Source organism: Variovorax sp. F042, assembly GCF_057814215.1.
Genome location: NZ_JBVASX010000012.1, coordinates 1 through 54,437, shown reverse-complemented (window position 1 = coordinate 54,437; position 54,437 = coordinate 1). Strand labels below are relative to the sequence as shown.

Below are 54,437 nucleotides of genomic sequence, written 5' to 3'. Positions count from 1 at the left end.
AGCGCATCGATGCCGCTCTGGCCGGGCATGGACAGGTCCATCACCAGCACATCGAGGTCGGCGGTACGCACGAGATCGATGGCTTCGCGACCGGTGCCTGCTTCGCCGGCAACGCGGAAGTCGACGAATGTAGAGAAGAACGCCTTCAGGCCTGTGCGAACGACGGCGTGGTCGTCGACGATGCCGATCTTGATCATGGTATGTGCCTCCTGGCAGGTGGATGGCCGCGAGCAAGCGGAAGGAGGACAGGACGATGCCACACGCGTTCGCGGATCGAAGGCCCGCGGCACAGGTCGGGCGCTCGTCCTGCAACCGATTGCCGAGGCGTCTTTCAGTGGCGTAGGAATCGAGGCCGCTATCGGTCGTGCGACTGTTCGCCGCGACACGTTCGGGAAAACTCTGGGGAAAGTTTTGGCACAAGGGACCGGTTGTCCACCGCCGGCCCGATCGCCCTTAAGTTGTTCCTTTTTCTAGGCAGCCCCGAAAGCAGAGGTGCGCACAGCGAAGCAGGCAGCGCAAGTCGTTGTCAGCCATGGAAAAAAGCACAGTTTCCACAGCGGGGGTTTACCCTTATCTACTACTACTATCTCTAATAAGAAAAATAAGTAGAGAAGAAGGGACCGGCCTGGCGAGCAACAGTCAGGCCGCGAAGCCGCCGTCGATGTTCAGGCTGGCACCGGTCACGAACGCGGCTTCGGGGCTGGCCAGGTAGCCGACCATGCCGGCGATTTCTTCCGGATGGGCATGGCGGGCCAGTGCCATCAGGCCGTGCATGGCGGCAGCGTTGGGGCCGTCGACCGGGTTCATGTCGGTGTTGACCGGGCCGGGCTGCACGTTGTTGACCGTGATGCCGCGCGGGCCGAGGTCGCGCGACAGGCCCTGGACCATGCCGACCAGCGCCGACTTGCTCATCGCATAGGCGCTGCCGCCCGGCCAGGGCATGCGCTCGGCGTTGGTGCTGCCGATGTTGATGATGCGGCCGCCTTCGCCCATGTGGCGTGAGGCCGCCTTGGCCGCGACGAACACGGCGCGCACGTTGACGTTCAGCGTCTTGTCGAAATCTTCGAGCGAGAAGTCGTCGAGGGTGCCACCGAGGAACACTCCGGCGTTGTTCACGAGGATGTCGATCTTGCCGAAGGCGCGGGCCGCTTCGTCGATGCCGGCGGTGAGCGCGGCAGCGTCGGCGCTGTCGATCTTCAGCGCGAGGGCGCGGCCGCCTTCGGACTGGATGCTGCGCACCAGTTCGTCGGCCGGGGCGGCCGAGCTGGCGTAGCTGAAGGCCACGGCGGCGCCGTCGCGTGCCAGGCGGCGCACGATGGCGGCGCCGATGCCGCGCGAACCGCCGGTGACGAAGGCGACCTTGCCGGCCAGGACGGGGGAAGAAGAAGCAGTGCTGGAAGTCATGATTTTTCCGATCAGTTGAAGGAGGACGGGAGAAAGAAGACCTTCAGTGTCGGCATTTCATTCCCTCGGCGGTAGCCATCAATTGGCGCAATCAAATTCAACCTAAAGTTGAAGATGAGAATGAAAATGCGGCCATGGAACCGCTCAATCACCTCGAATCCTTCGTGCAGAGCGCGGAGGGCGGCAGCTTCTCGGCCGCCGCCCGGCGCCTGGGGCTGACGCCGGCCGCGGTCAGCAAGAATGTGGCGCGGCTCGAGGCGCGGCTGGGCGTGCGGCTGTTCCAGCGCAGCACGCGCAGCCTCACGCTGACCGAGGGCGGCGAGCGCTTCCTGGCGCAGATCGGCCCCGCGCTGGCCACGCTGCAGGAGGCCGTGGCCGGCATCGACACCGACGACGGTCAGCCCGCCGGCACGCTGAAGGTGAGCATGGGCCAGGCCTTCGGGCGCGAGCACGTGCTGCCGCTGATGGGCGACTTTCTCGCGCGCTACCCGGCCATCCTGCCGGACTGGCATTTCGACAACCAGCAGGTCGACCTGGTCGGCGAGGGCTTCGACGCTGCCATCGGCGGCGGCATCGAGCTGTCGGCCGGGCTGGTGGCGCGGGAGCTGGCGCGCATCCACGTGGTGGCGGTGGCGTCGCCGCGCTACATGGAGGGGCGCAAGCGGCCGCGACACCCCTCGGATCTGGTGGAACTCGACACCCTGCTGCGCCGCTCCTCGCCCACGGGGCGGCTGCGCAGCTGGACGCTGCGGCAGGCACGCGGAGAGGAGGTCACGGTCGATCTGCCCCGGCCGCGCGCGATCTTCAACGACCCCGAAGCCATCGCGCATGCCGCGCTGATGGGGCTGGGTGTGGCGATGCTGCCGATGCCCTTCGTGGAGCGCGGGCTGCGCAGCGGCGAACTGCTGCGGCTGCTGCCCGAATGGCACCAGGACGCGGGCGCCGTGTGGCTCTACTACCCGAGCAAGAAGCTGCTGCCGCCGAAGACGCGCGTGTTCATCGACTTCGTGCTGGAGCGTTTTCGCAACGAGCGGTTTGCGCAGCGCATGCAGGTCGCCTGAGCCGACCGTGCGTCGACCCACCGGCTCACGGGGTTTTCACCCGCGACGCCCGTGGCGCGCACCTGTACAAACGCGCGCATGACTTCTTCTTTCCCTCTCTTCAAGCCCAGTCGCCGCACCGCGCTGGCCGCATCCGTAGCCACCGCCCTGACCCTGATGGCCGCCCCTTCGTGGGCCCAAGGCACCTGGCCGACCAAGCCGGTGCGCATCGTCGTGCCCTTTGCGGCTGGCGGCACCACCGACATCCTGGCGCGCGCCGTGGCGCCCGAACTGTCGAAGGCCTTCGGCCAGCAGTTCATCGTGGACAACCGTGCGGGCGCGGGCGGCAACGTGGGCGCCGAGATCGTGGCGCGCGCGCCGAACGACGGCTACACGCTGCTGATGGGCACGGTGGGCACGCACGGCATCAACCGCGCGCTGTACCCCAAGCTGCCCTTCGACCCGATCAAGGACTTCGCGCCCATCACGCTGGTGGCCGCCGTGCCGAACGTGATGGAGATGAACGCCGACAAGGCCAAGACGCTGAACATCCGCAACGTGCAGGACTTCATCAAGTACGCCAAGGCCAACCCGGGCAAGCTGAACATGGCCTCCAGTGGCAGTGGCACGTCGATCCACCTGGCGGGGGAGCTGTTCAAGAGCATGACGGGCACCTTCATGGCGCACATCCCGTACAAGGGCTCGGGCCCGGCGCTGCTGGACATGGTGGGCGGCAACGCCGACGTGATGTTCGACAACCTGCCCTCGTCGATGGCGCAGATCAAGGCAGGCAAGCTCACCGCCCTGGCCGTGACGAGCGCGCAGCGTTCGCCTGCCCTGCCGGACATTCCGACCGTGGAAGAAGTGGGAGGCCCGTCGCTCAAGGGCTTCGAGGCGAGTTCGTGGTTCGGGCTGCTGGCACCGGCCGGCACCTCGCCCGAAATCGTGAACCGGATTCAGCAGGAAGTGGCCAAGTCGCTGGGCACGCCGGCCATCAAGGAAAAGATGCTCGCGCAGGGCGCGATTCCGAGCGGAAATTCACCCGCCGACTTCACGAAGCTCATTGCGAGCGAGCACGTGAAGTGGGCGAAGGTCGTCAAAGACTCAGGCGCGAAAGTCGACTGACGGAGCTCAGGTCTTCCAGGTCACGTCTTTCTTCTCGGCCAGCGAATCCTTGAGCATGTGAAGCAGCGGGATTGCACGCTGGTGCAGCCCGACATGCTGCTTCTCGGCCTCGTTGGCGTGGCCTTCGACGGCGTAGTCGTCGTTGTTGTGGGCGTTGGAGCCCTCGCGCGCCAGCGCGGCTTCGATGGCCGCGATGGCGCCGGGGATCTGCTCGACCGTGATGATGCCCTGCGGGGCCGCCGACTTGCCGACGATGTCCAGCAACTGGCGCGCATGCACTTCGAGCATCACGAAGTCGGGGGAGGCTCGGGACTGGAATCGATAGAGCATGGTGTTTTCACTCACTTGTAGATGTAGTCACGGGCAAAAGGGTACACCGATTGCGCGCCGCGCAAAACGCCGTGCTCGACCTTGCCGTCGGGCCTGGTGGACAGCATCTGGTGCAGCGAGATCCAGCCCTGCTCGAAGCTCATGGCCGAGCCCGCGAGGTAGAGGCGATAGGCCCGCAGCACGCGCTCGGCGTTCTCGGCCTGGCGGCCGCCGTTGCGCTGCAGCACCTCGCGCGCGGTGTCGAGCTGCGCCTCGAGTGCATCCGACCAGGCCCAGAGCGTGCGCGCATAGTGCGGGCGCAGGCTCTCGGTGTCGACCATCTCCAGGCCGGCCGCGGCCGTCTCGCGCAGCACGTGCGTCACGTGCAGCAACTCGCCGCCGGGGAAGATGTATTTCTCGATGAAGTCGCCCATGCCGGCGCCCAGCTGGCGGTAGTTGAGCTCGCCCGAAGTGATGCCGTGGTTCATCACCAGGCCGCCCGGCTTCAGCAGCGAATGGATCTTGCGGAAGTAGGTCGGCATGTTGGCCGCACCCACGTGCTCGAACATGCCGACCGACGAGATCTTGTCGAAGGGCTGGTCGACCGACAGCTCGCGGTAGTCGCGCAGTTCGACGCGCACGCGGCCCTGCAGGCCCTTCTGCTCGATGAGCCGCTGCACGTAGGCATGCTGGTTCTTCGACAGCGTGATGCCGGTGGCGTCCACCCCGTAGTGCTCGGCCGCCCACAGCAGCAGCGCGCCCCAGCCTGAGCCGATGTCGAGGTAGCGCTCGCCCGGCTGCAGCATGAGCTTGCGGCAGATGTGGTCGAGCTTGGCTTCCTGCGCCTGCGCCAGCGTGAGGTCGGGCGTGCGGAAGTAAGCGCATGAATACACGCGGCGCGGGTCCAGCCACAGCGCGTAGAAGTCGTCGGAGACGTCGTAGTGGAACTCGATCTGGGCCGCGTCCTTGCGCAGCGAATGCGAACCGTGGGACTTGGCCCGGTGCTGCAGGCGGCTCCACCAGCCGGTGTCGGTTTCGGCGGGGTTGCCGGGCAGCATGCCGACGGTGGCGTCGATCAGGTCGCGCATGGCGCCCTCGATCTGCACCTTGCCCTCGACATACGCCTCGCCGATGGCTCCCACCTGTCGGGCCGCCAGCTTGGCGAGCACCGTCCACTCCTTGAAGGCCAGGGTGACGCGGGCTCCCGCCTGGGCAACGCGCCGGCCATCTGGCAGCTCCAGCGCGATGGGGACAGGCAGCGAAGCCAGCTGCGACTCGATCTTGGGTATCAAGTTTTGCATGGGGCCCATGGTATTGATTTTTCCAAGTTTTTGCATGACTACCCGTGTCAGCGGGGGCCGCGAGCGGCACGCCGGGCGCCCGGTGCGAATCGGGATTGACATGAAATTGTTTATGTCTAAACTATTGAACCATGAACAGCATCAGCCCGCTCAAATCCGCTCCGGCTTCGGACCTCCAGCGCATCCTGTGCATTGGCGGGGGGCCGGCGGGTCTCTACTTCGCCCTGTTGATGAAGGCGCGCAACCCTGCGCTGCAGATCACCGTGGTGGAGCGCAACCGCCCCTTCGACACCTTCGGCTGGGGCGTGGTGCTGAGCGACCAGACGCTGGGCAACCTGCGCGCGGCCGACGCCGACACCGCGGCGCTCATCGGCAACGAGTTCCATCACTGGGACGACATCCAGGTGTTCTTCAAGGGCCGCCACGTGCGCTCGGGAGGCCACGGTTTCTGCGGCATCGGCCGCAAGCGGCTGCTGAACATCCTGCAGGAGCGCTGCCTCGCGCTTGGCGTCGATCTGGTGTTCGAGACCGACGCCACCGACGACCAGGCCATTGCCGCGCAGTACAAGGCCGACTTGGTCATTGCCAGCGACGGCCTCAACAGCCGCATCCGCCAGCGCTACGCCGACGTGTTCAAGCCCGACGTCGATCTGCGCAACTGCCGCTTCGTCTGGCTGGGCACGCACCAGACCTTCGACGCCTTCACCTTCGCCTTCGAACAGACCGAGCACGGCTGGTTCCAGGCGCATGCCTACCAGTTCGACGACAAGACATCGACCTTCATCGTCGAGACGCCCGAGGCCGTTTGGAAGGCCCATGGCCTCGACCGGATGGAGCAGCCCGAGGCCATCGCCTTTTGCGAGAAACTGTTCGCCAAGTACCTCGGTGGCCACTCGCTCATCAGCAATGCCACGCACCTGCGCGGCTCGGCCAACTGGATCCGCTTTCCGCGCGTGGTGTGCGAGCGCTGGACGCACCGCATCGACGTCGAAGGCCGCTCGGTGCCCGTGGTGCTGATGGGCGACGCCGCGCATACGGCGCACTTCTCCATCGGCTCTGGCACCAAGCTCGCGCTGGAAGACGCGATCGACCTGGCCAACGAATTCGCGCAGGGCGGCACGGTCGACCATGTGCTCGAAGGCTACGAAGCGCGCCGCAGCGTCGAGGTACTGAAGATCCAGAACGCCGCGCGCAACTCCACCGAGTGGTTCGAGAACGTGCCGCGCTACACCGGCATGGAGATCGAGCAGTTCGCCTATTCGCTGCTCACGCGCTCGCAGCGCATCAGCCACGAGAACCTGCGCGTGCGCGACACGCAATGGCTCGGCGGCTACGAGCAATGGCTTGCGGGCGGCAAGGCGATGGCGCCGATGCTCATGCCCTACAAGGTGCGCGGGCTCACGCTGAAGAACCGCATCCTGGTGTCGCCGATGGCCACCTACAGCGCGGTCGATGGCGTGCCGCAAGACTTTCTGCTCGTGCACCTGGGCGCACGTGCTCTCGGCGGCGCCGCCATGGTGTTCGTCGAAATGACGAGCCCGACGCCCGAAGGCCGTATCACGCCGGCCTGCACGGGCCTGTACAACGACACGCAGCAGGCAGCGTTCAAGCGCATCGTCGATTTCGTGCACACGCAGTCGAGCGCAAAGATCGCCATGCAGCTCGGCCACAGCGGCCCCAAGGGCTCCACCCGCGTGGGCTGGGAAGGCACCGACGAACCGCTTGAAAGCGGCAACTGGCCGCTGCTGGCTGCGAGCGCGCTGCCCTACGGCGAACAGAACCAGCTGCCCGCCGCCATCACGCGGGCCGAGATGGACACGCTGCGCGACCAGTTCGTCGCCTCCACTCGTCGCGCCGTCGAATGCGGCTTCGACTGGCTCGAACTGCACTGCGCGCACGGCTACCTGTTGTCGGCCTTCATCAGCCCGCTCACCAACCTGCGCACCGACGAGTACGGCGGCGACATCGAAGCGCGCTGCCGCTATCCGCTCGAAGTGTTCCGCGCCATGCGCGCCGTGTGGCCAGCAGACAAGCCCATGAGCGTGCGCATCTCCGCGCACGACTGGGCGCCCGGCGGCAACACCGATGCCGATGCAATCGTGATCGCGCGCCTCTTCAAGGAAGCCAGCGCCGACTTCATCGACGTGTCTTCCGGCCAGACCACGCGCGACGCGAAGCCGGTGTACGGCCGCATGTACCAGACGCCGTTCTCGGACCGCATCCGCAACGAGGTCGGCATCTCGACCATCGCGGTCGGCGCCATCACCGACGCCGACCAGGCCAACAGCATCATCGCCGCCGGCCGCGCCGACCTGTGCGCCGTCGCGCGTCCGCACCTGGCCGACCCGGCGTGGACGCTGCACGAAGCCGCCAAGCTGCAGAGCCGCGACGTCGACTGGCCCAAGCAATACCTGAGCGGACGCGACCAGATGTACCGCGAGATCGCCAAGCAGCAACAGCTCGCAGCGGCAGCGAATGCCGCGATGGCCGCCCAGAGCGGCGAGGAGACGCACTGACATGGACCTCGAAGCGCGCGCGCACAGCGAACACCCCGAAGCACTGCGGCTCTGGCTGCGGCTGCTCACCTGCACCCAGCTGATCGAGAAGCAGGTGCGCAACGAACTGCGCTCGCAGTTCGCCACCACGCTGCCGCGCTTCGACCTGATGTCGCAGCTCGAACGCTCGCCCGACGGTCTCAAGATGAACGAGCTCTCGCGCCGCATGATGGTGACGGGCGGCAACGTGACCGGCATCACCGACCAGCTCGTGACCGAAGGGCTGGTCGAGCGCATCAACGTCGAGGGCGACCGCCGCGCCTGGCGCGTGCGCCTCACGCCGCGCGGGCGCAAGCTCTTCAACGAAATGGCGCAGCAGCACGAAGACTGGATCGTCGAAGCCTTCGCGGGCCTCAGCGGCAAGGAGATCTCCCAGCTCCACAAGCTGCTCGGCAAGGTCAAGGAACACTCACACAACCAATTGATCGTGGAGACCGAATGAAGCACTACATCGGCGCAGGCAACCCCATGCGCGCGCAATTCGAAGCGAAGGCAGCCTACAAGGCCGAGCACTTCGCATGGAGCTACGAGGCCGGCGTCGGCACCGTCACGCTGAACCGGCCGGAGCGCAAGAACCCGCTCACGTTCGACTCGTATGCCGAGTTGCGCGACCTGTTCCGCGCGCTGAACTACGCGACCGACGTGAAGGCGATCGTCGTGACCGGCGCGGGCGGCAACTTCTGCTCTGGCGGCGACGTGCACGAGATCATCGGCCCGCTGACCGGCATGCGCATGCCCGAGCTGCTGGAGTTCACGCGCATGACAGGCGATCTGGTGAAGGCCATCCGCGCGTGCCCGCAGCCCATCGTCGGAGCCATCGACGGTGTGTGTGCCGGCGCCGGCGCGATGATCGCTCTGGCCTGCGATCTGCGCTACGGCTCGCCCGCCACGCGCACTGCATTCCTCTTCACGCGCGTGGGTCTTGCCGGTGCGGACATGGGCGCCTGCGCGCTGCTGCCGCGCGTGATCGGCCAGGGCCGCGCATCGGAGCTGTTGTTCACCGGCCGCGCGATGACGGCGCAGGAAGGCCACGCCTGGGGCTTCTTCAACGCGCTGCATGAAAGCGATGCGCTGCTCGAAGCCGCCACGAAGGTTGCGCGCGAGCTGGCCGAAGGCCCGAGCTTCGCGCACGGCATGACGAAGACCATGCTGTCGCAGGAATGGTCAATGACCATCGACCAGGCCATCGAGGCCGAAGCGCAGGCACAAGCTATCTGCATGCAGACGGAAGACTTCAAGCGCGCGTACGAAGCCTTCGCGGCCAAGCGCAAGCCGGTGTTCGGCGGAGACTGACGCGATGATGACCAAAGCACCCGCCCCGCCATCGACTGCGCACCTTGCGCTGCCGTTCTTCGACGATGCGCATCGCGCGCTCGCCGACGGCCTGCTGCCCTGGGCCGCTGCGCAGGAAGTCGACGAGCGCGATGACCGTGCCGCCTGCCGCGACTGGGTTCAGCGGCTCGGCGCCGGCGGCTGGCTGCGCTACTGCGTGCCGGGCACGTCCGGCGGCGCGCTCGAACGGCTCGACTCGCGTGCCCTCGTGCTGCTGCGCGAAACGCTTGCTTTTCACTCGCCGCTTGCCGACTTCGCGTTCGCGATGCAGGGCCTCGGAAGCGGGGCGATCACACTTGCAGGCACGCCGGAGCAGCACGCCAACTACCTGACGGCGGTTGCCAAGGGCAGCAAGATCGCGGCCTTCGCGCTCAGCGAGCCCGAAGCGGGTTCCGACGTGGGCGCGATGGCCATGCGCGCCGAAACAACCACCGACGGCTGGAAGCTCAGCGGCGAGAAGACCTGGATCAGCAACGGCGGCATCGCCGACTTCTACTGCGTCTTCGCGAAGACCGACCCCACCGGTGGCACGCGCGGCATCACGGCCTTCATCGTCGATGCAGCGACGCCCGGCCTCGACACCTCTGCGCACATCGACGTGATGGCGCCGCATCCGCTCGCCACGCTGCGTTTCGAAAACTGCATCGTGCCGCGCTCGGCGCAGCTCGGCGAGCTCAACGGCGGCTTCAAGCTCGCGATGCGCACGCTCGACATCTTCCGCGCTTCGGTAGCGGCTGCTGCGCTCGGCATGGGTCGTCGCGCGTTGGCTGAAGCCATTGCGCATTCGAAGAGCCGCCGCATGTTCGGCCAGACGCTGGCCGACTTCCAGCTCACGCAGGCCAAGCTCGGCGAGATGGCCGCGCTGATCGACAGCGCTGCGCTGCTCACGTACCGCGCTGCATGGATGCGCGACGATGCAGAGCAACGCGGTGCACCGGCAGTGGGCGACGTCTCTGCCGCAGCCGCAATGGCCAAGATGTGCGCCACCGAAAACGCAAGCCGCGTGATCGACATGTCGCTGCAGATGCACGGCGGCCTCGGCGTGAAGGTTGGCACGAAGATTGAAAGCCTCTACCGCGACATCCGCTCGCTGCGCATCTACGAGGGCGCGACGGAAGTCCAACAACTGATCATCGGTAAATCTGTTCTGCGGGGATAAACACCGTGTCTGCCCAAGTCGACCGCTTCGTTCACGACCGCCTGCCGCTTGCCGCGCAGCTGCCCGTCTTTCGCTACGAACTGCCCGAGCTGCAGTTGCCCGACCAGCTGAACCTGGTCAAGGAGTTGCTCGACAAAGCGGTGGCCAAGGGCCTCGGCGACAACCCGATGCTGCGTTCGCCGCAGGGCACGCTGACGTACGCGCAAGCGGCCGTCGAGGTCAATCGCATCGCGCAGGTGCTGACGGAAGATCTCGGGCTCGTGCCGGGCAATCGCGTGCTGCTGCGTGGCGGCAACTCGGTGGCCATGGCGCTGTCGTGGCTCGCGGTGGTGAAGGCCGGGCTCATCGCGGTGGCAACGATGCCGCTGCTGCGCGCGAAGGAGCTGGGCGAGATCATCGAGAAGGCGCAGCCCGTGGCCGCGTTGTGCGATGGGCGCCTGCTCGACGAACTCGTGATCGCTCAGCAGGCACATCCGGTGCTCGCCACGGTGATTGCATTCAACAAGCCTGAAGCGGATGACTCGCTCTCTGCACGCGCGGCGAAGAAGAGCGGTGTGTTCAAGGCCTGCCCTACGGCATCGGACGACATCGCGCTGCTGGCCTTCACATCGGGCACCACGGGCAAGCCGAAGGCGCCCGTCACCACACACCGCGACGTGCTCGCGATGTGCGAGACCTGGCCGCGCCATGTGCTGCGCGCGCGCAGCGACGACATCGTGGTGGGCTCGCCGCCGCTGGCCTTCACCTTCGGCCTCGGTGGGCTGCTGGTGTTCCCGATGTGGGCGGGGGCTTCGGTCTATTTTCCCGACGCGCCGTTCACGCCCGAGGGGCTGGTGAAGCTCATCAACGAGGTCGGCGCGACCATCTGCTACACGGCACCGACGTTCTATCGCCAGATGGCGCCGTTCGTGAAGCAGCACGGCATGCCCAGCCTGCGCATCAGCGTAAGTGCCGGCGAGGCCCTGCCCGACGCCACGCGCCAACTGTGGAAGGACGCCACCGGCATCGAGATGCTCGACGGCATCGGCGGCACCGAGGTGTTCCACATCTACATTTCGGCTGCGGGCGACGACGTGCGCCGCGGCGCGGTCGGCAAGGCAGTGCCGGGCTTCACCGCGAAGGTGGTGGACAATGAAGGCAACGAGGTGCCGCGCGGCACGGTCGGCAAACTCGCGCTGCAGGGCCCAGTGGGCTGCCGCTATCTCGACGATCCGCGCCAGGCCGACTACGTGAAGAACGGCTGGAACTATCCGGGCGATTCGTTCGTGCAGGACGACGACGGCTACTTCTTCTACCAGGCACGCGCCGACGACATGATCATCACGGCCGGCTACAACGTCGGCGGTCCGGAGGTCGAAGACGCGCTGCTCAAGCACCCGGCCGTGGCCGAGTGCGGCGTGATCGGCAAGCCCGATGCCGACCGCGGCATGATCGTGAAGGCGTTCTGTGTCCTGAAGCCCGGCAACGAGGGCAACGCAGCCCTCGTGAAGGCGCTGCAGGACCACGTGAAGGCGACGATCGCGCCTTTCAAATACCCGCGGGAAATCGAGTTCGTGCCGGTGCTGCCACGCACCGAAACCGGCAAGCTCCAGCGATTCAAACTGAGACAACTCAACACAACATCATGATCCACAAACTCCTGCAGCCCGAAGGCTGGCTGCCTCCCAAAGGCTATGCGAACGGCGTTGCCGCGCGCGGCACGACGCTGTTCGTCGGCGGACAGATCGGCTGGAATGCGCAGCAGCAGTTCGAGTCGGACGACTTCATCGACCAATGCGGCCTGGCGCTGCGCAATATCGCCGAGGTGCTGCGCGCAGGCGGTGCGGGCCCTGAGCACATGGTGCGCATGACCTGGTACGTGACCGACCGCGACGAATACAGCAGCCGGCTCGCCGAGCTCGGCCCCGTCTACCGCGATGCGATGGGCCGCAACTTCCCGGCCATGACCTGCGTGCAGGTGGCGGCGCTGGTCGAGCACCGCGCGAAGGTCGAGATCGAGGTAACGGCGGTCATTCCAGACTGACTGACGCCGCCCCGAAACGCTTGCGGTACTCCGCGGGCGTGATGCCGACCTGCCGCTGGAACGCGCGGCGCAGCGTGTCGGCATCGGCGAATCCGCATTCGTATGCCACCTGCTTGGGTGCCGCGTCTCCAGCCTCCAGCAGGCGGCGCGCGGCGGCCACGCGAACGTCTTCCACCCACGCTGCGGGTGTAACCCCGACCTCCTGCCTGAAGAGCCGCGCAAAGTGGCGTTCGCTGAGGCCCATGCGCGCCGCGAGATTCGCAACGCCGTGATCCTCGGCAGGGTTGGCCGAGATCCAGCGCTGGACCTCCTGGAGGGCCGAACGGCCGGTGGGCGCGGCCTCGCCCTTGCGGCTGAACTGCATCTGGCCGCCAGGGCGCTTGAAGAACATCACGAGCTGCGCGGCAACCTTCATTGCGATGTCGCGGCCGAGGTCTTCCTCCACCAGTGCGAGCGACAGGTCCAGGCCCGCCGTGATACCTGCAGCTGTGCGCAGGCGGCCATCGCGCACGTGGATGGCATCGGCGTCGACGGTGACAGAGGGGAAGTCCTGCGCGAGTTGATCGGCCACGGCCCAGTGCGTGGTGACGCGCCGGCCGTTCAGGAGCCCGGCCTGGGCCAGCACGAAGGCGCCACTGCAGACCGAGCCGAAACGGCGCATCTTGGGTGTGAGTTTCCTCAGCCACGTGGTCACGTTGGCATCGGACACCGCGTCGGCCGCGTGCGGAGAGCCCGCGACGAGCAGTGTGTGAATGGGTTCGTCCATTGCATCGCCGATCACTGCATCGGGCATGAGCCGCACACCCGAGGAGCTGCGCACGGGCCCTCGCCGGGTTGCGATCACCTGCAGCCTGTAGGCTTGCGCGCGGGCTTGCAGGTTGGCCTCGGCGAACACGTCGAGCGGGCCGGACACGTCCAACAACTGGACGCCGGGCATGGCGAGGATGGCGACGGTCTTCGGAGCTTTCATGGATCTGCGGCGCTTTCGGACGGACAATGTCTGAATTCGCCGTATTACGTCGATTAAAGCCATCACAGCCTACTCCTAAAGTTGTCTCAACTTCACAGGAGAAATCCAAATGACTTTGACGACGACGGATATCGAAGGGGTGCGCATCCCCGACAGCAAGCTCGCACACGAGATCACGGAACTGGTTCGAGACACGGCCCCGCCGCTGCTCTTTCACCATTCGAGCCGGGTTTACTACTTCGGAGCGCTCGCCGGCAAGCGCCGCGGGCTGACCTTCGACCCTGAGCTGCTGTACGCCGGCGCGATGTTCCACGACATGGGGCTGGTGAAGAAGCACAGCAGCGCGCGCGAGCGCTTCGAAGTCGACGGCGCGAACGTGGCGCGCGACTTCCTGTACGGGCACGGGATCTCGCAGCAGGACATCGACCTGGTGTGGACCTCGATCGCGCTGCACACGACGCCGGGCATCCCGCAGCACATGCATCCGGTGGTGGCACTGGTCACGGCCGGCGTCGAGATGGACGTGCTGGGCCTGACCTACAAGGAGTACAGCGAGGTCGAGCGCACGAAGGTCGTGCATGCGCATCCGCGCACCGAACACTTCAAAGAAGACATCATCAAGGCCTTCTACGACGGCATCCGGCACAAGCCGGAGACGACGTTCGGGAACGTCAAGGCGGACGTGATCGCGGACAAAGAGCCGCACTTCCACCGGGGCAACTTCTGCAGCGTAATCCGCTGCTCGGCCTGGCACGGTTAAGACTAGGCGAGCGCGCAAATTCCGGAAACAAAAAAGCCCTCTTTGCGAGGGCTTTTTCAATTCATTTACCGGCCAAGAAAAAAGGCCCTTTGAAATTCAAAGGGCCTTTTAAATTGGTTGCGCGAGCAAGATTTGAACTTGCGACCTTTGGGTTATGAGCCCAACGAGCTACCAGGCTGCTCCATCGCGCGGCAAGATGGAATTATAGCTTATTCAGCAGCGTTTTGCTCGGCTGCTTCTTCTTTAATTTCAGGACGGTCGACCAGTTCGACGAGTGCCATCGGAGCGTTGTCGCCCACGCGGAAACCCATCTTCAGGATGCGGGTGTAGCCGCCCGGACGCGCGGCGAAACGCGGGCCGAGTTCGCCGAAGAGCTTGACGACGCTGTCGCGGCTGCGCAGGCGGTCGAAAGCCAGGCGCTTGTTGGCCAGCGTGGGCTTCTTGGCGAGCGTGATCATCGGTTCGATGACGCGGCGCAGTTCCTTGGCCTTGGGGACCGTGGTCTTGATGACTTCGTGCTCGATGAGCGAATTCATCATGTTCTGCAGCATCGCAAGGCGGTGCGAGCTGGTGCGGTTGAGTTTGCGGAGTCCGTGTCCGTGACGCATGGTGCTTTCCTTTACTTTATAAAAACAGGCAGCCGTATCAGGTACTGCCCGGTGCACTGGCCCTTTTAAGGGAGCCTATTTCAAAAATTCAAATCAACGCTTGTCGAGACCAGCCGGCGGCCAGCTTTCGAGCTTCATACCCAAGGTCAGGCCGCGCGAAGCGAGGACTTCCTTGATTTCGTTGAGCGACTTGCGACCCAGATTCGGGGTCTTGAGCAACTCGTTTTCGGTGCGCTGAATCAGGTCACCGATGTAGTAGATGTTTTCGGCCTTCAGGCAGTTGGCCGAACGCACGGTGAGCTCGAGCTCGTCGACAGGGCGCAGCAGGATCGGATCGAATTGCTGCGCGCTGCGCGGTGCGGGTGCATCGAATGCAGCGAGTTCGCCGCCTTCGAGCTGCGCAAACACGGCGAGCTGTTCGACCAGGATTTTAGCCGATGCGCGCACGGCGTCTTCGGCGGTGATCGCACCGTTGGTTTCGATTTCAACCAGCAGCTTGTCGAGGTCGGTACGCTGTTCGACACGGGCGCTTTCGACCGTGTAGCTCACGCGCTTGACGGGCGAGAACGACGCGTCGAGAACGATACGGCCAATAGACTTGGTCGGCTCGTCGGCGTAGCGGCGCATCGTGCCGGGCACGTAGCCACGACCCTTTTCGACCTTGATCTGCATGTCGAGCTTGCCGCCTTGCGACAGGTGCGCGATCACGTGGTCAGGGTTGATGATTTCGACGTCGTGCGGGGTCTGGATGTCCGACGCCAGGACCGGGCCTTCGCCGTCCTTGCGCAGGCTCAGCGTGACTTCGTCGCGGTTGTGGAGCTTGAACACCACGCCCTTGAGATTCAGCAGGATGTTGACGACATCTTCCTGCACGCCGTCGATCGACGAGTACTCATGCAGAACGCCAGCGATCGTGACTTCGGTGGCCGAGTAGCCGACCATGGACGACAGCAGAACGCGACGCAGCGCGTTGCCGAGCGTGTGGCCGTAGCCGCGCTCGAAAGGTTCGAGCGTGACCTTGGCCTTGTTGGGGGCAAGTTGCTCGACCTGGATGGTCTTGGGTTTCAGCAGGGTGGTTTGCATGCAGACTTCCTCTCAATACCCCCGGCTCGTTACACCGGTAAGGCTGGTGAAGCACCTGATCCGCGACGAAGCGCGGAGCAGGAACGTGAACAACAATATCAATCTCCCGCCAGCGCAAAGACGCGCAAGCGGGTAGAAAAAATCAACGCGAATACAGTTCGACGATCAGCGATTCGTTGATGTCGGCGGCGAATTCGTCGCGATCGGGCACCTTCTTGAACGTGCCTTCGGCCTTGTCGGCATTCACGTCGACCCAAGCCGGAATACCGACTTGCTGGGCGAGTTGCAGCGCTTCGACAATGCGGTTCTGCTTCTTCGACTTGTCGCGCACGGCGATCACGTCACCGGTCTTGACCAGGTACGACGGGATGTTGACCGACTGACCATTCACCGTGATCGCCTTGTGCGACACGAGCTGGCGCGCTTCGGCGCGGGTCGAGCCGAAGCCCATGCGGTAGACGACGTTGTCCAGGCGCGATTCGAGGATGAACAGCAGGTTGGCGCCGGTGTTGCCACGGCGACGATCAGCTTCTTCGAAGTAGCGGCGGAATTGCTTTTCGAGCACGCCGTACATGCGCTTGACCTTCTGCTTTTCACGCAGTTGCAGGCCGTAGTCGGAAGTGCGCTGACCCGAGGTGCGACCGTGCTGGCCGGGCTTGGAGTCGAACTTGGCCTTGTCCTGGATCGAACGGCGGGCGCTCTTCAGGAACAGGTCGGTGCCTTCACGGCGGGAAAGTTTGGCCTTGGGGCCGAGGTAACGTGCCACGATTTTTCCTTTGTGTCATCTGCCGCAGTTGCCTGCGGGAGCCATCGGCGAAACGCGGATGGCGGTGGGCTTAGTTAAAAAACAAATGCGCAGCCGCTATTCAAAGCTGGCTGCGCCTTGCGGACTGACGATCAGATGCGGCGACGCTTCTGGGGACGGCAGCCGTTGTGCGGAACGGGCGTCACGTCGGCAATGGAATTGATCCGGATGCCGAGCGCAGCCAGTGCGCGCACCGACGATTCGCGACCGGGGCCCGGGCCCTTGATCTCGACGTCGAGGTTCTTGATACCTTGTTCGACAGCAGCACGGCCGGCCACTTCGGAAGCCACCTGCGCAGCGAACGGCGTCGACTTGCGCGAGCCCTTGAAGCCCTGGCCACCCGACGAAGCCCACGACAGGGCGTTGCCCTGGCGATCGGTGATCGTGATGATGGTGTTGTTGAACGAAGCGTGCACGTGAGCGATACCGTCCGCGACGTTCTTGCGAACCTTCTTGCGAACGCGCTGTGCGGCGTTGTTTGCAGGTGCTTTAGCCATGCTGTTCTATCCTTATTTCTTCAGGGACTGCGCAGCCTTGCGCGGACCCTTGCGGGTGCGGGCGTTGGTGCGCGTGCGCTGGCCGCGCATCGGCAGGCCGCGACGGTGACGGAAGCCGCGATAGCAGCCGATGTCCATCAAACGCTTGATGTTCATCGTCGTCTCGCGACGCAGATCGCCTTCGATGGTGAACAGAGCGATCTGGTCGCGGATCTTTTCGAGATCGGCGTCGGTCAGATCCTTGATCTTCTTCGAATATTCGATGCCGCTCGCTTCGCAGATCTGACGGGCGCGAGTGCGACCGATGCCGAAGATGGCGGTCAGGCCGATTTCAGCGTGCTTGTGCGGCGGAATGTTGATGCCAGCAATACGTGCCATGTGCGTCCTCTAATACTCTTCAATCAACCCTGGCGCTGCTTGTGGCGCGGGTCGGTGCAAATCACACGCACCACACCTTTACGGCGGATGACCTTGCAATTACGGCAGATGGTTTTGACCGAAGCCGAAACTCTCATTTCATTCTCCTAAAACTGTTTAACGTGGCGGTCTACCGCCCGGACTCAATACTGAAACACAGCCCTACGATGTCTTGAAGTTCGCCTTCTTCAGCAGCGATTCGTACTGCTGGGACATCATGTAGTTTTGCACCTGGGCCATGAAGTCCATCGTGACGACCACGATGATCAGCAGGGAGGTACCACCGAAGTAGAACGGCACGTTGTACTTCAGGATCAGGAACTCGGGCAGCAGGCAGACGAAGGTGATGTACACCGCGCCAGCCAACGTCAGGCGAACCAGAATCTTGTCGATGTAGCGAGCGGTCTGGTCACCCGGGCGAATGCCAGGAATGAATGCACCACTCTTCTTCAGGTTGTCGGCCGTTTCCTTGCTGTTGAACACGAGTGCCGTGTAGAAGAAGCAGAAGAAAACGATCGCGGCAGCGTACAGCAGCACGTAGATCGGCTCGCCTGGACGCAGAGCGCCGGCAACATCCTTGATCCAGCGGAAGCCGCCTTCACCGGTGCTGAACCAGCCAACCACCGTTGCGGGCAGCAAAATGATCGACGAAGCGAAGATCGGCGGGATCACACCGGCCATGTTCAGCTTCAAGGGCAGGTGCGACGACTGGCCGCCATAGACCTTGTTACCGACCTGGCGCCGCGCATAGTTCACGAGGATCTTGCGCTGACCGCGTTCGACGAACACCACGAAGTAGGTGACCAGCACCACCACCGCGACGATGAAGAGCGCGACGATGACATTCATGGCACCGGTACGCACCAACTCCAGCAGGCCGCCGATGGCGTTGGGCAGACCGGCCGCGATACCTGCAAAGATCAGGATCGAGATGCCGTTGCCCAGGCCGCGTTCGGTGATCTGCTCGCCGAGCCACATCAGGAACATCGAACCTGCCGTCAGGCTCACCATGGCGGTCAGGCGGAAGCCGAAACCAGGCGAGATGACCAGACCGGCCGACGACTCGAGAGCCACCGCGATGCTGAACGACTGAAACAGAGCCAGGCCCAGCGCACCGTAGCGCGTGTACTGCGTGATCTTGCGGCGGCCGGCCTCGCCTTCCTTCTTCAATTGCTCGAAGGTCGGAAGCACGTAGGTCATCAGCTGCATGATGATCGACGCCGAGATGTACGGCATGATCCCCAACGCGAACACGGTGAAGCGCGACAGCGCCCCGCCCGAGAACATGTTGAACAGGCTCAGAATGCCGCCCTGCTGGCCCTGGAACAGCGCCGCCAGCTGGTCCGGGTTGATACCCGGCACAGGAATGTGCGCGCCAATCCGGTAGACCACGAGCGCGAGCAGCAAAAAGACGAGCCGACGGCGGAGGTCGCCGAACTTGCCTGTTTTTGCGATCGTTGCCGCGTTAGTTGCCACGAAGAACTTCTTTCAGTCCGATGGTGATCAGGCGATGCTGCCGCCGGCCGCTTCGATCGCAGCCTTGGCGCCAGCCGTTGCGCCCACGCCCGTCAGCTTGACGGCCTTGGTGAGCTCACCGGTCTTGACGATCTTGACGACCTTGGCGAGCTGGCCAACGAGGCCGGCTTGCTTCAGCGCCAGGACGTCCACTTCGGCCAGGCCGAGCTGCTCGAGGGCAGTCAGCGTGACTTCGGCGTTGAACTTCAGCAGATGCGACTTGAAGCCACGCTTCGGCAGGCGACGCTGCAGCGGCATTTGACCGCCTTCGAAGCCGACCTTGTGGAAACCGCCTGCGCGCGACTTCTGGCCCTTGTGACCGCGACCTGCGGTCTTGCCGATGCCGGAGCCGATACCGCGGCCGACGCGGCGCTTGGCGTGCTTGGCGCCATCCGCCGGCTTGATGCCATTGAGTTCCATATCAGTCTCTCTTACAGAACTTTGACCAGATAACTGATCTTGTTGATCATGCCGCGCACCGCAGGGGTGTCTTGCAGCTCGCTCACGCTGTTGAGCTTGCGCAGGCCGAGGCCACGCACGGTCGCGCGATGCGATTCCTTGGTACCGATCGGGCTCTTGACCAATTGGACCTTGAGGGTTTGTTGTTGCGTCGTCATTTGAATGCTTCTTTCGGCTTGCGCTTAAGCGAAGATTTCTTCGACGGTGAGGCCGCGCTTGGCAGCCACCTGGCCCGCCGTCGTCGAGTTCTTCAACCCGTCGAGCGTGGCGCGAACCATGTTGTAGGGGTTCGACGAACCATGGCTCTTGGCCACGATGTCGGTGATGCCCATCACTTCGAACACGGCGCGCATCGGGCCGCCGGCGATGATGCCGGTACCCTTGGGAGCCGGATACATCACGACCGTCGCAGCGCCATGGTGGCCTTGCACCTGGTGGTGCAGCGTGCCGTTCTTGATCGAAACCTTCAGCAGGTTGCGACGCGCTTCTTCCATGGCCTTCTGCACTGCAGCGGGCACTTCCTTCGACTTGCCCTTGCCCATGCCGACGCGACCATCGCCATCACCGACCACGGTGAGTGCTGCGAAACCGAGGATACGACCACCCTTCACCACCTTGGTGACACGGTTGATCGCGATCATCTTCTCGCGCAAACCGTCCTCGGGGCCTTCGTTCTGCGTTCTTGCCTGAATCTTTGCCATTTTGAATCTCGTGTCCGGTTAGAACTGCAGGCCGGCTTCGCGGGCGGCCTCGGCCAGCGCCTTGACGCGGCCGTGGTATGCGAAACCTGCGCGATCGAAGGCGACCTTCTCGACGCCGGCAGCCTTCGCTTTTTCAGCGATGCGCTTGCCGACGGCGGTGGCTGCAGCGGCGTTGCCGCCCTTGCCCGAACCGCCGAGCGAGGTACGCACTTCGGCTTCTGCCGTCGATGCGGTTGCAATCACCTTGGTGCCGTCGTCGGAGATAACGGTCGCGTAGATGTGCAGGTTGGTGCGGTTCACCGTCAGACGGGCCACGCCCTGCGTCGCGATGCGAATGCGGGTCTGGCGCGAGCGGCGAAGACGCTGTGCTTTTTTGGTCAACATCATTTTGCTGCCCCTTACTTCTTCTTGGTCTCTTTGATCACGATCTTCTCGTCCGCATAGCGGATGCCCTTGCCCTTGTAGGGCTCTGGCGGACGAACAGCGCGGATCTCAGCGGCGATTTGACCAACGCGCTGACGGTCAGCACCCTTGATCACGATTTCGGTCGGGGTCGCGGTGGCCACCGTGATGCCTTGCGGCATGTCGATGTTGACCGGGTGCGAGTAACCGACTTGCAGGTTCAGCTTGTTGTTGGACGCTGCAGCCTTGTAGCCGACGCCGATCAGGCTGAGCTTCTTCTCGAAGCCCTTCGTGACGCCGACGACCATGTTGTTCACCAGCTGGCGAATCGTGCCGCTCATCGCGTTCGCTTCACGCGACTCGTTTGCGGGCTCGAAGCTCAGCTTGCCGTCATTGCTGACGATTTTCACCAGTGCATTGCGCGACAGGCTGAGCGTGCCGCCCGTGCCCTTGACGCTGATCTGGTCTTCCTTGATCGACACATCCACGCCTGCGGGGATGGTGATCGGCATTTTTCCTACTCGGGACATTTCAGTAACTCCTCGATGTCTCGGTTAGGCGACGTAGCACAGAACTTCGCCGCCGACACCGGTGGCGCGAGCCTTGCGGTCGGTCATCACGCCCTTGGGGGTCGTGACGATCGCAACGCCGAGGCCGTTCTGAACCTGCGGAATGGAAGCACTGGCCTTGTAGACGCGCAGGCCAGGGCGGCTCACGCGCTCGATGCGCTCGATGACCGGACGGCCAGCGTAGTACTTCAGCGAAATTTCAAGCTCGCTCTTGCCGGCTTCGGTCTTGACCTGGAAGCCGTCGATGTAGCCCTCGTCCTTCAGGACTTGTGCGATCGCGATCTTCACCTTGGAAGACGGGACCGACACGGTGGGCTTCGCCACCATCTGCGCGTTACGGATACGCGTCAGCAGGTCGGCAATGGGATCACTCATGCTCATGTTGTTTGCTCCTGCCTGGCTTACCAGCTGGCCTTGGTGACACCGGGGATGTCGCCATTGAAAGCCAGTTCGCGGATCTTGGCGCGGGCCAGACCGAATTGACGGAAGGTGCCACGCGGGCGACCGGTGATTTCGCAACGGTTGCGCTGACGCGTGGGGTTCGCGTTGCGCGGGAGCTTTTGCAGGCCCAGGCGGGCTGCAGCGCGCTCTTCGTCGCTCTTCTTCACGTCGTTGGAGATTGCCTTCAGTTCCGCGTGCTTCGCAGCGAACTTGGCAACCAGCTTGTCGCGCTTGAGTTCGCGCTGGATCAAAGATGCTTTAGCCACAGATCACCTCAGTTCTTGAACGGGAAACGGAAACCAGCGAGAAGCGCCTTGGCTTCTTCGTCGGTCTTGGCCGTCGTCGTGATGCTGATATTGAGACCGCGCAGGGCATCGACCTTGTCGTACTCGATCTCGGGGAAAATGATCTGTTCCTTGACGCCGATGTTGTAGTTGCCACGGCCGTCGAACGCACGGCCGGAGATGCCGCGGAAGTCGCGAACACGCGGCAGCGCGATGGTCACGAAACGATCCAGGAACTCATACATCTGCACGCCACGCAGCGTGACCATGCAGCCGATCGGCTGGTTTTCGCGGATCTTGAAACCGGCGATAGCCTTCTTCGACTTGGTAACCACGGGCTTCTGGCCAGCGATCTTGGTCAGGTCGGCGACAGCGTTGTCGAGAACCTTCTTGTCGGCGACTGCTTCACCCACGCCCATGTTCAGGGTGATCTTGGTGAGGCGCGGAACCTGCATCGGCGACTTGTAGCCGAACTTTTCCGTCAGGTCTTTCGCGATCTTTTCGCGATAGTGTTGTTGGAGACGTGCCATGTGAGTACCTCTTAGGCGATCTTGATTTCGTCGCCGCTGGACTTGAAGACGCGAACAGCCACGCGCTTGCCGTCAGCACCCTGGGTGATCTTGATGCCCACGCGATCGGCCTTGCCGGTCGCGGCATTGAAGATCGCCACGTTGGATTGGTGAATGGGCATGGACTTTTCGACGATGCCACCGGTCGTACCCTTGAGCGGGTTCGGCTTGGTGTGCTTCTTGACGACGTTGATGCCTTCGACGAGCACGTGCGAATCGTCCTTGCGGAGCGACACGGTGCCGCGCTTGCCCTTGTCACGACCGGCCAACACGATGACCTGGTCGCCTTTGCGAATCTTGTTCATGGCGTTGTTGTCCTTACAGAACTTCAGGTGCCAGCGACACGATCTTCATGAACTTCTCGGTGCGCAGTTCGCGCGTGACCGGTCCGAAGATGCGGGTGCCGATAGGCTCCAGCTTGGCGTTGAGCAACACTGCTGCGTTGCCGTCGAACTTGACGAGCGAGCCGTCTGCGCGACGGATGCCCTTGGCGGTGCGGACCACCACTGCGCTGTAGATCTCGCCCTTCTTGACGCGACCACGCGGAGCGGCTTCCTTGATGCTGACCTTGATGACGTCGCCCACGCTGGCATAACGCCGCTTGGAGCCACCGAGCACCTTGATACACAGGACGGATTTCGCGCCTGTGTTGTCGGCCACTTCGAGCCGGGATTCAGTTTGGATCATTTCTTGATATTCCCAACTTGTACCGATGTGCATCCAGGAGGGAAGCACCGCGGTCAGTCTTGGGCCCGTCGTCCATGCCTCGAACCACTCGAGGCACTTCCGCTTTGGGCTGAAAGCTTCGCCTTTTAGAAGCGAAGCCCGCGATTGTTGCACGCACTAATGCCGATGTCAACAACCCCATTACACCATCTCGCGCTGCCACTAGACTCCGGGGCGTGCGCCAGCCCCTGAAACCACCCTTTTCGCCCCCATTGCTCCAGCGTCGTCACCTGCTGGCGGGCGGGGCCAGCCTGGTAGCGCTGGGCCTGGCCGGCTGCAAGAGCGCGACTCCGAATCCGGACCCTGGCCGACTGCGCCGCATTGGCGAGGCGCGCTGGCCGCACCGCCTTCATATAGAAGGCACCGTGGTCGGCGGCCTCTCCGGCATCGACTACGACCCGATCCGAGGTGAGTACCTGCTCATCAGCGATGACCGGTCAGACCTGGCACCCGTGCGCTACTACATCGCCCGCTGGCCCCACCCACAGGCCGCGCAACAGCCCGAACCGACGGGCGTTGTGCAGCTGCAACGCCCCGGCGGCGGACCCTGGCCGGATCGTCGCCACGCGGTCGATGGGCTTCCCGTGCCCGACCCCGAAGCCCTGCGGCTGCGCCCCACGACCAACACCCTGCTCTGGACCAGCGAGGGCGACATCGCCCGCGGTTTCGGCCCCGCGCTGTACGAATCGGCCCGCGACGGCCGCTTCCTGCGCGAATTCCCGATGCCGGCGATGTTCCGGCCCGACCCGGCCCTGCGCCGCGGCCCGCGCGACAACCTGACCTTCGAAGGCGTCGCCCTCACGCCCGACAGCCGCTTCGCTTGGCTGGCAATGGAAAACGCCCTGATCCAGGACGGCCCCAAGCCCACCACCGGCGCGCCCGGCGGCCCCTGCCGCTTCACCCGGATCGACCTGCAAACCGGCCAGGCCGACCGCCAGATCGCCTACATTCCCGACGCCATCCCGCTGCGCCCGCTGATTCCCGGCAGCTACGCCGATAACGGCGTGAGCGAGATCCTGATGCTCGACGCCGACCGCATGCTGGTGCTGGAGCGCGCCTACGCCACCGGCGCCGGCAATTCGCTGCGCCTCTACGAAATCGACACCCGCGCTGCCAGCGACGTGCTCGCGGTCGACACGCTGGCACCAGGCAACCACCGGCCGGCCGCCAGGACGCTGGTGGCCGACTTCGCCGCACTCGGACTGTCCCGCCTCGACAACACCGAAGGCATGTGCTGGGGGCCGCCCCTGCCGAACGGCAAGCGCATGCTGGTGGTCGTGAGCGACGACAATTTCAATCCGCTTCAAATCACCCAGTTCGCAGCCTTCGAATACGCCGACCGACCATGACCATCGCCGTGACCTTCCTGCCCCGCACCGGCCCCGCGCCGCTGCCCCCCGTCGCCTTCATCGGAGGCGGCAACATGGCCAGCGCCATCATCGGCGGGCTGATCCAGCAAGGCACCCCGGCGGATGCGTTCGAGGTGGTCGAGCCCTTCGAGGAGGCCCGCACGAAGCTGGCCCAGTCCTTCGGCATCGTCGCGAAGGCCGAGGCGGGCGAGGCCCTGTCGCGCTGCGGCGTGGTGGTGTGGGCGGTCAAACCCCAGACCTTTGCCGAAGCCGCCCGCGCGGTGCGCGACTTTGCCGAAGACGCCCTGCACCTGAGCGTGGCCGCGGGCATTCCGTCCGGCAGCATCGCCCGCTGGCTGGGCACGGAACGCGTGGTGCGCGCCATGCCCAATACGCCCGCGCTGGTGGGCAAGGGCATGACCGGCCTGTTCGCCCGGCCAGGCGTCGAGAGCACCGACCGCTCGACGGTCGCGAAGTTGCTGGCGCCCACCGGCGAGCTGATCTGGGTCGACGCCGAACCGGCACTCGACGCCGTGACCGCCATGTCCGGCTCGGGCCCGGCGTACGTGTTCTATTTCATCGAGGCGATGACCGAAGCCGGCGTCGAGATGGGCCTCACGCCCGACCAAGCCCAGCGGCTGGCCATCGGCACCTTCACCGGCGCCTCGGCGCTGGCGCACAGCGCGACCGAGCCTCCCTCGGTGCTGCGCGAGCGTGTGACCTCCAAGGGCGGCACGACCTACGCGGCCATCACCTCGCTTCAGCAAGCCGACGTGAAGGCACAGTTCAAGACCGCGATCCGCGCGGCACAGAAGCGCGCCGCCGAGCTGGGCGAGGAATTCGGCCGCGACTGATTTCAGGCCTCAGGCAGCGCGCGCGGCCCGAGGAAGAACAGCCATTCGGCGGCCAGCGTGACGGTGCCGTCCTCCAGCTCGAGCCAGACTTCTTCCTTCAGCAGAAAGCTGTCGCCGGGCTTGGGCGTCACTTCCGCGATGCGCACCCGTGCCCTGAAGCGCGCGCCCACCGGCATCGGCCGCACGAAGCGCAGGCGGTCGAAGCCGTAGTTGAGCGCATGGTTCGAATCGAAGGGCAGCAGCGTGCGCATGGCTTCGCCGGTCAGCCGGATGAGGTGCGAGACCTGGAAGAAGCCCTGCACGATGGTGCCGCCGTAGTCCGCCTCACGCGCCGCACGCTCGGGGTCGAGGTGAATCCACTCGCCTTCGCCGTCGCCCGACAGTTCCGAATAGCGATCGACCATCTCCTGCGTGATGCGGTGCCATTCAGAGAAGCCCTCCTGGCCGATCTTCTGCTTCAGTCGCTCCAGCATGCGCGCTCTCAGCGAACGGCGTAGCCGGCCACGACGCCGGCGAACACCGTGAAGCCCAGCCAGTGGTTCAGGCGAAAGGCCTTGAAGCAGCCTTCGCGCGTGCGGTCGCGAATCAGCCGCCAGTGCCACAGCGCCTGCGCCACGGCCACGGCAATGCCCACGTAGAACAGCACGCCCAGCGAACGGCTCGCGCCGGCCCAGGTCCAGACCGCAAGGAAGATCGCGTAGCTCGCCATCACTGCCGCCACGTCGAAGCGGCCGAAGGTGATGGCCGAGGTCTTCATGCCGATCTTGAGGTCGTCGTCGCGGTCGACCATCGCGTACTCGGTGTCGTAGGCCAGCACCCAGAACAGGTTGCCCGCGAGCAGCCATGCGGCAAAGACCGGCACGGTCGACTGCACCGCGGCAAAGGCCATCGGAATGCCGAAGCTGAATGCGATGCCCAGCACCGCCTGCGGCACCGAGACAAAGCGCTTCGCAAACGGATAGATCAGCGTGATGGCCAGCGCCGCGAACGACCACAGCACTGTCGTGCGGTTGGTCGTGAGCACCAGGCCGAAGGCCGCCAGCGCCAGCACCATGCCCAGCCCAAGCGCTTCCTTGACCGACATCGCGCCGCTGGTAACGGGCCGCTGCGCCGTGCGCTTCACATGGCGATCGAAGTCGCGGTCGGCCACGTCGTTGACGCAGCAGCCCGCGCTGCGCATGAGGAAGGTGCCGAGCGTGAACACGACCAGCAGGTGCCAGCCGGGCCAGCCGCTCGCCGCGAACCAGAGCGCGCCGAGAGTGGGCCACAGCAGCAGCAGCCAGCCCGCCGGGCGGTTCCAGCGGATCAGGTCGAGGTACAACGCAAAACGCCCGCGGGGAGGCGCGGGCGCAGTGACGGGGGGAGCGGACTCAGTCTTCAAGGAGCGAACGCAGCATCCAGGCCGTTTGATCGTGCACCGTGCAACGCGCGGTCAGCATGTCGGCCGTCGGGTCGTCGCCGGCTTCTTCGGCGACAGGAATGAATTCGCGCGCAATGCGCGACACGGTTTCGTGGCCCTTCACCAGGATGCGCACCATCTCCATCGCCTTGGGCGGGGTCTGCGGCACGTCGGGCACGGTGGCGATCTTGCTGAACTCGGCATACGAACCCGGCGCGTAGTGGCCCAGGGCGCGAATGCGCTCGGCCAGCACGTCGGTGGCGCCCCACAGTTCGGTGTACTGGCCCATGAACATCGCATGCAGCGAATTGAAGTGCGGGCCCGTCACGTTCCAGTGGAAGTTGTGCGTGGTGAGATAGAGCGTGTAGGTGTCGGCCAGCACGCGGCTCAGGCCTTCGGCGATGGCGGCGCGGTCCTGGCGCTCGATGCCGATGTTGATGATCGGCGCATTGCGGCTGCCCGACTCCTGCGCAACCACCGCACCGCCCTTCTTGGGCACCTTGCCGGCGGAGGAGGCGGACGATGATTTTTTCGAGTCTTTGGCCATGGCGGGAGGTCTTTCTTCAATTTGGAGGGGAGAACACCTGAATTCTGAAAGCCGGCACGCGGCTTCGCAACAGCGTGACTCTATCCCAGCGATCTACGACAGGCGCTTGACGCCCGGCAGCTCGCACGCATAGATCGCGTTGCGCAGCGCCGCAATCGCCTCATAGCGCGTGAAGGTGCGCCGCCATGCGAGCACCACGCGGCGCGTGGGCGGGTCGCGGTCGTGCGCATCGCGCACCGGCAGATAGCGCACCATCTGCTCGGGCTCCTTGCGGCCCTTGACCTTGGGCTTGATCGCCTCGGCCGGCACCGACAGGCGGGGCACGAGCGTCACGCCCATGCCCGAGGCCACCATGTGCTTGATGGTTTCGAGCGACGAGCCCTCGAAGCTCTTGCGGATGCCTTCGGCATTGCTGGAGAAGCGCGCGAACTCCGGGCACACCTCCAGCACGTGGTCGCGGAAGCAATGACCGGTGCCCAGCAGCAGCATGGTTTCGCTCTGCAGCTCTTCGGAGGTGATCGATTCGCGATCGGCAAACTTGTGCTTGTTGGGCAGCGCCGCCATGAAGGGCTCGTCGTACAGCGGCGCCATCGCGAGGCCGGTGTCGGGAAAGGGCTCGGCCATGATGGCGCAGTCGATCTCGCCGGCGCGCAGCATCTCGAGCAGCTTGGCAGTGAAGTTCTCCTGCAGCACCAGCGGCATCTGCGGCGTGCGCGCGATCACCTGGCGCACGAGGTCGGGCAGCAGGTACGGCCCGATGGTGTAGATCACGCCCAGGTTCAGCGGACCTGCCAGCGGATCTTTGCCGCGCTTGGCAATTTCCTTGATGCTGGCCGCCTGGTCGAGCACGCTCTGCGCCTGCTGCACGATCTGCTCGCCCAGCGGCGTAACGGTCACTTCGCCGGCGCTGCGCTCGAAGAGCTTGACTTCGAGCTCGTCCTCGAGCTTCTTGATCGCGACCGAGAGGGTCGGCTGTGAAACGTAGCAGGCCTCGGCCGCCTTGCCGAAGTGCCGTTCGCGGGCTACTGCGACGATGTATTTGAGTTCGGTGAGAGTCATAGCTTGCGTCAATTATGCGCAAGGGTGCGTGACCCGGCAGGCCTGGGGTCTTGGAGAGCGCAGATCCGCCCCCCTCAGGGCCGGGCGCCCTGTGCGGCGGGCAGCCGGCGCAGGCCCGATCGCGCACGCTTGCCTTGCGCGATACCCGGCTTCTCGACCAGGCGGTAGCTGACGACCGAGGCCGCCACGAGCAGCAGCGCGCAGAGGATGCCCACCAGCCAGTACTGCAGCGCGCCGGTCATCGCGAAATCGCGCACCGGCGGTGCCGCGAAGACCACGGTCAGAACGAGCCCCTGCAGCAGATAGATGCTGTAGCTCACCGTGCTCATGCGCCGGGTCGCACGCGTGGCCAGCAGGCCGAACAGCGTGCTGCCGCGGCAGACCAGGTGGAAGAAGACCCAGAGCAGCAAGGCCTGAATGGGGCCGACCATGTGCTCGAACCAGAGGAACACGGCGCCCAGGCAGGCCAGTGCGAGCAACGAAGCCGCCCATTCCGGCAGTCGCAGCCTCGCCATGCTCGCGCCATCGCGACGGATCAGCCAAGCCGACAGCATGCCCATGAGGAACGACGCCAGCACCCACGCCAGGGCGCCGACCACAAGCAAAAGCGTCGGCTGCCAAAGCGATCCGTCCGGCGAAAGCGCGGAGAACGTCAGCACCAGCAGGCACAGCAGCAAGGCACCGGCGACGAAGCGCGGCGTCCGCCCACCGCGCGCGAGGGGCGCCATCAGCCGGAGCGATCCGTAGAACAGCCATTCCACGAAAACCGTCCAGGTCACGCCCGCGAGGATGAACCTTGTCCCGTCATAGCCGTTGATGTCGGGCTGCATCGGCACGATGCCAAGGGCCAGCCACTGCAGCATCTCGCCCAGCACGGACCAGGCCGGCTCCTTGAGCTCGAACCCGGTTCTCCAGGCGACGATGAAAAACATCAGGCCCACCGCCACCAGGTACATCGGCCCGATGCGCCAGAGCCGGCCGATGTAGAGGCTCGTCCAGTCCGGCCTGCCCTTGGCGTCGAGCAATTTCCCCCAGAACAGGAAGCCGGTGATCATGAAGAAGACCGTCACGCCGACCTGCCCGAGCAGGGTGTGGAAGCCCGAGTGTGGAAACGTCCATTCGCCGCGCTCGATGTAGCCGTGGGTCACCGTCAGGTGGTGCACGAACACGCTCAGCGCGAGAAAGCCGCGCAGCCCGTCGAGCGTCGCGGTGCGCTGGTCGCGCTGCGGCGGTTCGTCGGCCGCGCGGAAAACCGGCAGCGCCAGCGCACCGAGCACGACCAGCACGAGCACGAAATACGGCCAGACGGAGAGGACGCTCATCGCTGGCGCGGCCTGCTCTGTTGTTGCCTTCTTGCTCCAGGCGTCTTCGCAAGAACGCTGGCCCCTCCCCCCACTGGCTCGGTGCGTTCCTTGTTCACGTCATCGGCAGCAGGCGACCGGAACCGGGACGCATACGCCCAGGCAGCGCCGCGCCGATGCAGGGCAAACACCCTCATGCCTTGGCGGCATCGAGGTCCATGGCCGCAAGGGATCGCGGCCGCATGTCGGTCCAATTCGCCTCGATGAAGGCGCTGCAGGCCGCCCTGTCGGTCGCGGCCAGCGCGACCTGCCAGCCGGCGGGCACCTCGATGAAGCTCGGCCACAGCGAGTGCTGGCCTTCTTCATTCACCAGCACCAGGAAGGTGGCGTTCTTGTCGTCAAACGGATTGCTCATGGTCGATTTCCTTGAATGGGTTCAGGCGTTCAAGCCATTTCCACGGACTCGGGCGCTGCCTCGCGCAGCGCCACGAGGGCCGTGGTGATTTCGGTCAATGCGTGATGGCGCGCGAAGTCCTCGCGCAGCACGCCCGCACGCTGGCGGTAGCTGGGTTCGCTCAACAGCCTGCGCACGGCGTCGCCGATCTGGCGTGCGCTCGGCTGGCCGTTGCCGAGGTTGATGCCCGCGCCCGACCACGCCACGCGTGCGGCGATCTCGGGCTTTTCCTCGGTGGCGCCGGCCACGACCAGCGGCACGCCGAGGCTCAGCGCATGGTTGACCGAGCCGTAGCCGCCGTTGGTCACCATCGCATGCACCTTGGGCAGCAGCCGGTCGTAGGGCAGGAACGGCAGCACGCGCGCGTTGGCCGGAACCGCCATGTTCAGCGCGGCCGGCAGCGGGCCGCCGGTGGTGGCGATGACCTGGATGTCCTTCGCCCCGGCCAGCGCCTGCAAGGTCGGACCGATCAGCTGCGCCGGGTTCTGGTTGGCCAGCGTGCCCTGCGTGACCAGCACGACCGAACGGCCGTCGTCCAGCTCGTGCCACCAGTCGGGCGGCGTGAAGTCGCGGCTGGCGGGCGCGAGCAGCGGGCCGACAAAACGCACCGAGGCGGGCAGGTCGCTGCGCGGGTATTCGAAGGACGCCGCCGTCAGCTGCAGATACAGGTCCGGCAGCTTGACCATGGCGTCGATGAAGAAGTCCGGCAGCGCGGGCAGGCCCGCGCACGTCAGCAACGCATCGAAGTAGCGCTGCACCTCGCCGAACATCGCCTGCTTGAGGTTGGCATTCATCGCCCGGTTGCGCACGCGCCCTTCCGGCGTGGACGACGGCGGCAGCGCGGTGCCGAAGAAGGCCGTGTCGCAGCTGGACAGCGGCAGCGCCGAGATGCCGATGGCAACGATCGCCGGGCGATGCTCGCGCGGCCCCAGCAGCAGCGGAAAGGTGCCGCAGAACATCGTGTCGACCACGATGGCGTCGGCCTCGAAGTCTTGCAGGATCGCGCCCAGGCCGGCCCGCTGCGCGGCCATGGCGTCGGCAAAGAAGTGCTTCAGGCCGAAGCACAGCTGCGCATGCGCAGACGGCAGGCGCTGGCGCTGCGGAAAGCGCTGGTCGAGTTCGCGGTAGTCGAAGTCGATCGCGGCGTCGAAGGCGGTGAAGCTCGCGCCGGTGGCCTCGGCCTGCGCCCGGAACCGGCTCGCGGTGTGCACCCGCACCTCGTGCCCGAGGTTCACCAGATGCTGGGCGATGGCCAGCATCGGCAACACGTGTCCCGGCAATGCGGTTGCCGCGATGAGATAGCGTGCCATGTCGAGTCTCCTATGAAGCGCTGGTTTCCAGGGCACGGCGTGCCTTGGTGTCGATGCCGAGGTCGACGAAGTAGCGCTGCAGCAGCTCGCGGTCCACCGGGCGGATCGCCGCGCCGATGGCTTCGAGCTGTGCATGCGTGGCCGCGCCGCTGACCTGCGGCGGCGTGGCCGAGGTGTCGTAGCGGTCGAGAATCGCCAGCACCGCCGCAAGGTCGCGGTCCTGCCCCACGGCGAGCCGTGCATGCGCCCGCTCCAGCCAGGGCTCGAGCCCCACCGGTTCGAGCCGCATGCCGAGCCGTTCGAACACCGGGGGAATGTCGCGCACCCGCAGCGCCTCCTGGCTCATCAGGTGGAACACCTGGCCCCACGACGCCTGCTGGCCCGCAAGGCCGAGGATGGCGCGCGCCACGTCGTCCACCGGCGTCAGGTTGAGCGGCAGGTCCATGTCGGGAATCGCTTCCAGGTCGGCATAGAGATGCGCCACGCGCCAGATCAGGTCGTCGGCGTTGCAGATCGCGTGGGTGTGGTCGCCGGTGACCGCCCCCAGCCGGTAGATCGCGACCGGCATGCCGCGTGCCTGCGCCACGCGGGCCAGCGCATCGCCGACCCATTTGCTCTGGCTGTAGCCGTCGACCAGCCCGCTCCAGGAAGCAAGAGCCGACTGCTCGGTGACCGTGCCGTCCTTGTTGTTCTGGTCGATCACCGCCAGCGTCGAGACGTAATGCATGCTCTTGGGCCGGCCCTGCGACGTCCACTCGAGCAGCGTGACCACGCTGTCGACATTGGCGGGCTTCAGGCTGGCATAAGGATGCAGGAAGTCGACCTGCGCGGCGCAGTGGTAGATGGCGTCGCAGCCGTCGCGCACCAGTTGTACGGCGCTGTCGTCGAGGCCGAGCAGCGGCTTGCCGAGGTCGCCGGTGACGACCTTGATGCGCGTGTCGTTCCAGATCGCGCCGAGCTGGCGCTGGGCCAGCGTGAGCTTCAGGCGGCGCTTGCCCGCCTCTTCGTCGACGGCGCGCACGTGGCAGACCACGCAGGCCGATGTGTCGCGCAGCAGCGCAGCCAGCAGGTGGCTGCCGACGAAGCCGCTGGCGCCGGTCAGGAACACGCGCTTTGCAGCCAGCGGCGGCGAAGCATCCTGGCTGCGGATGTGCGCGGGCAGATCGAGTTCGCGCGACAGGTCCAGCGCCTCGGCCGTGCCGGCAGAGTCGTCGAGCCACGCGGCGAGTTCGGCGACGGTCGGTCGGTTGTAGACCTCGGCGTGCGGGAAGTCCGCACGCACCTGCTGGCGGATGCGCATGCCGAGCTGGATGGCCATCAGCGAATGCCCGCCGAGCTCGAAGAAGTTGTCGTGGATGCCGACGCGTTCCAGGTGCAGCGTCTCGGCCCAGAGCACGGCCAGTTGCCTTTCTGTGGGCGTGCGGGGTTCAGCGTATGGCGCAGCGGCCTGCTGCTCGGGCGCCGGCAATGTCTTGCGGTCGAGCTTGCCGCTCTGGGTCAGCGGCAGGAACGGCAGGTGGACGAAGGCCGAGGGCACCATGTAGTCGGGCAGCGCCTTCGCCATGTGGGCGCGCAACTCGATCGGCTGCGGATCGGCCGCAGCGACCACGTAGGCCACGAGGCGCTTCTCGCCCGGCACGTCCTCGCGGACGATCACTGCCGCCTGCGTCACCAGCGGGTGCTGCAGCAGCACCGATTCGATTTCGCCCAGCTCGATGCGGAAGCCGCGGATCTTCACCTGCTGGTCGGCGCGGCCCAGGAAGTCGAGGCTGCCGTCGCTGCGCCAGCGCACCAGGTCGCCGCTGCGGTACATGCGGCTGCCGGGTTCGCTGAAGGGGTTGGCGATGAAGCGTTCGGCGCTGAGCAGCGGGCGGTTCAGGTAGCCGCGCGCCACCCCGCTGCCGGCGATGTAGAGCTCGCCCGCGACACCGGGCGGCACCGGCTGCAGGCTGTCGTCGAGCACGTACACCCGCGTGTTCCAGACCGGCTGGCCGATGGAGGGCTGCTCTTCGGCATTCATCGGCGCGCTCGTGCTCGCGCAGATGGTGATCTCCGTCGGGCCGTACGCATTGATCATGCGACGACCTTGCGACCAGCGCGCGGCCAGCGCGGCGGGGCAGGCATCGCCGCCCACCACCAGCGTCTGCAGGTGCGGGAATTCGCCGTGCGGCAGGGTTGCCAGCGCGGCGGGCGGAATCAGCGCATGGCTCACGGCCTGGCGCTCGAGCAGCTCGGCCAGTTCCGTGCCCAGCAGCTGCTGCGGCGCCGGCACCACCAGCGCGGCACCAGCGTGGAAGGCCATCAGCAGGTCCATCACCGAAGCGTCGAAGCCGCTGGAAGAGAACTGCAGCACGCGCGAGTCGTGGCCGATGGCAAAGCGCTGCGCCATCGATGCGCCAAGGCTGCTCAGGCCGGCATGCGGCACCACCACGCCCTTGGGCAGGCCGGTGGAGCCGGAGGTGTAGATGACGTAGGCGGCATCGCGCGCATCGACCGCTCGCGACTGCGACACGGGGTCGTCAGACTGGATCGCCAGTGCGGCGACCGTTTCGTCGCTGTCGAGCGCCAGGCAATGCGGAATGCCGGCCAGCTCCGGCAGCAGCGATGCATGGGTCAGCACGCCTGCGGGCGCCGCCTCGCCGAACACGAAGGCACTGCGCCCGGCCATGTGATTCGGGTCGATGGGCAGGTAGGCCGCGCCTGCTTTCACGATGGCAAGGTGCGCCACGACGAGATCGAGCGAACGCGGCAACACCGTCGCAACGATGGCGCCGGCGCCGATGCCCCGGCCCCGCAGCAGGTGCGCAAGCCGGTTGGCCCGCACGTCGAGCGCGGCGTAGCTGACGGTCGCGCCGTCGAGCACCACCGCCGGTGCATTCGGACGCTCGGCGGCGTGCGACTCCACCATGGCGGCCAGCGAGAGCGGCGCGATGTCGAGCGTGCTGCCGCTCCAGTCGGCAAGCATGCGTTGACTTTCTTCGTCGCTCAGGATGTCCAGGCTGCCCAGCGCAGCGTCGGGCGCGTCGCAGGCCTGCTCCAGCAGGCGCACCAGTCGCGCCGCGATGGCTTCGACGGTGCTGCGGTCGAAAAGGTCGGTGCTGTACTGGATGCCGCCGGCAATGCCGCCCGGCAGACCATCGGCGCCGCGCAGTTCGTCGAGGATGAAGGACAGGTCGAACTTGGCGGTGTCCACGGCCACCGGCTGCGGCGTGATCGACAGGCCGGGCAGGCTGAACGACAACCGGTTGCCGCCCTGCTGGAATCCCAGCATGACCTGGAACAGCGGCAGGTTGGCACCCGCACGCTGCGGCCGCAGCAGCTCCACGATCCGGTCGTACGGGAACTCCTGGTTCGCATACGCGGCAAGGTTGGTGGCCCGCACCCGCGCGACGAGGTCGCGCAGGCCCGGCTGCCCCGAGGTGTCGGTGCGCAGCACCAGCGGGTTGACGAAGCAGCCGATCAGGTCGTCCAGCGCATGATCGCTGCGGCCGGCAACCGGCGTGCCGATGACGATGTTGTCTCCCGCGCCCAGCCGGTTCAGCAAGCCCGCGAGCGCGGCCTGCAGCACCATGAAGACGCTGGCCTGGCCGTCGCGCGCCAGCTGCAGCATGCGCTCGTGCACATGCGCCGGAATCTGCACCGGCACCACGTCGCCGTGGTAGCTGGGAACGGCCGGGTGCGGACGGTCGACCGGCAGGCTCAGCCGCTCCGGCAGGTCGCGCAGGGTCTCGCGCCAGAACTCGCGCTGGCGGCCGGCCATGCTCTCGGCGTCGTCTTCGCTGCCGAGCAGTTCCTGCTGCCACAGCGCGTAGTCGGCATATTGCAGCGGCAGCGGCGACCAGCCGGGCGCCTTGCCTTCGCTGCGTGCGGCGTAGCCGATGCTCAGGTCACGCGCCAGCGGCAGCAGCGAGGCGCCATCACCGACGATGTGGTGCGTCAGCAGCAGCAGCACGTGCTCGTCGGCGGCCAGCCTGAACAGATGGGGGCGCAAGGGGGCCGTGTTGCCGAGGTCGAAACCGAGGCGTGCCGCGGCGTGCAACTGGGCAGCGATCTCGTCTTCGCTGCTGTCGGCTTCGATCAGCAGCGCGCGCGCTTGTGCGCCATCGAGGATCTGCTGGTACGGCAGCCCGTCTTCGTTCGGGTAGATGGTGCGCAGGCTTTCGTGGCGCTGCACCAGGTCGTCCAGCGCGGCCTGCAGCGCATCGCGGTCGAGCACGCCCGAAAGGCGCAGGGCCAGCGGCATGTTGTAGGCCGGGTTCGAGTTCTCGAGCTGGTTCATCAGCCACAGGCGGCGCTGCGCGAACGACAGCGGAATGCGCGCCGGGCGCGGCATCGGCGTGAGGCTGGGCCGCGCCTGCGAGGCCTGGTCCAGCAGCTCCGCGAGGCCGGCGATGGTGGAGACCTGGAACAGCGTGTCCAGCGGCAGGTCGATCATGAACTGCTGGCGGATCATCGAGATCAGCTGCACGATCATCAGCGAGTGCCCGCCGAGCTCGAAGAAGTTGTCGTTGATGCCGACGCGCGGCAGGTGCAGCGTCTCGGCCCAGAGCCCCGCGAGGATGCGTTCGGTGGGCGTGCGAGGCGCGGCATAAGGCGTGGCCGCCTGCAGTTCGGGCGGCGGCAGCGCCTTGCGGTCGAGCTTGCCGCTGGGGCCCAGCGGCAAGGCCGGCATGCCGACGAAGGCCGAGGGCACCATGTACTCGGGCAGCGTTTGCGCGAGGTGGGTGCGCAGCTCGGCTGCCTGCGGGTCGGCCGCATCGGCCGCCACGACGTAGGCCACAAGGCGCTTCTCGCCCGGCACGTCTTCACGCGCGATCACCGCGGCCTGTGCGACTTGCGGATGCTGCAGCAGCGCCGATTCGATCTCGCCCGGCTCGATGCGCAGGCCGCGGATCTTCACCTGCTGGTCGGCACGGCCGAGAAAGTCCAGGCTGCCGTCGGCGCGCCAACGCGCGAGGTCGCCGGTGCGGTACATGCGGCTGCCGGGTTCGCCGTACGGGTTGGCAATGAAGCGCTCGGCGCTCAGCAGCGGGCGGTTCAGATAGCCGCGCGCCAGGCCGATGCCTGCGATGTACAGCTCGCCAGTCGTGCCGGGCGGCACCGGCTGCAGGCCGCTGTCGAGCACGTGCATCTGCGTGTTCCAGATCGGGCCGCCGATCGGAACGGTAGGAACGGCAGGCACGCTCTTCGACGACGGCTCGTCTTCGGGCGTGCGCGGGCACTCCCACGAAGTGACGTCGACAGCGGCCTCGGTTGGCCCATAGAGGTTGTGCAACTCGCACGGCAGGATCTGCTGGAACTGCGATTGCAGCGCGGGCGACAAGGCCTCACCGCTGCAGATCACGCGCCGCAGCGAGGTGCAATTGGCGGCCATGGGTTCGAGCAGGAAAACCTCCAGCATCGACGGCACGAAGTGGATCGTGGTGATGCCTTCGTCTGCGATCAGCCCCGCGAGGTACGCCGCGTCCTTGTGGCCGCCCGGCTTTGCCAGCACCAGCGTGGCGCCGTCGATCAGCGGCCAGAAGAATTCCCACACCGACACGTCGAAGCTCGACGGCGTCTTCTGCAGCACGCGGTCATCGGCCTGCAGGCCGTAGCGGTCCTGCATCCAGCGCAGGCGATTGACGATGGCGCGGTGCGACACGACCGCGCCCTTCGGCTTTCCGGTCGAGCCCGAGGTGTAGATCACGTAGGCCGGGTGCGAGGAATCGATCGCGACGGCGGGATCGGTTTCGGCGCAATTCGCCAGATCCGCAAACGTTTGCGCTACATCGAGCAGAAGCTTCGGGGCGCCAGCCGGCAGCGACTCCGCGAGCGCCGCGGTGGTAACCACGCACACCGGCTGCGCGTCGCCGAGCATGAAGGCGATGCGGTCCTGCGGAAAGTCCGGGTCGACGGGCAGGTAGGCGGCGCCGGTCTTCAGCGTGGCAAGCAAGGCCACCATCAGGTCCAGCGAACGCGGAATGGCCAGCGCCACGGTGCGCTCCGGGCCCGCGCCGCGTGCGCGCAGCAGATGCGCGAGGCGGTTGGCGCGCCGGTTGAGCTCGTCGTTGCGCATGTCCTCGCCGGCGAAGCGCAATGCAATGCCCTGCGGGTTGGCGGCAAGCTGCGCCTCGATCAACGCGGTGAGATGGGTGTCGGGCACCGCATGGGCCGTGTCGTTCCACGTCACCAGCAGTTGCTCGCGCTCGCTGGCTTGCAGCAGGTCGATGTGGCCGATGGCCTGGTCGGGCTGGCGGATCACCGCCGTCATGAAGGCGAGCAGCCGGCGCTGGTGATCGGCCAGCTCCTGCGCGGTGTAGACCGCCGGATTGGCGTCGAAGTCGATCTGCAGGTCCTGCCCGTTGCCGCGCTCGTACAGGAAGATGCCCAGGTCCTCGGCCGTGCCGTTGGACAGGTTGCGCGGCTTGGCGGCGTGCCCGGCAAAGCGGAAGTCGTAGTCGAAGGGCTCGACGTTGACCACGGTGGTGAACAGCTGCCGGTTGTTGACCAGCATGTTCAGGTCGCTGCGCAGGTGCTCGTAGCGGTACGACTGGTGCCGCAATATCTGCCGCATCTGCCGGCCCACTTCGTTGATGAGCTCAGGCACCGGCAGGTCCGGGCGCATCGCGAGCCGCAGCGGCAGTGCGTTCGCCACCATCGCGGGCACGCGTCGCATGCGGTCGTTGTGGCGCGCCGTGACGGGAATGCCGATCACCATGTCCTCGATGCCGGTGGCGCGGTACAGGTAGGCCGCGGTGGTGGCAATCAGGATCTGCGGCAGCGTGGTGCCCAGTTGCTGCGCGATGTCCGCCAGGGCCCGCACGCTGGCGGCCGGCAGGTGCGCCGTCTGGCGCAGCAGCCCGCCAACGTTGACCGAGCGATGCGAAGCAAGGCTCAGCGGATCGGGCGCGTCGCCGAAGCGTTCCGTCCAGTACTGGCGGTCGCGCGGGAAGCGGCCGGACTCGCGGTAGGCCTTCTCTTCCTCGGCCAGTTGCGAGATGGGCGCAATGCGCGAAGCCTCGGGCACCTCGGTGCCGTTGATGCGGGCGGTGTAGACATCGGCGAAGCGGCGCGCAACCAGGCCGCCGCCGAAACCGTCGAGCACGATGTGATGGCTGCGGTGGTACCAGATGTGGCGCTCGGGCGCGATGCGGATCAGCGCGGACATCCAGAGCTGGTCCCGCGCCAGGTCATCCTTGCGGCTGAAGTCGGCGTGCATCCACGACTGCGCGGCGGCGGCCGGATCCTCTGCGCCGCTGAAATCCAGGTAAGGCATTTCGCGCATGAAAGCGGGCGCGACAATCTGGCGCGGCCCCTGCGGGGTGTCGGCAAAGCTCAGGCGCGTGGCCTCGGCCTCTTCGGTCACCTGCCGCATGGCGGCCATGAAGACGGCGGGGTCGATCCAGCCGTCGATTTCTATGGCTTCGGCGAGATTGAAGTTGGTGTCGGGCGAGGCGAATTTCGCGCCGAGCCACATCGCCATCTGACCCGAGGTAAGGGCAGATGCGGCGCCCTGGGGATCGACCGTGCTCATGAACTTCTCCACGTCTTGAATTGAATCGGCAGCGATCGAATCCCTCAGGAAACAATCGCAAACTCCGAATCAATGTACAAGCTGTTTCAACAATTTCAGAGACAGCTTTCCGGGTGAAAACATTTCACGTGGAGCTTTGAGCGCGAAAGATTTCATCGCAAAGCGATCACCCAATTCGCGGTTTCCGGAATTGGGAATCTTTAGTCGTATTGCGAAAAAAAACCGCTACAAAAGCATGTTGCGGTGCAGCAACTTCTTCAGCGACGAGTAGGGTCTTCCCTCTGTTCGCCGCCTCACCGCTTGTCGAAATACGGAATGAAAACGCCGTTGGCGACCACGCCCACCTGCTTGACCCAGTCCAGCGAGAAGTGCTCGCCAAGGCGCTGCAGGTCACGGTTGAACAGGAAGGACACCTGCTCGATCTTCATGCCGTTGCGCCGCAATTCGTCCATGGAGCGTGCTGCTGCGGCAGCGCTGTTCGCCCAACCGCGCAGTTCGGCGGCTGCAGCGGCGGCCTTCAACGCATCGCGCGAAGGCGCCTCGAGGGCGCTCCAGGCCTTGTCGTTGACGAACACGAGGTTCTTGGGAAACCAGGCATTGATCTCGTAGAAGAAGCGCATGGATTGCCACACCCGGCTCTCCACGCCCGTGACGGCGGAGGTCATCATGCAGTCGATGCGGCCATCCGCCAGCGCCTTGTCGAGTTCGGTGGCCGGCACGTCGACGGGCATCGCCCCCATCAGCGTCGCGATGCGCGCGGTGGTGGCGTTGTAGGCACGCATCCGCATGCCGCGCAGGTCGCTCATCGCGCCGAGCGGCTTGGTCGAATACAGGCCCTGCGGCGGCCACGCCACGGCGTAGAGCACGCGCAGCCCGCGCTCGGCGAAGGCCTGTTCGATCAGGGGACGCTGGATACGCCAGAGCCGTTGCGCGTCGGCATAGCTGCTGGTGATGAACGGGACGGAATCGGCGCCGGCCAGCGGCACGTCGGCAGCAAGGCTGCTCATGATGGCTTCACCGGCCTCGATCTTGCCGTCCTGCACCGCCGCACGGATCGCGTTCAGCGCGAACAGCGAATTGCCGGCGTGAATCTCGATGCGCAGTTGCCCTGCAGTCGAGCGCTCGACCTCCTTCGCCATGGCCAGCAGGTTGGCCGTGTGGAAGTTTTCCGCCGGATAGCCGGTGGCCAGCCGCCACACCGTCGCCCCGGGAGCGGCAGATGCGGCGCAAGACAAGGCGCCCGCACCGCCCACCAGCAGTGCGAAGGTCCGGCGGGTGATGAGGGGCTGGCTCATGGCCTCAGCCGATGGTCGCGATGGCGGCGCCGGCCGCCACGTAGCCGCCCGCAGCGACCGAGAACGCGATGCGTCCGGCGCGATGCGCGAGCACCTGCATTTCCATCTTCATCGCCTCCATCACGGCAATGACACTGCCCGCTGCGACCTCGTCGCCGTCAGCGACCTTCCAGCCCTGCACCGTGCCGGAGACCGGCGCGGCCACTGCAGCGGCGTCCACCACTGCTGCCGCTTCAACCGGTGCAGCGCCCGTGCCGCCAGCGGCCGCCGACAGCCCGCTCAGCAGCACGGCAGGCAGGCCCAGCGACATCCGCCGCCCATCCACCTCGATCGACGTACGCAGCAGGGCTGCATCGGGCAACGGGTCCGGCCGCATAGCTGCGGCCTCGCCATTCGCAAAGTCGGTCTCGATCCAGCGCGTGTGCACCTTGAATGCATCGCCGGACACGAAGTCCGGGTGCGCCATCACGGCACGATGAAACGGCAGCACCGTGGGCAGGCCCTCGATGCGGAACTCCTTCAGCGCACGACGCGCCCGCGCAATGGCCTGCTCGCGCGTGGCGCCGGTGACGATGAGCTTGGCCATCAGCGAATCGAAGGTGCCCGGCACCTGCGAGCCGGCAGCCACACCGGCATCGACACGCACGCCTGGGCCCGAAGGCGCATCGAACACCTTGACCGGCCCGGGCGAAGGCATGAAGCCGCGCCCCACGTCCTCGGCGTTGATGCGGAACTCGAAGGCATGGCCGCGCGGCACCGGCGTCTGCCTGATCGACAAGGGCAGCCCCTCGGCAATGCGCAGCTGCTCGATCACGAGATCGATGCCCGTGGTTTCCTCGGTCACAGGGTGCTCCACCTGCAGCCGCGTGTTCACTTCGAGAAAAGAGATCGCACCGCTCGCGCTCAGCATGAACTCGACCGTGCCGGCGCCCGTGTAGCCGGCTTCCGCGCAGATGTCGCGCGCCGACTGGTGAATGCGTTCGCGCTGCTCGTCACTCAGGAAGGGCGCGGGCGCCTCTTCCACCAGCTTCTGGTTGCGCCGCTGCAGCGAGCAGTCGCGCGTGCCGAGCACCACAACGTTGCCGTGCGTGTCGGCCAGCACCTGCGCCTCGACGTGGCGCGGGCGGTCGAGGAACTGCTCGACATAGCACTCGCCGCGACCAAAGGCCGTTACCGCCTCGCGCACCGCCGATTCGTAGAGGCCTTCAACCTCGTCGAGCCGCCACGCCACCTTGATGCCGCGGCCACCGCCGCCGAACGCGGCCTTGATCGCGACCGGCAATCCGTGCTTCTCGGCGAAGGCAAGCACCTCGCCACCGTTCTTCACCGGATCGGCCGTGCCCGCGACCAGCGGCGCGCCGACCTTCATCGCGAGCTTGCGGGCCTGCACCTTGTCGCCCAGCATCGCGATCGCGGCCGGTGACGGGCCGACCCACGTGAGGCCGGCGTCGATGACGGCCTGCGCGAACGCCGCACTCTCCGAGAGAAAGCCGTAGCCCGGGTGCACCGCATCGGCGCCGCTGCGCGCGGCCACCGCCAGCAGCTTGCCGATGTTCAGGTAGGTGTCGGCGGGCTTGTTGCCATCCAGCCCGTAGGCCTCGTCGGCCATGCGAACGTGCAGCGCATTCAGGTCGGCGTCGGCGTACACCGCGACCGATTGCACGCCGTGGTCGGCACAGGCGCGTGCGATGCGCACGGCAATTTCGCCGCGGTTGGCGATCAGGAGTTTTTTCATCGGGAGGCTCTCACGGTGCAAAGGTTTCGACGAAGCCGGAAGGAGCGGCCATCGACTTGAAGCGGACGCGCGCATTCACGGGAATCTGCCCCGCGCGGTCGAGGTGGTGGGTGGCGACGGAGGCGATCACGGGATAGCCGCCGGTCAGCGGATGGTCGGCCAGGAACAGTACGGGCTGGCCGCTGGGCGGCACCTGGATCGAGCCGCGCGCCGTGCCCTCGCTGGGCAGCTCTGCGTGATTGGCGCGTGCCAGCGGCACCTCGCCCGCGAGCCGGATGCCGACGCGGTTCGATTGCGGCGTGACCACCCACGGCTGGCTGCACAGCAGTTCGACCGCATCGGGCGTGAACCAGTCGGTACGCGGGCCGAACACGATGTCGAGCACGACTTCTTCCTGCACGGTGGGCAGGTCCGCCGGCGGCGTTTCGGGCGCACCGACCACGGCGCCGGTGGCGACCGCGCGCACGGGCAGCACGTCGCCCGTGGCAATGGCTGGCGGGCCGACGCGGGCCAGCGTGTCGGTCGAGAGACTGCCCAGCACGGGCGCGATGTCGAAGCCGCCGCGCACGGCGATGTAGCTGCGGATGCCGGCCTGCGGCTCGCCGAGCGCAAGCACGTCGCCATCGGCCAGCGCGATGGGCTGGTAGCGCTGCAGCGGCCACTTCGCGCCATCGGCACGGGTCAGCGTGACAGGGCCGTCCGCACCCGTGATCGCCACCACCGCGTCGCCACGGCAAACCAGCTGGAAGCCGCCATAGGCAATCTCCACGCAGGCCATGTCCGATGCGTTGCCGACCAGCCGGTTGGCCGCCTGCAGCGAACGCTGGTCCATCGCGCCGGAGGCCGACACGCCCTGCCCGGCCTGGCCATGCCGGCCGCCGTCCTGCAGCAGTGCCTGCAGGCCCGCAGCGCGAATCTCGAAGGCGCAGCCGCCTTCCACGGCAGCGGGCTGCGAAGGCGCGGATGCCACGGCCACAGGCACAGCCTGCGGCAATCCGGTGACATCCACGAAGCGCACCGTGTCGCCCGGCTGCAGCAGCGCTGGCGTCTCGCGCGCCAGGTCCCACATCGGCGCATCGGTGATGCCGATGATCTGCCAGCCGCCAGGGCTGGCCTGCGGATAGACGCCGCTGAAGCTGCCCGCAAGGCCGACCGCGCCCGCCGGAATGCGCGTGCGCGGCACCGTGCGGCGCGGCACATTCAGGCTCGGGTGCCCGCCCGAGAGATAAGCAAAGCCCGGCGCGAAGCCGGTGAAGGCGACGGTGTAGTCGCTGCCGGTGTGGCGGCGAACCACCTCCTCGGGCGCGATGCCCAGCAGACCGGCCACCTCGGCCAGGTCTTCACCGTCGTAGCGCACGGGAATCTCGATGCGCTTGTCGATGCGCGTCTCGCGCGCGTCGAGGCTGCGCCCGCCGACCTGCCGCACGAGTTCGTCGGCCGTGATGGCGGCCGGGCGGAAAGTGATCAGTAGCGTGCGCGCCGCAGGCACCAGTTCTTCGATGCCCGCGATGGGTTCGGCGCGCAGCGAGGCCAGCAGCGCGAGGGTTTGCGGCAGGTCGTCGAGTTCGACCAGCACGGCGTTCAAATTGACCGGCAGGAAGCGCATCGTCATGCGGCTGAATCCACGAAGGAGCGGATCGTCACGCCTGCCTGTTCGAGCCGCGCGCGCACCTGCCGCGCCATCTCGACCGCGCCCGGGCTGTCGCCGTGCACGCAGACCGATTCGGCTTCGATGCGCACCGTGCTGCCGTCGATGGCCGTGACCGTGCCATCGGTGGCCAGCCGCAGCATGCGCGCGGCCACTTCGTCGGCGTCGTGCAGCACCGCGCCGGGTTCGCGGCGCGACACCAGCGTGCCCTGCGGCGTGTAGGCGCGGTCGGCAAAGGCTTCGGCCACGGCGCGCAGGCCTTCGCCGCGCGCCCAGCCCAGCAGCGGCGAGCCCGCCAGCGCCACCAGGCACAGGCCGGGGTCGATCTCGCGGATGGCGGCGATCACGTCGCGCGCCTGGCGCTCGTCGTGGGCGATGGTGTTGTAGAGCGCGCCATGCGGCTTCACGTAGCGCACGGTGGTGCCGGCGGCGGCGGCAAGGCCTTTGAGTGCGCCGATCTGGTAGATGACGTCGGCGCGCAAGTCGGCGCTGTCGACGTCCATGTTGCGGCGCCCGAAGCCCACGAGGTCGCGGTAGGACACGTGAGCGCCGACGGCAACGCCGCGCTCCTTCGCCTGGCGCAGCGTGCGCAGAATGCCGGCCGGGTCGCCCGCATGGAAGCCGCAGGCCACGTTGGCGCTGCTCACGAGAGAAAGCATGGCGGCGTCGTCGCCCATGCGCCAAACGCCAAGGCTCTCGCCGAGGTCGCTGTTCAAGTCGATGTTCATCGTTGGTCCCAGGGTCATCAATGCAGGCGGCCGGCGGTCTCGCGCACGTCGTCGCGCACGGTGAGCGCGGTGCGTATCGCCACGCGGAAGGCTTCGACCTGCGTGGCCAGTGCCATGCTGGCCACGCCCGGCTTGGAGGCCGCCTGCTCGGGCAGGTAGGGCACGTGGATGAATCCGCCGCGCGTGTGTGCGAGCGCCGGGCTCGTCGCGATGCGGTGCATCAGCGCATAGAAGATGTGGTTGCACACGAAGGTGCCGGCAGTGTTGGAAACCGCCGATGGAAGCCCTGCCGCGCGCATGTCGCGCACCATGGCCTTGATCGGCAGCGTCGAGAAGTAGGCCGCCGGCCCACCCGCGACCACTTCGGTGTCGATGGGCTGGTAGCCGGCGTTGTCGGGGATGCGTGCGTCGTCGACGTTCAGCGCGGCGCGCTCCAGCGAGATCTCGGTGCGCCCGCCTGCCGCGCCGATGCACAGCACCAGCCGTGGGGGCGGCCCCACCAGCGCTTCGTCGAGCGTGTCGATGGCGCGGCCGAACACGCAGGGCAGCTGCACCGCCTGCACCACGGTGCCTTCGCAGGCCCAGCCGTCGAGCGAGCGCGCGATTTCCCACGCGGGGTTGACGGGATCGTTCTCGAAAGGCTCGAAGCCCGCGAGCAGCACGCGGGGCGCCGCGCCATCGGTGGTCTTCGTCATGCTCGGCGCCTCAGCGGAACATCAGGAAGTACATCAGGAAGATGTTGACCACCAGCAGCGCGGCCGCGGTCGGTATCTGCACCTTGATCACCGCGTTCTTGTCGGGCAGCTCCAGCAGCGCCGCCGGCACGATGTTGAAGTTGGCCGCCATCGGCGTCATCAGCGTCCCGCAGTAGCCCGAGAACATGCCGATGGCCGCCATCACCGCCGGGTCGCCGTGGTACACGCCCACCAGCACCGGCACGCCGACGCCGCCCGTCATCACCGGGAAGGCCGCGAAGCCGTTGCCCATGATGATGGTGAACAGCGCCATGCCCAGCACATACACCGCAACGGCGACGAAGCGGATGTCCATGTTGATGTAGCTCGTGGTGATGTACGCCACGGCCTTGCCCACGCCCGCGTCGGAGAACACCAGGCCCAGCATGCCCAGCATCTGCGGCAGCACCACGGCCCAGCCCAGCGCGTCGGTCAGGCGGCGCGACTCGCGCATGCCCTGCACCGGCGTCTCGCGCGTCAGCCAGCAGGCCAGCGCCAGCGCCACCACGCAGCCCACGCCCAGGCTCACCAGCGTGGTGTTCTTGGGGTCGAGCAGGAAGGCGTCGCCGATCTTCACCTTGCTCATCAGCACGGTGCCGATCACCGTGACCAGCGGAATCGCCAGCGCCGGCATGAAGAGCTTGTTGCCCAGGCGCCTGGCGCTGGTTTCGTACTCGGCCGGCGTGGGCTCCTTGTGCTTGCCCGCGCCAACGCCGCGCAGGCCGGCAATAACAGCCATGCCGATGGCGCCCACGCCGACCCAGGCGGGCGGCAGCTTGTCGCCGACCAGGAAGACCAGCGAATAGAGCCCCCAGAACAGCGCGCTGGTGTAGCGCTTGGGGTGCTGGCGGTCGGCCAGCGTCATGACTGCCGTGATCGCGAGGATCAGGCCGACCAGGATGTAGAGGTGCTGGATCGCGAGAATCATGATCAGCGGCCTTCCTGCGTGGCCGGAACGGCGGGCGCATCGGACGCCGGTGCGCCGCCCAGTTCACGTGCCAGCGACTGGTCGAGCCGGCGCAGGCGCCAGGCGTGGATGATGAAGGCGGCAATCGCGGTCGGGATGCCCCACAGCGCGATGTGCAGCGGCTCGACGTCGATGCCGGCCTCGTGCAGGAAGGTGCTCATCAGCACGATGGCGCCGAAGGCCACGAAGATGTCTTCGCCGAAGAACAGGCCCACGTTGTCGGTGGCCGCTGCATAGGCGCGCAGCTTGTGGCGGATGCGGTCGGGCAGCTTGCCGTAGCGGGTTTCGGTGGCGCCTTCGGCCATGGGAGCGAGCAGCGGGCGAACCATCTGCGGGTGGCCGCCCAGGCTGGTGAGGCCAACTGCCGCCGTGAGTTCGCGCGCCGCGAGGTAGACGATCAGCAGGCGCCCGGCGGTGGCCGACTTGATGCGGCTGATCCAGTTCTGCGCGTGCTGGCGCAGGCCGTGGCGCTCGAGCAGCCCGATCACCGCCAGCGGCAGAAGAATGATCAGCGGCAGGTTGCGGGTCTTGATGAACCCTGTGCCGATGGCCGTGAGGATCGCCATCGGGCCGAAGCCCGCGGCGATCGCCGTGGCGATGGCCGTGACGATCACCACCAGCATCGGATTGAAGCGCAGGATGAAGCCCGCAATGATCACGGCGACGCCGATCAGCGGCCACAGATGAGGGATGTCAGGAGTCATGTTGGTCTTTCGGTTCTGGATTCGGAGACACCTTGCGCGGGAGCGCCGGCAAGCCGCTTCTTGCAAACTGCGTGCCAATGAATGAGCAATTCAAATCATCTGAATCACTCATTTCTCATAAATTGTTGAACAATTTGTGTGAGTGTGCCCAACAACAGTGCTTGATTAACCCCATGAAAACCCTGAGCGTGTCAACACTTGGTGCATCGGGCGGCGGCCGCGCGGGTGCCGTCCGGCGGGGAAAACCTGCTACAAACGCCCGGACTCCCCGCTCCTTCCACCCCCTTCCGGCATGACTCCACTGGCCTCCCCGACTTCACCTGCCTCGCCAGCCGCCGGCGCGCAGACGCTCAACGACAGGGTTGCGGAGCTCATCCGCCAGAAGATCGTGAAGGGCGAGTTCTCGCCGGGGCAGCGGCTGTCGGAGGCCGCGCTGGCCGACAGCTTCGAGATTTCGCGCAACACCCTGCGCGAGGTGTTCCGCACGCTGACCAAGGAAGGGCTGCTCAAGCACTCGCCGAACCGCGGCGTGTTCGTGGCGGTGCCGAGCATCGCGTCGATCATCGACATCTACCGGGTGCGCCGCCTCATCGAATGCCAGGCGCTGGCGCAGGCCTACCCGCGGCATCCGGCCAAGAAGCACATGCGCGAGGCGGTCGAGATGGCGCTGAAATGCCGCGACGCAGGCGACTGGCTGGGCGTGGGCACGGCCAACATGGAGTTCCACAAGGGCATCGTGGAGCTGGCCGACAGCGAGCGGCTGAACGTGCTGTTCGCGCACATCCTGGTCGAGCTTCGGCTGGCCTTCGGCCTGCTCAAGGACCCGGAGTTCCTGCACGCGCCCTACGTGGACATGAACACGAAGCTGCTCGAACTCATCGAGGCCGGCAAGTTCGCCGAGGGAGCGGTGGCGCTCAACGACTACCTCATTCACTCCGAGCGCATCGTGCTCGCGGTCTACGCGCGGCAGATGCCGGAAAGCGGCATCGACAACTAGGCAACCGCCAGTTCGAGCTTCATGCCTTCGTGCGTGGCCTCGAACCCCAGGCGCTCGCGCGCTGCGCCGAGCACGTCGTCGGCCAGCATGGCGGGGAGATCGACCTGCACGGCCTTACGTATCTTCAGAGGGGAATTCGTTGTCATGGCATTCGCCGCGGCTTTCTCGGGATGAGCTGAAATAATGGCAGCCCCTGCAACGCCCCGCCGACGGACCCGCCATGACCCTGTCTGCCTACCTGCTCTTCCTGCCGGCCTGCTTCGCCATCAACATGGCCTTCGGCCCCAACAACCTGCTGTCCGTGACCAACGGCGCAAAGCACGGCGTGTCGCCGGCGGTGATCGCGGCCAGCGGCCGGCTCGTGGCCTTCGCGATCATGATCGCCATCGCGGGGCTGGGCATGGGCGCGGTGCTGGTGGCGTCGGAGCTGGCCTTCGATGTCATCAAGTACATCGGTGCGGCGTATCTCGTGTGGATTGGCATCCGCCTGCTGCGCGCCCCGGCGCCGACGGCCGAGGTGCAGTCGCGCGACGCATCCGCGCCGCCCTCCATGCGCGCGCTGGCGCGGCAGGAGTTCACCGTGGCGGCGGGCAACCCGAAGGCCATCCTGGTGTTCACCGCTTTCTTTCCGCAGTTCGTGGTGCCGGGCGCCTACGCTTCCAGCTATGTGCTGCTGGGCGTGACCTTCCTGGTGTTCGAGCTGGTCGCGATCGCGCTCTACGCGATGCTCGGTGCGCGCATGCGCCGGCTGGCCGACGGCAGCCGCGCGATGCGCTGGTTCAACCGGGTGAGCGGCAGCATGATGGTCGGCTTCGGCCTCATCCTGGCCTTCACGCGCCGTCCTGCAGCCTGATCTTCCTCAGGCCTTCAGGTACTCGGCCTTGGTGCCGAGCCAGCGGTCGATGTGGCGCTGGGCCAGGTCGGGGTGCTTGCGGAGCATGACCGGCGCAAGTTCACGGGCCCAGTCGAGCAGCAGCGTGTCGGTCGTGAGGTCGGCAAAACGCAGCAACGGTGCGCCCGACTGCCGCGCGCCAAGGAACTCGCCGGGCCCTCGAATCTCCAGGTCGCGCCGCGCGATCTCGAAGCCGTCGCTGGTCTCGGCCATCGCCTTGAGCCGCGCACGCGCCGCCTCGCCGACGCGGCCGCTGTCGCCCGGCGCATAGAGCAGCACGCAGGCCGAGGCCGCCGCGCCGCGCCCCACGCGGCCGCGCAGCTGGTGCAGCTGCGAGAGGCCGAAGCGCTCGGCGTGCTCGATCACCATCAGCGAGGCATTCGGCACGTCGACGCCCACTTCAATCACGGTCGTGCTCACCAGCACCTGGATTTCGTTGGCGGTGAATGCCGCCATCACCGCCTGCTTCTCGGCCGTGGGCATGCGCGAGTGCAGCAGGCCGACCTGGATGGGCTCGCCCAGCGTCTCGGCCAGTTCGTCGCGCGTTTCGGTCGCGTTGCGCAGGTCAACCGCTTCGCTCTCCTCGATCAGCGGACACACCCAGTACACCTGCCGGCCCTGCGCGATCTGCGCATGGATGCGGTCGATGACTTCATCGCGCCGGTGGTCGGCCACCAGCTTGGTGACGATGGGCGTACGGCCGGGCGGAAGCTCGTCGAGCGTCGACACGTCGAGGTCGGCGTAGTAGCTCATCGCGAGTGTGCGGGGGATGGGCGTGGCGCTCATCATCAGCAGATGCGGCTCCAGATGCCCGCCGGCCTTGCCGCGCAAGGCCAGGCGCTGCGCCACGCCGAAGCGATGCTGCTCGTCGATGATGGCCAGCGCGAGATTCTTGAAGCGCACCTTCTCCGAGATGACCGCGTGGGTGCCGATGACCAGCGCCGCCTCGCCGCTTTCGACGGCGGCGGACATCCCATCGCGCTCCTTTTTCTTCTGGCTGCCCGTGAGCCACGCCACGCGCAGGCCGCGCTCGGCCAGCAACGGATCGAGCCAGCCGACGAGCTTGCCGAAATGCTGCGCCGCGAGGATTTCGGTGGGGGCCATCAGCGCGCACTGGAAACCCGCGTCGATGCAGCGCGCCGCCGCGAGCGCCGCCACCACGGTCTTGCCCGAGCCCACGTCGCCCTGCAGCAGGCGGTGCATCGGTATCTCGCGCCCCAGGTCGCGCGTGATCTCTTCGCCCACGCGCTGCTGCGCGCCGGTAAGGCCGAAGGGCAGCACCGCGAGCAGCTGCGCGTGCAGCGAGGTAGCGACCGGCTCGGCAGGCGCGGGCAGCACCGGCGCACGCTGCGCCGCGCGCTCCAGCCGGGCCTGCAGCTGCGACAGCTGCTGCGCGAGCAATTCTTCGGCCTTGATGCGCTGCCAGGCCGGATGGCTGTGGTCTTCGAGCGTGGCCATCGCCACGTCGGGCGTCGGGTAGTGCAGAAAGCTCAGCGAGGCGCGCAGGTCCCACGCACCGCGCAGGCCGATCTGCACGGGAATCGTCTCGTCGAGCACCGCGCGGGCAAGGCCCGAACGCACCTCGCGCCGCAGCACAGGCTGCGCCAGCCCGGCCACGGTCGAATACACCGGCGTGAGCGCATTCGGCAGCGCGGTGCCGGCCGCCTTCACGGTCGGATGCATCATCTGCCGCCCCACGAAACCGCCGCGCATCTCGCCCCGCACGCGCACCCGCGCGCCGATCGCCAGCTGCTTTTGCTGCGAGGGATAGAAGTTGAAGAAGCGCAGCTGGCACGTGTCGCTGCCGTCGTCGATGGTCGCCAGCAACTGGCGGCGCGGGCGGTACACCACCTCGCATTCAGTGACGACGCCTTCGATCTGCGCCATGTCGCCGTCACGCGTGTCGGCGAGCCGCACGATGCGCGTCTCGTCCTCGTAGCGCATCGGCAGGTAGAGCGCAAAGTCGATGTCGCGCACGAGGCCGAGCTTGCGCAGCGCGCGCTGCACGAGGCTCAGGCCCGAACCTGGTGCCGCCGGTGCCGCAGGCGCGGCTGCGGTCTTTTCGGGCGGTTCGGGCTTGGACGCGGCGGGCATGGGACAATTCTGCCCGGCTCCCGCCCTGTTTTTTCTTTTCCCCATGCCTCCTTGGCACGGGCCCGTCCGGCCCTCAAGCACCATGCGCGCCTTCACGCTCTCCGATTTCGATTTCGCATTGCCACCCGATCTGGTGGCGCAACACCCGGCCACCGAACGCACATCCTCCCGTCTGCTCGACGGCACAGGGCCCGCGCCGGTCGACCGTATCTTCAAGCACCTGCCTTCGTTGCTGCGCGCGGGCGACCTGCTGGTCTTCAACGACACGCGCGTGGTCAAGGCGCGCCTGTTCGGCGAGAAGCCGACCGGCGGCAAGCTCGAACTGCTGGTCGAGCGCGTGCTGCAGGGCCACGAGGTCGTGGCGCACATGAAGGTCAGCAAGAAGCCGCCTGTCGGCACCACGCTGGAGATGGTCGGCGGCTTTCGCGCCACGCTGCTCGGCCGCTGGCCCGATGAGCAGGGTGCGCTGTTCCGCTTCGGCTTCGAGAGCGACGCGGGCGAAGACCCGTACGCACTGATGGCCCGCTGCGGCCACGTGCCGCTGCCGCCCTACATCACGCATACAGATTCGGCCGACGACGAAAGCCGCTACCAGACCGTGTTCGCGCGCGTGCCCGGCGCGGTGGCAGCACCCACGGCCGCGCTGCATTTCGACGAAGGCCTGCTGGCCGAGCTCGAAGCGCGCGGCGTGCAGCGCGCCAACGTCACGCTGCACGTGGGCGCCGGCACCTTCCAGCCGGTGAAGACCGAGAACATCGCCGAACACACGATGCACGCCGAGCGCTACGAAGTACCCGAGGCCACGCAGCGCGCCATTGCCGAGTGCAAGGCGCGGGGCGGACGCATCGTCGCGGTCGGCACGACCACCGTGCGCACGCTCGAGTCGTGGGCCAAGAGCGGCGAGGCCACGGGCGACACACGCATCTTCATCACGCCGGGCTTCGCCTTCGAGCACGTCGACCTGCTGGTGACGAACTTTCATTTGCCCAAGAGCACGCTGATGATGCTGGTCTCGGCTTTCGCGGGCTATGAGCGCGTGATGGCGCTGTATGCCCACGCCATCGCCCATCAATACCGCTTCTTCAGCTACGGCGACGCCATGCTGCTCGCACGGACCAAGGACTGAATGACATGCTGAACTTCGAACTCCTCAAGACCGACCCCGACAGCCACGCGCGCCGCGCCACGCTCACGCTCAACCACGGCAAGGTGCAGACGCCGATCTTCATGCCCGTGGGCACGTACGGCACCGTCAAGGGCGTGATGCCGCGCAGCCTGGAAGAGATGGGCGCGCAGATCATCCTGGGCAACACCTTCCACTTGTGGATGCGCCCCGGCCTCGACGTGATGGCGAGCTTCGGCGGGCTGCATCAGTTCGAGAAGTGGGACAAGCCCATCCTTACCGACTCGGGCGGCTTCCAGGTGTGGTCGCTGGGCGCGATGCGCAAGATCAGCGAAGAGGGCGTGAAGTTCGCGTCGCCCGTCAACGGCGACAAGCTGTTCCTCACGCCCGAGGTCTCGATGCAGATCCAGACCATCCTCAACAGCGACATCGTGATGCAGTTCGACGAGTGCACGCCCTACGACACCAAGGGCCACATCACGACCGAGGCCGAGGCGCGCATCTCGATGGAGCTGAGCCTGCGCTGGGCCAAGCGCTGCCAGGGCGAGTTCGCGCGGCTCGAGAACCCGAACGCGCTGTTCGGCATCGTGCAGGGCGGCATGTTCGAGAACCTGCGCGAAGAGTCGCTGGCGGCGCTGGTCGACATGGACTTTCCTGGCTATGCCATCGGCGGCGTGAGCGTGGGCGAGCCCAAGGAAGAGATGCTGCACATCATGGGCCACACGCCGCACCGGCTGCCCGCGAACAAGCCGCGCTACCTGATGGGCGTGGGCACGCCGGAAGACCTGGTGCAGGGCGTGGCCGACGGCGTCGACATGTTCGACTGCGTGATGCCCACGCGCAATGCGCGCAACGGCACGCTCTTCACCCGCTTCGGCGACCTGAAGATGCGCAACGCGCGCCACAAGAGCGACCCGCAGCCGATCGACCCGAGCTGCACATGCCACGCCTGCGCGGGCACCTCGGGCGTGAGCTGGAACGACGGCGGGCGCGAGGGCTTCAGCCGCGCCTACCTGCATCACCTGGACCGCTGCGGCGAGATGCTGGGGCCGATGCTCACGACCATCCACAACCTGCACTATTACCTGAACCTGATGAGCGAGATTCGCGAGGCGCTGGACGCGGGCACGTTCACGGAGTTTCGCGCGCGCTTCAAGTCGGAGCGCGCAAGAGGCGTCTGACGCCCGGGGCCGCCGGCCGCTACTTCAAGGGCTGGATCGGCAGCGGCGTCGCATAGGGCTCGATGCGCAGCAGCTCGTTCTTGAAGACGACGATCTGCTTGAGCGGCGCCTGCACCAGCGCACCACTTGCGTCCTTGTGCGAGGCGTACTGCCAGAGCGTGAGCTGGCCCTTCGCCGCGAGCTGCGCGGCCAGCCGCTCCACGGCGGGGTTGGAACCCGCGCCGAGCTGCGCCGCATCGACGCCCACGACGACCTCGTCGCGCGGCGAGACCACCTTGAAGAGCTGCACGGGCGCTGCCGGCGCCTGGGCGCGAACTGAGCGCACCGCCAGGGCGGCAGGGAGAAGCGAGAGCGCAAGGAGGGCGCGGCGGGGAAAGGTCTTCGTCATGCGGGCAAGCGTAGTCACACAGGCCCGCGCTGCCCATTCGCCGTAAGCCATACGCCGGCCGGCGGCCCCGCGCCCGGCAGGGGCACATGCATCCGGTACGCTTGCCGCCTCTCCTCACCGCTGTTGCTGCATTCACATGACCAACGCATCACAACTTTCGCCCTACACCGCCCGCTATCCCTCGCTGGCCGGGCGCACCGTGTTCATCTCCGGCGGCGCCAGCGGCATCGGCGAATCGCTGGTGCGGGCCTTTCACGCGCAGGGCGCGAAGGTCGGTTTCTGCGACCTCGATGCGGCTGCCGGCAATGCGCTCGCAGCCCAGCTGCAAGGCGAGCACCCGGCGCTGTTCGTACCGTGCGACGTGACCGATACAGTCGCGCTCGCCGCCGCCATCGACGCAGTGCGCCAGCGCTTCGGCCCGATCGCCGTGCTGCTGAACAACGCGGCCAACGACCGCCGCCACGAGATGGCCGACGTGACCAGCGATGACTTCGACCGCCTCGTGGCCGTCAACTTCAAGCACCAGTTCTTCGCGGCGCAGGCTGTGGCCGACGACATGCGCGCGCTGGGCGGCGGCTCGATCGTCAACTTCGGCTCCATCAGCTGGATGATCAAGGGCAAGGGTTATCCGGTGTACCAGGCCTGCAAGGCGGCGGCGCGCGGCCTCACGCGCTCGCTGGCGCGCGACCTGGGCAAGCAGAGCATTCGCGTGAATTCGATCGTGCCGGGCTGGGTGATGACAGAGCGGCAGATCAAGCTGTGGGTCAAGCCCGAATCGGGCGCGGAGATCGATGCGGCGCAATGCCTGCCGGGCCGCGTGATGGCTGAGGACATTGCGGCGATGGCGCTGTTCCTGGCGGCGGACGATTCGCGCATGTGCACAGCGCAGGACTATGTGGTCGATGCAGGCTGGACCTGAAGCCTTTCTTCGCCTTCTCCACCAAGCAAAAAGCCCGGCATGCCGGGCTTTTTTGTTTGCACTGACCCGTCCTGACCTGGGTTGACACCTTTTCCCTCAGAAAAGGCGAGTCAATGGAATCAGGCATCAAACGCACGCAGCGGGACTACACGCTGGCTTTTAAGCTGTCGGTGGTCGATCAGGTAGAAA

General features: G+C 66.4%; 56 protein-coding genes and 1 tRNA gene (1 of these 57 running past the window's edge). 16 read left to right on the top strand and 41 right to left on the bottom strand.

Features of this window, described 5'->3' with window-relative positions:
* Positions 1-197: the 5' end (the start) of a response regulator gene (locus tag ACZYSP_RS27670; protein ID WP_093076139.1), read on the bottom strand. 436 nt of this gene lie to the left of the window's left edge; the window shows 197 of its 633 coding nt (coding positions 1-197); it begins with the start codon at positions 195-197; its stop codon lies beyond the left edge, outside the window.
* 442 nt (positions 198-639) lie between these two features.
* Positions 640-1,404: an SDR family oxidoreductase gene (locus ACZYSP_RS27665; RefSeq protein ID WP_093076140.1), complete on the bottom strand. Its 765-nt coding sequence runs from the start codon at positions 1,402-1,404 to the stop codon at positions 640-642.
* Between the two features lie 134 nt (positions 1,405-1,538).
* On the opposite strand from ACZYSP_RS27665, the gene ACZYSP_RS27660 reads away from it, so the two are divergent.
* Together ACZYSP_RS27660 and ACZYSP_RS27655 are read left to right on the top strand one after the other, a co-directional pair.
* Entirely contained in the window at positions 1,539-2,465 is a 927-nt protein-coding gene (locus ACZYSP_RS27660) for a LysR family transcriptional regulator (RefSeq protein ID WP_093059360.1), read from the top strand.
* Between the two features lie 78 nt (positions 2,466-2,543).
* A complete protein-coding gene (locus ACZYSP_RS27655; RefSeq protein WP_093076142.1) occupies positions 2,544-3,569 on the top strand; it encodes a Bug family tripartite tricarboxylate transporter substrate binding protein in 1,026 nt (341 codons plus the stop codon).
* Between the two features lie 6 nt (positions 3,570-3,575).
* On the opposite strand, the gene ACZYSP_RS27650 is transcribed toward ACZYSP_RS27655, so the two are convergent.
* Both ACZYSP_RS27650 and ACZYSP_RS27645 read right to left on the bottom strand, forming a co-directional pair.
* Positions 3,576-3,899 (bottom strand): DUF1840 domain-containing protein, encoded by a 324-nt coding sequence (locus tag ACZYSP_RS27650; protein WP_093059364.1) that lies wholly within the window; start codon positions 3,897-3,899, stop codon positions 3,576-3,578.
* A gap of 11 nt (positions 3,900-3,910) precedes the next feature.
* A complete protein-coding gene (locus ACZYSP_RS27645; protein WP_093059430.1) occupies positions 3,911-5,179 on the bottom strand; it encodes an SAM-dependent methyltransferase in 1,269 nt (422 codons plus the stop codon).
* 131 nt (positions 5,180-5,310) lie between these two features.
* Between ACZYSP_RS27645 and ACZYSP_RS27640 the strand changes: the two genes are divergently transcribed.
* The 6 genes from ACZYSP_RS27640 to ACZYSP_RS27615 are packed head-to-tail and all read left to right on the top strand — an operon-like array spanning position 5,311 to position 12,248.
* On the top strand, positions 5,311-7,695 hold the full coding sequence (locus tag ACZYSP_RS27640) for a bifunctional salicylyl-CoA 5-hydroxylase/oxidoreductase (protein WP_093076143.1): 2,385 nt from the start codon (positions 5,311-5,313) through the stop codon (positions 7,693-7,695).
* Position 7,696: 1 nt separating this feature from the next.
* On the top strand, positions 7,697-8,176 hold the full coding sequence (locus tag ACZYSP_RS27635; RefSeq protein ID WP_093059368.1) for a MarR family winged helix-turn-helix transcriptional regulator: 480 nt from the start codon (positions 7,697-7,699) through the stop codon (positions 8,174-8,176).
* A complete protein-coding gene (locus ACZYSP_RS27630; protein WP_093076145.1) occupies positions 8,173-9,027 on the top strand; it encodes an enoyl-CoA hydratase family protein in 855 nt (284 codons plus the stop codon). Before ACZYSP_RS27635 ends, ACZYSP_RS27630 begins: the two co-directional genes overlap by 4 nt.
* 4 nt (positions 9,028-9,031) lie before the next feature.
* Entirely contained in the window at positions 9,032-10,225 is a 1,194-nt protein-coding gene (locus ACZYSP_RS27625; RefSeq protein WP_093076146.1) for an acyl-CoA dehydrogenase family protein, read from the top strand.
* Positions 10,226-10,230: 5 nt separating this feature from the next.
* Positions 10,231-11,853 carry an AMP-binding protein gene (locus tag ACZYSP_RS27620; RefSeq protein ID WP_489017771.1) on the top strand — a complete coding sequence of 541 codons (1,623 nt, stop codon included), beginning with the start codon at positions 10,231-10,233 and terminating at the stop codon, positions 11,851-11,853.
* Positions 11,850-12,248 (top strand): RidA family protein, encoded by a 399-nt coding sequence (locus ACZYSP_RS27615; protein ID WP_093059376.1) that lies wholly within the window; start codon positions 11,850-11,852, stop codon positions 12,246-12,248. Before ACZYSP_RS27620 ends, ACZYSP_RS27615 begins: the two co-directional genes overlap by 4 nt.
* Here ACZYSP_RS27615 and ACZYSP_RS27610 read toward each other — a convergent pair.
* Positions 12,235-13,218 (bottom strand): GlxA family transcriptional regulator, encoded by a 984-nt coding sequence (locus ACZYSP_RS27610; protein WP_093076149.1) that lies wholly within the window; start codon positions 13,216-13,218, stop codon positions 12,235-12,237. The two genes, ACZYSP_RS27615 and ACZYSP_RS27610, sit on opposite strands and share 14 nt — an antisense overlap.
* 109 nt (positions 13,219-13,327) lie before the next feature.
* Here ACZYSP_RS27610 and ACZYSP_RS27605 point away from each other — a divergent pair, with 109 nt between their 5' ends.
* On the top strand, positions 13,328-13,978 hold the full coding sequence (locus ACZYSP_RS27605; RefSeq protein WP_093076151.1) for an HD domain-containing protein: 651 nt from the start codon (positions 13,328-13,330) through the stop codon (positions 13,976-13,978).
* A gap of 114 nt (positions 13,979-14,092) precedes the next feature.
* On the opposite strand, the gene ACZYSP_RS27600 is transcribed toward ACZYSP_RS27605, so the two are convergent.
* The 18 genes from ACZYSP_RS27600 to rplN all read right to left on the bottom strand — a co-directional run bounded on the left by ACZYSP_RS27600 (position 14,093) and on the right by rplN (position 23,015).
* A tRNA-Met gene (locus tag ACZYSP_RS27600) sits at positions 14,093-14,169 on the bottom strand.
* A gap of 18 nt (positions 14,170-14,187) precedes the next feature.
* Positions 14,188-14,586 carry a 50S ribosomal protein L17 gene (rplQ, locus tag ACZYSP_RS27595; protein WP_093059382.1) on the bottom strand — a complete coding sequence of 133 codons (399 nt, stop codon included), beginning with the start codon at positions 14,584-14,586 and terminating at the stop codon, positions 14,188-14,190.
* Between the two features lie 93 nt (positions 14,587-14,679).
* Positions 14,680-15,669 (bottom strand): DNA-directed RNA polymerase subunit alpha, encoded by a 990-nt coding sequence (locus ACZYSP_RS27590; RefSeq protein ID WP_093059385.1) that lies wholly within the window; start codon positions 15,667-15,669, stop codon positions 14,680-14,682.
* 142 nt (positions 15,670-15,811) lie between these two features.
* Positions 15,812-16,435 carry a 30S ribosomal protein S4 gene (rpsD, locus tag ACZYSP_RS27585; protein ID WP_009124826.1) on the bottom strand — a complete coding sequence of 208 codons (624 nt, stop codon included), beginning with the start codon at positions 16,433-16,435 and terminating at the stop codon, positions 15,812-15,814.
* A 131-nt stretch (positions 16,436-16,566) separates the two neighbouring features.
* On the bottom strand, positions 16,567-16,971 hold the full coding sequence (gene rpsK, locus ACZYSP_RS27580; protein ID WP_009124825.1) for a 30S ribosomal protein S11: 405 nt from the start codon (positions 16,969-16,971) through the stop codon (positions 16,567-16,569).
* A 12-nt stretch (positions 16,972-16,983) separates the two neighbouring features.
* Positions 16,984-17,349 (bottom strand): 30S ribosomal protein S13, encoded by a 366-nt coding sequence (gene rpsM / locus ACZYSP_RS27575; protein WP_013544105.1) that lies wholly within the window; start codon positions 17,347-17,349, stop codon positions 16,984-16,986.
* Positions 17,350-17,372: 23 nt separating this feature from the next.
* Positions 17,373-17,486, bottom strand: a complete 114-nt coding sequence (gene rpmJ, locus ACZYSP_RS27570) for a 50S ribosomal protein L36 (protein WP_013544106.1) — start codon at positions 17,484-17,486, stop codon at positions 17,373-17,375.
* Positions 17,487-17,550: 64 nt separating this feature from the next.
* Positions 17,551-18,864 (bottom strand): preprotein translocase subunit SecY, encoded by a 1,314-nt coding sequence (secY, locus tag ACZYSP_RS27565; protein ID WP_093059387.1) that lies wholly within the window; start codon positions 18,862-18,864, stop codon positions 17,551-17,553.
* A gap of 27 nt (positions 18,865-18,891) precedes the next feature.
* Entirely contained in the window at positions 18,892-19,323 is a 432-nt protein-coding gene (gene rplO / locus ACZYSP_RS27560) for a 50S ribosomal protein L15 (RefSeq protein ID WP_093059389.1), read from the bottom strand.
* Between the two features lie 11 nt (positions 19,324-19,334).
* Positions 19,335-19,520, bottom strand: a complete 186-nt coding sequence (gene rpmD, locus ACZYSP_RS27555; protein WP_009124818.1) for a 50S ribosomal protein L30 — start codon at positions 19,518-19,520, stop codon at positions 19,335-19,337.
* Positions 19,521-19,544: 24 nt separating this feature from the next.
* A complete protein-coding gene (gene rpsE / locus ACZYSP_RS27550; protein WP_093059391.1) occupies positions 19,545-20,063 on the bottom strand; it encodes a 30S ribosomal protein S5 in 519 nt (172 codons plus the stop codon).
* 18 nt (positions 20,064-20,081) lie between these two features.
* Complete coding sequence (rplR, locus tag ACZYSP_RS27545; RefSeq protein ID WP_042672913.1) at positions 20,082-20,447, bottom strand: 50S ribosomal protein L18; 366 nt, start codon at positions 20,445-20,447, stop codon at positions 20,082-20,084.
* 14 nt (positions 20,448-20,461) lie between these two features.
* A complete protein-coding gene (gene rplF / locus ACZYSP_RS27540) occupies positions 20,462-20,995 on the bottom strand; it encodes a 50S ribosomal protein L6 (RefSeq protein WP_093059393.1) in 534 nt (177 codons plus the stop codon).
* 24 nt (positions 20,996-21,019) lie between these two features.
* The gene (rpsH, locus tag ACZYSP_RS27535) at positions 21,020-21,415 is read right to left on the bottom strand and encodes a 30S ribosomal protein S8 (RefSeq protein ID WP_093059395.1); all 396 of its coding nucleotides are present in this window, start codon (positions 21,413-21,415) and stop codon (positions 21,020-21,022) included.
* Between the two features lie 20 nt (positions 21,416-21,435).
* Positions 21,436-21,741 carry a 30S ribosomal protein S14 gene (rpsN, locus tag ACZYSP_RS27530; protein WP_042577476.1) on the bottom strand — a complete coding sequence of 102 codons (306 nt, stop codon included), beginning with the start codon at positions 21,739-21,741 and terminating at the stop codon, positions 21,436-21,438.
* Positions 21,742-21,749: 8 nt separating this feature from the next.
* On the bottom strand, positions 21,750-22,289 hold the full coding sequence (gene rplE, locus ACZYSP_RS27525) for a 50S ribosomal protein L5 (protein ID WP_013544114.1): 540 nt from the start codon (positions 22,287-22,289) through the stop codon (positions 21,750-21,752).
* A gap of 11 nt (positions 22,290-22,300) precedes the next feature.
* Positions 22,301-22,633: a 50S ribosomal protein L24 gene (gene rplX, locus ACZYSP_RS27520; protein WP_093059397.1), complete on the bottom strand. Its 333-nt coding sequence runs from the start codon at positions 22,631-22,633 to the stop codon at positions 22,301-22,303.
* A gap of 13 nt (positions 22,634-22,646) precedes the next feature.
* Positions 22,647-23,015 carry a 50S ribosomal protein L14 gene (rplN, locus tag ACZYSP_RS27515; RefSeq protein ID WP_009124801.1) on the bottom strand — a complete coding sequence of 123 codons (369 nt, stop codon included), beginning with the start codon at positions 23,013-23,015 and terminating at the stop codon, positions 22,647-22,649.
* A 251-nt stretch (positions 23,016-23,266) separates the two neighbouring features.
* On the opposite strand from rplN, the gene ACZYSP_RS27510 reads away from it, so the two are divergent.
* Together ACZYSP_RS27510 and proC are read left to right on the top strand one after the other, a co-directional pair.
* Entirely contained in the window at positions 23,267-24,403 is a 1,137-nt protein-coding gene (locus ACZYSP_RS27510; protein ID WP_256216726.1) for an esterase-like activity of phytase family protein, read from the top strand.
* Positions 24,400-25,257 (top strand): pyrroline-5-carboxylate reductase, encoded by an 858-nt coding sequence (gene proC, locus ACZYSP_RS27505; protein ID WP_093174242.1) that lies wholly within the window; start codon positions 24,400-24,402, stop codon positions 25,255-25,257. Before ACZYSP_RS27510 ends, proC begins: the two co-directional genes overlap by 4 nt.
* 2 nt (positions 25,258-25,259) lie before the next feature.
* On the opposite strand, the gene ACZYSP_RS27500 is transcribed toward proC, so the two are convergent.
* The 15 genes from ACZYSP_RS27500 to ACZYSP_RS27430 form a co-directional block, all read right to left on the bottom strand.
* Complete coding sequence (locus ACZYSP_RS27500; RefSeq protein WP_093076154.1) at positions 25,260-25,730, bottom strand: MaoC/PaaZ C-terminal domain-containing protein; 471 nt, start codon at positions 25,728-25,730, stop codon at positions 25,260-25,262.
* A gap of 8 nt (positions 25,731-25,738) precedes the next feature.
* Positions 25,739-26,638, bottom strand: coding sequence for a 4-hydroxybenzoate octaprenyltransferase (gene ubiA, locus ACZYSP_RS27495; protein ID WP_093059404.1), 900 nt, complete (start codon positions 26,636-26,638; stop codon positions 25,739-25,741).
* Complete coding sequence (locus ACZYSP_RS27490; protein ID WP_093059406.1) at positions 26,628-27,203, bottom strand: Dps family protein; 576 nt, start codon at positions 27,201-27,203, stop codon at positions 26,628-26,630. Before ACZYSP_RS27490 ends, ubiA begins: the two co-directional genes overlap by 11 nt.
* Positions 27,204-27,296: 93 nt before the next feature.
* Positions 27,297-28,262, bottom strand: a complete 966-nt coding sequence (locus tag ACZYSP_RS27485) for a LysR substrate-binding domain-containing protein (RefSeq protein WP_093059408.1) — start codon at positions 28,260-28,262, stop codon at positions 27,297-27,299.
* A 74-nt stretch (positions 28,263-28,336) separates the two neighbouring features.
* Positions 28,337-29,584, bottom strand: a complete 1,248-nt coding sequence (locus tag ACZYSP_RS27480) for an acyltransferase family protein (protein WP_489017755.1) — start codon at positions 29,582-29,584, stop codon at positions 28,337-28,339.
* A 172-nt stretch (positions 29,585-29,756) separates the two neighbouring features.
* The gene (locus ACZYSP_RS27475; protein WP_093055474.1) at positions 29,757-29,978 is read right to left on the bottom strand and encodes an MbtH family protein; all 222 of its coding nucleotides are present in this window, start codon (positions 29,976-29,978) and stop codon (positions 29,757-29,759) included.
* Positions 29,979-30,007: 29 nt separating this feature from the next.
* Positions 30,008-31,327 (bottom strand): glycosyltransferase, encoded by a 1,320-nt coding sequence (locus tag ACZYSP_RS27470; RefSeq protein ID WP_354336709.1) that lies wholly within the window; start codon positions 31,325-31,327, stop codon positions 30,008-30,010.
* Positions 31,328-31,337: 10 nt separating this feature from the next.
* Positions 31,338-38,843: a non-ribosomal peptide synthetase gene (locus ACZYSP_RS27465; RefSeq protein ID WP_489017752.1), complete on the bottom strand. Its 7,506-nt coding sequence runs from the start codon at positions 38,841-38,843 to the stop codon at positions 31,338-31,340.
* 293 nt (positions 38,844-39,136) lie between these two features.
* The gene (locus ACZYSP_RS27460) at positions 39,137-40,138 is read right to left on the bottom strand and encodes a TRAP transporter substrate-binding protein (protein ID WP_489017750.1); all 1,002 of its coding nucleotides are present in this window, start codon (positions 40,136-40,138) and stop codon (positions 39,137-39,139) included.
* 4 nt (positions 40,139-40,142) lie between these two features.
* On the bottom strand, positions 40,143-41,873 hold the full coding sequence (locus ACZYSP_RS27455; RefSeq protein WP_489017748.1) for an acetyl/propionyl/methylcrotonyl-CoA carboxylase subunit alpha: 1,731 nt from the start codon (positions 41,871-41,873) through the stop codon (positions 40,143-40,145).
* A 10-nt stretch (positions 41,874-41,883) separates the two neighbouring features.
* On the bottom strand, positions 41,884-43,479 hold the full coding sequence (locus tag ACZYSP_RS27450; RefSeq protein WP_489017857.1) for a 5-oxoprolinase subunit B/C family protein: 1,596 nt from the start codon (positions 43,477-43,479) through the stop codon (positions 41,884-41,886).
* Between the two features lie 2 nt (positions 43,480-43,481).
* Positions 43,482-44,249 carry a LamB/YcsF family protein gene (locus ACZYSP_RS27445; protein ID WP_307614644.1) on the bottom strand — a complete coding sequence of 256 codons (768 nt, stop codon included), beginning with the start codon at positions 44,247-44,249 and terminating at the stop codon, positions 43,482-43,484.
* Between the two features lie 17 nt (positions 44,250-44,266).
* Positions 44,267-44,944: a pyroglutamyl-peptidase I gene (pcp, locus tag ACZYSP_RS27440; RefSeq protein WP_307614645.1), complete on the bottom strand. Its 678-nt coding sequence runs from the start codon at positions 44,942-44,944 to the stop codon at positions 44,267-44,269.
* Between the two features lie 10 nt (positions 44,945-44,954).
* Entirely contained in the window at positions 44,955-45,911 is a 957-nt protein-coding gene (locus ACZYSP_RS27435; protein WP_489017745.1) for a DUF979 domain-containing protein, read from the bottom strand.
* Positions 45,912-45,913: 2 nt separating this feature from the next.
* Complete coding sequence (locus ACZYSP_RS27430) at positions 45,914-46,654, bottom strand: DUF969 domain-containing protein (RefSeq protein ID WP_093055460.1); 741 nt, start codon at positions 46,652-46,654, stop codon at positions 45,914-45,916.
* A 292-nt stretch (positions 46,655-46,946) separates the two neighbouring features.
* On the opposite strand from ACZYSP_RS27430, the gene ACZYSP_RS27425 reads away from it, so the two are divergent.
* On the top strand, positions 46,947-47,651 hold the full coding sequence (locus ACZYSP_RS27425; protein ID WP_489017742.1) for a GntR family transcriptional regulator: 705 nt from the start codon (positions 46,947-46,949) through the stop codon (positions 47,649-47,651).
* On the opposite strand, the gene ACZYSP_RS27420 is transcribed toward ACZYSP_RS27425, so the two are convergent.
* Positions 47,648-47,797: a hypothetical protein gene (locus ACZYSP_RS27420; RefSeq protein WP_489017740.1), complete on the bottom strand. Its 150-nt coding sequence runs from the start codon at positions 47,795-47,797 to the stop codon at positions 47,648-47,650. The genes ACZYSP_RS27425 and ACZYSP_RS27420 overlap by 4 nt on opposite strands.
* A gap of 74 nt (positions 47,798-47,871) precedes the next feature.
* On the opposite strand from ACZYSP_RS27420, the gene ACZYSP_RS27415 reads away from it, so the two are divergent.
* Positions 47,872-48,504 carry a LysE family translocator gene (locus tag ACZYSP_RS27415; protein ID WP_489017738.1) on the top strand — a complete coding sequence of 211 codons (633 nt, stop codon included), beginning with the start codon at positions 47,872-47,874 and terminating at the stop codon, positions 48,502-48,504.
* Between the two features lie 6 nt (positions 48,505-48,510).
* Here the strand turns inward: ACZYSP_RS27415 and recG are convergent, their stop codons facing one another.
* A complete protein-coding gene (gene recG / locus ACZYSP_RS27410) occupies positions 48,511-50,637 on the bottom strand; it encodes an ATP-dependent DNA helicase RecG (protein ID WP_354336698.1) in 2,127 nt (708 codons plus the stop codon).
* 82 nt (positions 50,638-50,719) lie between these two features.
* On the opposite strand from recG, the gene queA reads away from it, so the two are divergent.
* Together queA and tgt are read left to right on the top strand one after the other, a co-directional pair.
* Positions 50,720-51,763: a tRNA preQ1(34) S-adenosylmethionine ribosyltransferase-isomerase QueA gene (queA, locus tag ACZYSP_RS27405; RefSeq protein ID WP_093076169.1), complete on the top strand. Its 1,044-nt coding sequence runs from the start codon at positions 50,720-50,722 to the stop codon at positions 51,761-51,763.
* A 5-nt stretch (positions 51,764-51,768) separates the two neighbouring features.
* Complete coding sequence (gene tgt / locus ACZYSP_RS27400; RefSeq protein ID WP_489017735.1) at positions 51,769-52,941, top strand: tRNA guanosine(34) transglycosylase Tgt; 1,173 nt, start codon at positions 51,769-51,771, stop codon at positions 52,939-52,941.
* A 19-nt stretch (positions 52,942-52,960) separates the two neighbouring features.
* Here the strand turns inward: tgt and ACZYSP_RS27395 are convergent, their stop codons facing one another.
* A complete protein-coding gene (locus tag ACZYSP_RS27395; RefSeq protein ID WP_256329066.1) occupies positions 52,961-53,329 on the bottom strand; it encodes a hypothetical protein in 369 nt (122 codons plus the stop codon).
* A 136-nt stretch (positions 53,330-53,465) separates the two neighbouring features.
* On the opposite strand from ACZYSP_RS27395, the gene ACZYSP_RS27390 reads away from it, so the two are divergent.
* Positions 53,466-54,248 (top strand): SDR family NAD(P)-dependent oxidoreductase, encoded by a 783-nt coding sequence (locus ACZYSP_RS27390; protein ID WP_093055448.1) that lies wholly within the window; start codon positions 53,466-53,468, stop codon positions 54,246-54,248.
* Positions 54,249-54,437 lie beyond the last annotated feature (189 nt).

What these genes read in the sequence shown, in the direction of transcription:
- ACZYSP_RS27665 (WP_093076140.1), bottom strand. Translation starts at nt 1,404, where the DNA reads ATGACTTCCAGCACTGCTTCTTCTTCCCCCGTCCTGGCCGGCAAGGTC.
- ACZYSP_RS27660 (WP_093059360.1), top strand. Translation starts at nt 1,539, where the DNA reads ATGGAACCGCTCAATCACCTCGAATCCTTCGTGCAGAGCGCGGAGGGC.
- ACZYSP_RS27655 (WP_093076142.1), top strand. Translation starts at nt 2,544, where the DNA reads ATGACTTCTTCTTTCCCTCTCTTCAAGCCCAGTCGCCGCACCGCGCTG.
- ACZYSP_RS27650 (WP_093059364.1), bottom strand. Translation starts at nt 3,899, where the DNA reads ATGCTCTATCGATTCCAGTCCCGAGCCTCCCCCGACTTCGTGATGCTC.
- ACZYSP_RS27645 (WP_093059430.1), bottom strand. Translation starts at nt 5,179, where the DNA reads ATGCAAAACTTGATACCCAAGATCGAGTCGCAGCTGGCTTCGCTGCCT.
- ACZYSP_RS27640 (WP_093076143.1), top strand. Translation starts at nt 5,311, where the DNA reads ATGAACAGCATCAGCCCGCTCAAATCCGCTCCGGCTTCGGACCTCCAG.
- ACZYSP_RS27635 (WP_093059368.1), top strand. Translation starts at nt 7,697, where the DNA reads ATGGACCTCGAAGCGCGCGCGCACAGCGAACACCCCGAAGCACTGCGG.
- ACZYSP_RS27630 (WP_093076145.1), top strand. Translation starts at nt 8,173, where the DNA reads ATGAAGCACTACATCGGCGCAGGCAACCCCATGCGCGCGCAATTCGAA.
- ACZYSP_RS27625 (WP_093076146.1), top strand. Translation starts at nt 9,032, where the DNA reads ATGATGACCAAAGCACCCGCCCCGCCATCGACTGCGCACCTTGCGCTG.
- ACZYSP_RS27615 (WP_093059376.1), top strand. Translation starts at nt 11,850, where the DNA reads ATGATCCACAAACTCCTGCAGCCCGAAGGCTGGCTGCCTCCCAAAGGC.
- ACZYSP_RS27610 (WP_093076149.1), bottom strand. Translation starts at nt 13,218, where the DNA reads ATGAAAGCTCCGAAGACCGTCGCCATCCTCGCCATGCCCGGCGTCCAG.
- ACZYSP_RS27605 (WP_093076151.1), top strand. Translation starts at nt 13,328, where the DNA reads ATGACTTTGACGACGACGGATATCGAAGGGGTGCGCATCCCCGACAGC.
- rplQ (WP_093059382.1), bottom strand. Translation starts at nt 14,586, where the DNA reads ATGCGTCACGGACACGGACTCCGCAAACTCAACCGCACCAGCTCGCAC.
- ACZYSP_RS27590 (WP_093059385.1), bottom strand. Translation starts at nt 15,669, where the DNA reads ATGCAAACCACCCTGCTGAAACCCAAGACCATCCAGGTCGAGCAACTT.
- rpsK (WP_009124825.1), bottom strand. Translation starts at nt 16,971, where the DNA reads ATGGCTAAAGCACCTGCAAACAACGCCGCACAGCGCGTTCGCAAGAAG.
- rpsM (WP_013544105.1), bottom strand. Translation starts at nt 17,349, where the DNA reads ATGGCACGTATTGCTGGCATCAACATTCCGCCGCACAAGCACGCTGAA.
- rpmJ (WP_013544106.1), bottom strand. Translation starts at nt 17,486, where the DNA reads ATGAGAGTTTCGGCTTCGGTCAAAACCATCTGCCGTAATTGCAAGGTC.
- rplO (WP_093059389.1), bottom strand. Translation starts at nt 19,323, where the DNA reads ATGGAACTCAATGGCATCAAGCCGGCGGATGGCGCCAAGCACGCCAAG.
- rpmD (WP_009124818.1), bottom strand. Translation starts at nt 19,520, where the DNA reads ATGACGACGCAACAACAAACCCTCAAGGTCCAATTGGTCAAGAGCCCG.
- rpsE (WP_093059391.1), bottom strand. Translation starts at nt 20,063, where the DNA reads ATGGCAAAGATTCAGGCAAGAACGCAGAACGAAGGCCCCGAGGACGGT.
- rplR (WP_042672913.1), bottom strand. Translation starts at nt 20,447, where the DNA reads ATGTTGACCAAAAAAGCACAGCGTCTTCGCCGCTCGCGCCAGACCCGC.
- rplF (WP_093059393.1), bottom strand. Translation starts at nt 20,995, where the DNA reads ATGTCCCGAGTAGGAAAAATGCCGATCACCATCCCCGCAGGCGTGGAT.
- rpsH (WP_093059395.1), bottom strand. Translation starts at nt 21,415, where the DNA reads ATGAGCATGAGTGATCCCATTGCCGACCTGCTGACGCGTATCCGTAAC.
- rplE (WP_013544114.1), bottom strand. Translation starts at nt 22,289, where the DNA reads ATGGCACGTCTCCAACAACACTATCGCGAAAAGATCGCGAAAGACCTG.
- rplX (WP_093059397.1), bottom strand. Translation starts at nt 22,633, where the DNA reads ATGAACAAGATTCGCAAAGGCGACCAGGTCATCGTGTTGGCCGGTCGT.
- rplN (WP_009124801.1), bottom strand. Translation starts at nt 23,015, where the DNA reads ATGATCCAAACTGAATCCCGGCTCGAAGTGGCCGACAACACAGGCGCG.
- proC (WP_093174242.1), top strand. Translation starts at nt 24,400, where the DNA reads ATGACCATCGCCGTGACCTTCCTGCCCCGCACCGGCCCCGCGCCGCTG.
- ACZYSP_RS27500 (WP_093076154.1), bottom strand. Translation starts at nt 25,730, where the DNA reads ATGCTGGAGCGACTGAAGCAGAAGATCGGCCAGGAGGGCTTCTCTGAA.
- ACZYSP_RS27490 (WP_093059406.1), bottom strand. Translation starts at nt 27,203, where the DNA reads ATGGCCAAAGACTCGAAAAAATCATCGTCCGCCTCCTCCGCCGGCAAG.
- ACZYSP_RS27485 (WP_093059408.1), bottom strand. Translation starts at nt 28,262, where the DNA reads ATGACTCTCACCGAACTCAAATACATCGTCGCAGTAGCCCGCGAACGG.
- ACZYSP_RS27480 (WP_489017755.1), bottom strand. Translation starts at nt 29,584, where the DNA reads ATGAGCGTCCTCTCCGTCTGGCCGTATTTCGTGCTCGTGCTGGTCGTG.
- ACZYSP_RS27475 (WP_093055474.1), bottom strand. Translation starts at nt 29,978, where the DNA reads ATGAGCAATCCGTTTGACGACAAGAACGCCACCTTCCTGGTGCTGGTG.
- ACZYSP_RS27470 (WP_354336709.1), bottom strand. Translation starts at nt 31,327, where the DNA reads ATGGCACGCTATCTCATCGCGGCAACCGCATTGCCGGGACACGTGTTG.
- ACZYSP_RS27465 (WP_489017752.1), bottom strand. Translation starts at nt 38,843, where the DNA reads ATGAGCACGGTCGATCCCCAGGGCGCCGCATCTGCCCTTACCTCGGGT.
- ACZYSP_RS27460 (WP_489017750.1), bottom strand. Translation starts at nt 40,138, where the DNA reads ATGAGCCAGCCCCTCATCACCCGCCGGACCTTCGCACTGCTGGTGGGC.
- ACZYSP_RS27455 (WP_489017748.1), bottom strand. Translation starts at nt 41,873, where the DNA reads ATGAAAAAACTCCTGATCGCCAACCGCGGCGAAATTGCCGTGCGCATC.
- ACZYSP_RS27450 (WP_489017857.1), bottom strand. Translation starts at nt 43,479, where the DNA reads ATGCGCTTCCTGCCGGTCAATTTGAACGCCGTGCTGGTCGAACTCGAC.
- ACZYSP_RS27445 (WP_307614644.1), bottom strand. Translation starts at nt 44,249, where the DNA reads ATGAACATCGACTTGAACAGCGACCTCGGCGAGAGCCTTGGCGTTTGG.
- pcp (WP_307614645.1), bottom strand. Translation starts at nt 44,944, where the DNA reads ATGACGAAGACCACCGATGGCGCGGCGCCCCGCGTGCTGCTCGCGGGC.
- ACZYSP_RS27435 (WP_489017745.1), bottom strand. Translation starts at nt 45,911, where the DNA reads ATGATTCTCGCGATCCAGCACCTCTACATCCTGGTCGGCCTGATCCTC.
- ACZYSP_RS27430 (WP_093055460.1), bottom strand. Translation starts at nt 46,654, where the DNA reads ATGACTCCTGACATCCCTCATCTGTGGCCGCTGATCGGCGTCGCCGTG.
- ACZYSP_RS27425 (WP_489017742.1), top strand. Translation starts at nt 46,947, where the DNA reads ATGACTCCACTGGCCTCCCCGACTTCACCTGCCTCGCCAGCCGCCGGC.
- ACZYSP_RS27420 (WP_489017740.1), bottom strand. Translation starts at nt 47,797, where the DNA reads ATGACAACGAATTCCCCTCTGAAGATACGTAAGGCCGTGCAGGTCGAT.
- ACZYSP_RS27415 (WP_489017738.1), top strand. Translation starts at nt 47,872, where the DNA reads ATGACCCTGTCTGCCTACCTGCTCTTCCTGCCGGCCTGCTTCGCCATC.
- recG (WP_354336698.1), bottom strand. Translation starts at nt 50,637, where the DNA reads ATGCCCGCCGCGTCCAAGCCCGAACCGCCCGAAAAGACCGCAGCCGCG.
- queA (WP_093076169.1), top strand. Translation starts at nt 50,720, where the DNA reads ATGCGCGCCTTCACGCTCTCCGATTTCGATTTCGCATTGCCACCCGAT.
- tgt (WP_489017735.1), top strand. Translation starts at nt 51,769, where the DNA reads ATGCTGAACTTCGAACTCCTCAAGACCGACCCCGACAGCCACGCGCGC.
- ACZYSP_RS27395 (WP_256329066.1), bottom strand. Translation starts at nt 53,329, where the DNA reads ATGACGAAGACCTTTCCCCGCCGCGCCCTCCTTGCGCTCTCGCTTCTC.
- ACZYSP_RS27390 (WP_093055448.1), top strand. Translation starts at nt 53,466, where the DNA reads ATGACCAACGCATCACAACTTTCGCCCTACACCGCCCGCTATCCCTCG.